General features: G+C 72.0%; 49 protein-coding genes (1 of these 49 running past the window's edge). 28 read left to right on the top strand and 21 right to left on the bottom strand.

Annotated features, from left to right (window positions below):
* The 6 genes from JT362_RS00245 to JT362_RS00220 form a co-directional block, all read right to left on the bottom strand.
* On the bottom strand, positions 1–590 hold the start of the coding sequence (locus JT362_RS00245; RefSeq protein ID WP_260188905.1) for an alpha/beta hydrolase. It extends 934 nt beyond the left edge of the window; 590 of the gene's 1,524 nt are visible here — the first part of the coding sequence; it begins with the start codon at positions 588–590; its stop codon lies beyond the left edge, outside the window.
* Positions 591–677: 87 nt separating this feature from the next.
* Entirely contained in the window at positions 678–1,727 is a 1,050-nt protein-coding gene (locus tag JT362_RS00240; RefSeq protein WP_260188904.1) for a hypothetical protein, read from the bottom strand.
* Entirely contained in the window at positions 1,724–2,035 is a 312-nt protein-coding gene (locus JT362_RS00235; protein ID WP_260188903.1) for a type VII secretion target, read from the bottom strand. Before JT362_RS00235 ends, JT362_RS00240 begins: the two co-directional genes overlap by 4 nt.
* On the bottom strand, positions 2,036–2,563 hold the full coding sequence (locus JT362_RS00230; RefSeq protein WP_260188922.1) for a YbaB/EbfC family nucleoid-associated protein: 528 nt from the start codon (positions 2,561–2,563) through the stop codon (positions 2,036–2,038). It abuts the gene before it with no gap.
* A 16-nt stretch (positions 2,564–2,579) separates the two neighbouring features.
* Positions 2,580–3,596 (bottom strand): DUF6346 domain-containing protein, encoded by a 1,017-nt coding sequence (locus JT362_RS00225; RefSeq protein WP_260188902.1) that lies wholly within the window; start codon positions 3,594–3,596, stop codon positions 2,580–2,582.
* Positions 3,597–3,618: 22 nt separating this feature from the next.
* Positions 3,619–5,277 (bottom strand): hypothetical protein, encoded by a 1,659-nt coding sequence (locus JT362_RS00220; RefSeq protein ID WP_260188901.1) that lies wholly within the window; start codon positions 5,275–5,277, stop codon positions 3,619–3,621.
* A gap of 387 nt (positions 5,278–5,664) precedes the next feature.
* Between JT362_RS00220 and JT362_RS00215 the strand changes: the two genes are divergently transcribed.
* Positions 5,665–7,416, top strand: a complete 1,752-nt coding sequence (locus JT362_RS00215) for a DUF2339 domain-containing protein (protein ID WP_260188900.1) — start codon at positions 5,665–5,667, stop codon at positions 7,414–7,416.
* On the opposite strand, the gene JT362_RS00210 is transcribed toward JT362_RS00215, so the two are convergent.
* On the bottom strand, positions 7,413–8,048 hold the full coding sequence (locus JT362_RS00210) for a hypothetical protein (protein WP_260188899.1): 636 nt from the start codon (positions 8,046–8,048) through the stop codon (positions 7,413–7,415). The genes JT362_RS00215 and JT362_RS00210 overlap by 4 nt on opposite strands.
* Positions 8,049–8,374: 326 nt before the next feature.
* Between JT362_RS00210 and JT362_RS00205 the strand changes: the two genes are divergently transcribed.
* The gene (locus JT362_RS00205) at positions 8,375–9,502 is read left to right on the top strand and encodes a helix-turn-helix domain-containing protein (RefSeq protein ID WP_260188898.1); all 1,128 of its coding nucleotides are present in this window, start codon (positions 8,375–8,377) and stop codon (positions 9,500–9,502) included.
* A complete protein-coding gene (locus JT362_RS00200) occupies positions 9,462–10,694 on the top strand; it encodes a hypothetical protein (protein WP_260188897.1) in 1,233 nt (410 codons plus the stop codon). Before JT362_RS00205 ends, JT362_RS00200 begins: the two co-directional genes overlap by 41 nt.
* Here JT362_RS00200 and JT362_RS00195 read toward each other — a convergent pair.
* Positions 10,623–11,117 (bottom strand): GNAT family N-acetyltransferase, encoded by a 495-nt coding sequence (locus JT362_RS00195; RefSeq protein ID WP_260188896.1) that lies wholly within the window; start codon positions 11,115–11,117, stop codon positions 10,623–10,625. The genes JT362_RS00200 and JT362_RS00195 overlap by 72 nt on opposite strands.
* Positions 11,118–11,236: 119 nt before the next feature.
* On the opposite strand from JT362_RS00195, the gene JT362_RS00190 reads away from it, so the two are divergent.
* From JT362_RS00190 to JT362_RS00150, 9 genes are all read left to right on the top strand, one after another.
* Positions 11,237–14,353, top strand: coding sequence for an amidohydrolase family protein (locus tag JT362_RS00190; RefSeq protein WP_260188895.1), 3,117 nt, complete (start codon positions 11,237–11,239; stop codon positions 14,351–14,353).
* 10 nt (positions 14,354–14,363) lie between these two features.
* Positions 14,364–15,146: a DNA-formamidopyrimidine glycosylase family protein gene (locus JT362_RS00185; protein WP_260188894.1), complete on the top strand. Its 783-nt coding sequence runs from the start codon at positions 14,364–14,366 to the stop codon at positions 15,144–15,146.
* A 34-nt stretch (positions 15,147–15,180) separates the two neighbouring features.
* Entirely contained in the window at positions 15,181–15,705 is a 525-nt protein-coding gene (locus tag JT362_RS00180) for a CGNR zinc finger domain-containing protein (RefSeq protein WP_260188893.1), read from the top strand.
* Positions 15,702–16,877: an MFS transporter gene (locus JT362_RS00175; RefSeq protein ID WP_260188892.1), complete on the top strand. Its 1,176-nt coding sequence runs from the start codon at positions 15,702–15,704 to the stop codon at positions 16,875–16,877. The genes JT362_RS00180 and JT362_RS00175 overlap by 4 nt, the downstream gene beginning before the upstream one ends.
* An 85-nt stretch (positions 16,878–16,962) precedes the next feature.
* Complete coding sequence (locus tag JT362_RS00170) at positions 16,963–17,628, top strand: Crp/Fnr family transcriptional regulator (RefSeq protein ID WP_260188891.1); 666 nt, start codon at positions 16,963–16,965, stop codon at positions 17,626–17,628.
* Between the two features lie 109 nt (positions 17,629–17,737).
* Positions 17,738–18,736 (top strand): hypothetical protein, encoded by a 999-nt coding sequence (locus JT362_RS00165; RefSeq protein WP_260188890.1) that lies wholly within the window; start codon positions 17,738–17,740, stop codon positions 18,734–18,736.
* Entirely contained in the window at positions 18,700–19,686 is a 987-nt protein-coding gene (locus tag JT362_RS00160) for a TIR domain-containing protein (protein ID WP_260188889.1), read from the top strand. Before JT362_RS00165 ends, JT362_RS00160 begins: the two co-directional genes overlap by 37 nt.
* A 6-nt stretch (positions 19,687–19,692) precedes the next feature.
* Positions 19,693–22,176, top strand: coding sequence for an ATP-binding protein (locus JT362_RS00155; RefSeq protein WP_260188888.1), 2,484 nt, complete (start codon positions 19,693–19,695; stop codon positions 22,174–22,176).
* Positions 22,177–22,181: 5 nt separating this feature from the next.
* Positions 22,182–23,108, top strand: a complete 927-nt coding sequence (locus tag JT362_RS00150) for a hypothetical protein (RefSeq protein ID WP_260188887.1) — start codon at positions 22,182–22,184, stop codon at positions 23,106–23,108.
* A gap of 4 nt (positions 23,109–23,112) precedes the next feature.
* Here the strand turns inward: JT362_RS00150 and JT362_RS00145 are convergent, their stop codons facing one another.
* Positions 23,113–23,523, bottom strand: coding sequence for a RidA family protein (locus tag JT362_RS00145; RefSeq protein ID WP_260188886.1), 411 nt, complete (start codon positions 23,521–23,523; stop codon positions 23,113–23,115).
* A 78-nt stretch (positions 23,524–23,601) separates the two neighbouring features.
* On the opposite strand from JT362_RS00145, the gene JT362_RS00140 reads away from it, so the two are divergent.
* The 4 genes from JT362_RS00140 to JT362_RS00125 all read left to right on the top strand — a co-directional run bounded on the left by JT362_RS00140 (position 23,602) and on the right by JT362_RS00125 (position 28,090).
* Positions 23,602–23,949, top strand: a complete 348-nt coding sequence (locus JT362_RS00140) for a winged helix-turn-helix transcriptional regulator (protein WP_260188885.1) — start codon at positions 23,602–23,604, stop codon at positions 23,947–23,949.
* A 9-nt stretch (positions 23,950–23,958) separates the two neighbouring features.
* Positions 23,959–25,692 (top strand): hypothetical protein, encoded by a 1,734-nt coding sequence (locus JT362_RS00135; protein ID WP_260188884.1) that lies wholly within the window; start codon positions 23,959–23,961, stop codon positions 25,690–25,692.
* A complete protein-coding gene (locus JT362_RS00130; protein ID WP_260188883.1) occupies positions 25,614–26,909 on the top strand; it encodes a hypothetical protein in 1,296 nt (431 codons plus the stop codon). Before JT362_RS00135 ends, JT362_RS00130 begins: the two co-directional genes overlap by 79 nt.
* Positions 26,910–26,983: 74 nt before the next feature.
* On the top strand, positions 26,984–28,090 hold the full coding sequence (locus tag JT362_RS00125) for an endo-1,4-beta-xylanase (RefSeq protein ID WP_260188882.1): 1,107 nt from the start codon (positions 26,984–26,986) through the stop codon (positions 28,088–28,090).
* A 4-nt stretch (positions 28,091–28,094) separates the two neighbouring features.
* On the opposite strand, the gene JT362_RS00120 is transcribed toward JT362_RS00125, so the two are convergent.
* The 3 genes from JT362_RS00120 to JT362_RS00110 are packed head-to-tail and all read right to left on the bottom strand — an operon-like array spanning position 28,095 to position 31,899.
* Positions 28,095–29,234, bottom strand: coding sequence for a hypothetical protein (locus tag JT362_RS00120; RefSeq protein ID WP_260188881.1), 1,140 nt, complete (start codon positions 29,232–29,234; stop codon positions 28,095–28,097).
* Positions 29,234–31,318: a hypothetical protein gene (locus JT362_RS00115; protein ID WP_260188880.1), complete on the bottom strand. Its 2,085-nt coding sequence runs from the start codon at positions 31,316–31,318 to the stop codon at positions 29,234–29,236. Before JT362_RS00115 ends, JT362_RS00120 begins: the two co-directional genes overlap by 1 nt.
* Positions 31,315–31,899 carry a TIR domain-containing protein gene (locus JT362_RS00110; RefSeq protein ID WP_260188879.1) on the bottom strand — a complete coding sequence of 195 codons (585 nt, stop codon included), beginning with the start codon at positions 31,897–31,899 and terminating at the stop codon, positions 31,315–31,317. Before JT362_RS00110 ends, JT362_RS00115 begins: the two co-directional genes overlap by 4 nt.
* A gap of 306 nt (positions 31,900–32,205) precedes the next feature.
* Between JT362_RS00110 and JT362_RS00105 the strand changes: the two genes are divergently transcribed.
* Both JT362_RS00105 and JT362_RS00100 read left to right on the top strand, forming a co-directional pair.
* The gene (locus tag JT362_RS00105; RefSeq protein ID WP_260188878.1) at positions 32,206–34,029 is read left to right on the top strand and encodes a hypothetical protein; all 1,824 of its coding nucleotides are present in this window, start codon (positions 32,206–32,208) and stop codon (positions 34,027–34,029) included.
* A gap of 8 nt (positions 34,030–34,037) precedes the next feature.
* Positions 34,038–35,603, top strand: a complete 1,566-nt coding sequence (locus JT362_RS00100) for a hypothetical protein (RefSeq protein WP_260188877.1) — start codon at positions 34,038–34,040, stop codon at positions 35,601–35,603.
* On the opposite strand, the gene JT362_RS00095 is transcribed toward JT362_RS00100, so the two are convergent.
* Positions 35,512–36,441 carry an EamA family transporter gene (locus tag JT362_RS00095; RefSeq protein WP_260188876.1) on the bottom strand — a complete coding sequence of 310 codons (930 nt, stop codon included), beginning with the start codon at positions 36,439–36,441 and terminating at the stop codon, positions 35,512–35,514. The two genes, JT362_RS00100 and JT362_RS00095, sit on opposite strands and share 92 nt — an antisense overlap.
* A gap of 35 nt (positions 36,442–36,476) precedes the next feature.
* Here JT362_RS00095 and JT362_RS00090 point away from each other — a divergent pair, with 35 nt between their 5' ends.
* A complete protein-coding gene (locus tag JT362_RS00090; protein WP_260188875.1) occupies positions 36,477–36,974 on the top strand; it encodes a MarR family winged helix-turn-helix transcriptional regulator in 498 nt (165 codons plus the stop codon).
* Here the strand turns inward: JT362_RS00090 and JT362_RS00085 are convergent.
* Positions 36,971–37,612, bottom strand: coding sequence for a GntR family transcriptional regulator (locus tag JT362_RS00085; protein ID WP_260188874.1), 642 nt, complete (start codon positions 37,610–37,612; stop codon positions 36,971–36,973). The genes JT362_RS00090 and JT362_RS00085 overlap by 4 nt on opposite strands.
* Positions 37,609–39,057, bottom strand: coding sequence for an FAD-dependent tricarballylate dehydrogenase TcuA (tcuA, locus tag JT362_RS00080; RefSeq protein ID WP_260188873.1), 1,449 nt, complete (start codon positions 39,055–39,057; stop codon positions 37,609–37,611). Before tcuA ends, JT362_RS00085 begins: the two co-directional genes overlap by 4 nt.
* A 90-nt stretch (positions 39,058–39,147) precedes the next feature.
* On the opposite strand from tcuA, the gene JT362_RS00075 reads away from it, so the two are divergent.
* From JT362_RS00075 to JT362_RS00060, 4 genes are read left to right on the top strand one after another with little or no spacing between them, the layout of a single operon-like run.
* Positions 39,148–40,155 (top strand): Bug family tripartite tricarboxylate transporter substrate binding protein, encoded by a 1,008-nt coding sequence (locus tag JT362_RS00075; protein WP_260188872.1) that lies wholly within the window; start codon positions 39,148–39,150, stop codon positions 40,153–40,155.
* Between the two features lie 4 nt (positions 40,156–40,159).
* Positions 40,160–40,645, top strand: coding sequence for a tripartite tricarboxylate transporter TctB family protein (locus tag JT362_RS00070; RefSeq protein ID WP_260188871.1), 486 nt, complete (start codon positions 40,160–40,162; stop codon positions 40,643–40,645).
* Between the two features lies 1 nt (position 40,646).
* A complete protein-coding gene (locus JT362_RS00065) occupies positions 40,647–42,161 on the top strand; it encodes a tripartite tricarboxylate transporter permease (RefSeq protein ID WP_260188870.1) in 1,515 nt (504 codons plus the stop codon).
* Between the two features lie 27 nt (positions 42,162–42,188).
* The gene (locus JT362_RS00060; RefSeq protein ID WP_260188869.1) at positions 42,189–42,941 is read left to right on the top strand and encodes an ion transporter; all 753 of its coding nucleotides are present in this window, start codon (positions 42,189–42,191) and stop codon (positions 42,939–42,941) included.
* A 27-nt stretch (positions 42,942–42,968) separates the two neighbouring features.
* Here JT362_RS00060 and JT362_RS00055 read toward each other — a convergent pair whose 3' ends face one another.
* The 3 genes from JT362_RS00055 to JT362_RS00045 are packed head-to-tail and all read right to left on the bottom strand — an operon-like array spanning position 42,969 to position 46,461.
* On the bottom strand, positions 42,969–45,074 hold the full coding sequence (locus JT362_RS00055) for a phage holin family protein (RefSeq protein ID WP_260188868.1): 2,106 nt from the start codon (positions 45,072–45,074) through the stop codon (positions 42,969–42,971).
* The gene (locus tag JT362_RS00050; protein WP_375546422.1) at positions 45,071–45,676 is read right to left on the bottom strand and encodes a DedA family protein; all 606 of its coding nucleotides are present in this window, start codon (positions 45,674–45,676) and stop codon (positions 45,071–45,073) included. Before JT362_RS00050 ends, JT362_RS00055 begins: the two co-directional genes overlap by 4 nt.
* Positions 45,673–46,461: an MBL fold metallo-hydrolase gene (locus JT362_RS00045; RefSeq protein ID WP_260188867.1), complete on the bottom strand. Its 789-nt coding sequence runs from the start codon at positions 46,459–46,461 to the stop codon at positions 45,673–45,675. The genes JT362_RS00050 and JT362_RS00045 overlap by 4 nt, the downstream gene beginning before the upstream one ends.
* A gap of 81 nt (positions 46,462–46,542) precedes the next feature.
* Between JT362_RS00045 and JT362_RS00040 the strand changes: the two genes are divergently transcribed.
* The 5 genes from JT362_RS00040 (at position 46,543) to JT362_RS00020 (ending at position 52,291) form a co-directional block, all read left to right on the top strand.
* Positions 46,543–47,904, top strand: coding sequence for an NAD-dependent succinate-semialdehyde dehydrogenase (locus tag JT362_RS00040; protein ID WP_260188866.1), 1,362 nt, complete (start codon positions 46,543–46,545; stop codon positions 47,902–47,904).
* 65 nt (positions 47,905–47,969) lie between these two features.
* A complete protein-coding gene (locus JT362_RS00035; protein ID WP_260188865.1) occupies positions 47,970–48,824 on the top strand; it encodes a hypothetical protein in 855 nt (284 codons plus the stop codon).
* Positions 48,825–48,900: 76 nt separating this feature from the next.
* On the top strand, positions 48,901–49,728 hold the full coding sequence (locus JT362_RS00030) for a HalD/BesD family halogenase (RefSeq protein ID WP_260188920.1): 828 nt from the start codon (positions 48,901–48,903) through the stop codon (positions 49,726–49,728).
* A gap of 14 nt (positions 49,729–49,742) precedes the next feature.
* Positions 49,743–50,543 (top strand): class I SAM-dependent methyltransferase, encoded by an 801-nt coding sequence (locus tag JT362_RS00025; protein ID WP_260188864.1) that lies wholly within the window; start codon positions 49,743–49,745, stop codon positions 50,541–50,543.
* Positions 50,540–52,291: a choline/carnitine O-acyltransferase gene (locus JT362_RS00020; protein WP_260188863.1), complete on the top strand. Its 1,752-nt coding sequence runs from the start codon at positions 50,540–50,542 to the stop codon at positions 52,289–52,291. The genes JT362_RS00025 and JT362_RS00020 overlap by 4 nt, the downstream gene beginning before the upstream one ends.
* A 5-nt stretch (positions 52,292–52,296) precedes the next feature.
* Here the strand turns inward: JT362_RS00020 and JT362_RS00015 are convergent, their stop codons facing one another.
* The 3 genes from JT362_RS00015 to JT362_RS00005 all read right to left on the bottom strand — a co-directional run.
* Positions 52,297–53,463, bottom strand: coding sequence for a pyridoxal phosphate-dependent aminotransferase (locus tag JT362_RS00015; protein WP_260188862.1), 1,167 nt, complete (start codon positions 53,461–53,463; stop codon positions 52,297–52,299).
* A 58-nt stretch (positions 53,464–53,521) separates the two neighbouring features.
* Positions 53,522–55,732 (bottom strand): type I polyketide synthase, encoded by a 2,211-nt coding sequence (locus tag JT362_RS00010; RefSeq protein ID WP_260188861.1) that lies wholly within the window; start codon positions 55,730–55,732, stop codon positions 53,522–53,524.
* A 12-nt stretch (positions 55,733–55,744) separates the two neighbouring features.
* Positions 55,745–57,671, bottom strand: a 1,927-nt coding sequence (locus tag JT362_RS00005) for a beta-ketoacyl reductase (protein ID WP_260188860.1), incomplete at its 5' end; no start/stop codon positions are given.

The raw sequence follows: 57,671 nt of genomic DNA, 5'->3' as shown, positions 1-57,671 counted from the left end.
CCCTCGCCGAGGGCGACGCGGATCGCCTCCATGTCCTCGACGGTGTTCTGGTTGCCGACGTGGTCGACGAGCTCGCCGGAGTGCTCGCGGCAGCTGTCGTGCAGCTGCTCGTTGAGGCGCACCAGCTCACGGAACTCGGCCTGGCTGGACGGATGCCTGGCGTCCAGGGAGCGGTTGGACAGGTCCAGGTCGCAGCGCAGCTGGGTGCTGGTGTTGATGCCGCGCGGGTCGAAGCCGACCACATCGAAGCGGGCGGTGACCTCCGGGGTGAAGACGTCCCTGGACATCACGCTCGCGACGCCGGAGCCACCGGGCCCGCCCGGGTCCATCAGGATCGACCCGAGCCGCCGCTCCTGGTCGGTCGCCTCGCGGCGGGCCAGCCCGATCTCGATGGTGGGCCCGTCCGGGTCCTCCCAGTTCAGCGGCACCGGGATGGTCGCGCAGTCGACCTCCTCGGCCTCCGGGCACGGCTGCCAGTCGATCGTCGACCGAGTCGGTTCGGCCTGAACCGCGCTCGGCGCGACGACCATCCCGGTCGCCGCCAGCACGGCGGCCAGGCCACCGGTGAGCCCTCTCCTACCTGCCCTCATCCGTCCTCCCATCGGGTCTGTGATCACCCCATCGGGTTACACAGTAGCGACGATGCGTGAAGGAGCGGTGACGCGCGACGGGATGGACTACTTCTGTTCCTCGCTCTGGACCTGCTGTTGGGCCTGGTCGAAGTTCTCGTCCCAGTTCGCGCCTTCCTTGAACGCCTCGGAGGCGCCGGTACGGCCGAGCTGGACCGGGCGGACCGTGTCGGCGAAGCCGTCGCGGCCGCGCGGGGCCATGAAGTCGTCGACCCGGGCGGCGGCGTCCTGCAGCCGGGAGCTGCCGAAGGTCACCGCGTTGCGGATGGAGTCGTTGGCGCTCCGCACCGCGCCGTCGATCTGGTTGACGGCGCCGCGGTTGCTGCCGATGGCCCGGCCGACGCTCTTGGCCTTCCTGCCGATCGCGATGGACGCCTTGGCCAGCGCGTCGGAGGCGCCCTTGAGGTTGTCGAACTTCCGGATGGCCTGCGCGAGCTTCATCAGCAGCTTGCTGACCTTGCCGGCGATCTTGCCCGCGGTCGCGGCGGCCCGGCCGACCGCCCAGCCGGTGAACGCGGCGACCGAAGCGCCGAAGCTGCACCAGCTGGTCGCGAGCGCGGTGGCCGCGGCGATGAGGAACTCGGCCACGACGTCGGCGATCATGTCGCGGATGATGCCGCGCACCGAGGCGACCAGGACCCCGGAGCCCCGAACGCCGGTCACCACCGCGCTCGCCGCGCCCTCCAGCGCCTTGACCTGCGCGGCGACCTCGGCGGCGGCCGTGCGGTAGGCGTCGCCGGACTCGCCCTTCCAGGTCTTGGTCTCGCTGGTCGCGATCCGTTCGTAGTCGGCGCCGACCTTGGCGCAGGCCCGCGCGACCTCGTCCCAGGTGGCGGCGACCACGTTGATCGCGCCGGGGTCGCCGGCCAGGTCGTCGAGGGGTTCCTTGAGGAAGGACACGTGCTCGATCAGCCACCCGATACCGCCGCCGACGAGGGTGCCGAGCGGGTTGGCGACGAACCCGAGCACGTCCAGGCCGAGCGCGAAGCCGTCGAAGACCCAGTCGCTCGGGTTGTCGAAGTCCTGCGCGCACTGCCAGATCGTGTCGACGATCCGTCCGCCACTGGTGGCGTTCTCCGCGTTGACGTCCAGGCTCACCGCGCGCCTCCGAGGAACTTGTCGAAGAGGCCGGCGTGGTGCTCGTCGGTCTCCCGGGTGGTGTCGGCGCAGTCGCGCAGCGCGTCGGCGATCTCGGGCAGGGCCGTGGCCAGCTCGGAGATCGAGCAGCCGACACTGGCGATGGAGGCACGGGCGTGCAGGCTGAACGCCTGGCCGATGATGCCGTAGGTCTCGACGCCGAGGTCGACACCGCCGCCCTTCTGCCCGGCCTTGGTGAGTTCACCGGCCAGCCCGTCGACGTTGCCCGCGTGGGAGGTCACGTCGTCGGGAACCATCTCGAACGTCATCTACCTGTCTCCCCAGACGGAGCGGAACGGCCCGTCGTCGTCCTCGTCGTCCTCGGTCGGTCGCGGAGGCCGGTGCGGCCGCTGTGGCGGAGCAGGCGGCTCGTCGGTCTCGGCGGTCATCTCCCCGTCGATACGGCCATCGTCCGGCGCGGCCGGCTCGTCGTCCTCGTCCTGCTGCGCGATGTCGATCTGGTCGCGGAGGAACTCCATGGCGGGCGAGTCGCCGATCAGCGGGCGCATGGTGTCCTGCATCTGCTCGGCGACCTCGGCGTGGCCGCGGCGGATGGTCTCGGTGATCACCGCGGCGAGTTGCTGGGGGCCGTAGCGGGTGGCGTCCTGGCTGAGGGTGAGCCGCTCCAGCCGGCCGCCGGGGGCCATCTCGACGGTCACCACCCGGTCCGGGCTGGTGACGTGCGCGCGCAGGGCCTTCAGCTGGGCCTGCGTCTCCTCCGCACGTGCCTGGATCTCCCCGACACGTCGCATGTAGTCGGCGAGCCGGCGTTCACCGGCTCCCGGTCCCGTGTTCATGTCCACACCGACGACGCTAGTAGATGCGTGGTTCCGTCGATTTCGGGAGGAGTTGGTCGACCATGTCCCGTGCGGACTGTCGCGTCACGAGGGTGACGACGAGCACGCCCAGCAGGATCACCGCGTCCCGCAACGCCGCGGCCCAGACCGCCGCCGGCGCGCCACCCGGCACGGCGACGACTGCCTGGACGACCGCCCATCCCAGCAGTGCCACCATGATCGCGGTCGGAATCCAGCTGGTGCCGCCGCTGAGATCACGTCGCTTGCTGTCCACATAGTCCTGTCCATAACGGACGATCCGCGCCCCGTCCTCGTGCACGCTCCTGGCCACGAGTCCGATGAGAGCGGCGAGGAGCGCACCGAACCCGGCGATCACTCCCGACGGCGGGTCGACCAGCCAGGCGGACTCCAGCTCCGGCCACGGCGAGACGAACCCGCCGACCCGGCGCGGCGCGTCGAAGTACGGCAGGGAGGCGAGGACCTCCACCCCGCCCGCGGCCAGCCCGAGCCAGGCGAGCAGCCGCAGCCGGCGCACCCTCGGGGTCACCGGCGTGGCCGCGACCTCCTCCTTGGTGACCGGCCAACGGTCCTCCCGCTCCCGGCGCCTGCCCGGCTTCGCGGGAACCACGCTGGTCACGACCGTGGCCACGGCGAGCAGAGTGAACCACAGCGTCACGAGGCCCAGCCCGATCGCGAGCACCGGCCCGGCGAGGAACCAGCGCGCGCTGTCGTCGCGCCCCGGCTCCCGGTCCGACTCGAACACGGCGACGTCCGTCTCGCCGGGCTCGAGCTGCCCGGCGGCGAAGTCCACGCGCTCGATGGTGCCGTCGTCCCAGCGCACGTCCGCGGCGCAGTCGTGGGAGTAGCCGATTCCCCACCGGCCGACCGGCCCGTACTCGGTGCAGGAGGTCGCCGTGGCCGACCCCATCCGCGACGCGTCCGGCGAGCCGACGAGCACGTCCGTGGTCCGGATCACGGTCGCCAACAGCAGAAACCCGACGACCGCCACCAGACCGAAAGCAAGAGCACGCACCCGGTCACCCTAGTCAGGGCTCTCATTCGCACCCGATGACCACCAGGTCGTCCCACAGCGCGGTCACCGACCTGCGCGCGCTCCGCAGAAGACCATCCAGCAGGGTGAGGCTGCGTGAGTCACGGGTCGGCGAAGCCGTGTCGGCGGCCGCCCGCGCGGTGTCGTGGACGGACCGAAGCAGATGCGGTTGAACGATCTCCACGCGGGTCCTGTCCACCGCGGTGCGCCGGCCGAGCTCACGCACGAAGCCGGAAAGATCCGCGATGCGCTCGCCGTCGAGCCAGGCCGCGCGTGGGGCCGACCGAGGTGTGGTCAACCGGTCCACGAGGTGGTCGCCGTACAGCGAGCGAACGTTCTTCTCCGCCTGCGCCACCACCTCCTGATAGGCCGTGACGGAGACGCGCCGATCGAGGGAGGCGCTGTTGGCACCCTTCACGTGGATGGCGGTCAGCGTTCCGTCGACGAGGTGCAGGAAGTCGGCGACCTCGCCGGGCCCGTCGTCACACACCAGCCAGCCGCCGCGGTAGTGCCTGGTCACCCAGGCGAAGAGCGAGGTGTCGCCGTTGCGGCCGATCGCGTCGTGAATGCCCTGGTCGTTCGGCGCGGCCGGCTTCTCCTGGGTGACCCGGTACCCGGCGAAATCGGCGAACACCAGGTTGGCGAACGGAGGTGCGGTCTGCTTCTCGACGTTGACCTGGTGCTCCGAGTACGTGTGCCCCGACTCGTAGTAGACCGACAGCAGGTCACCGTCGCCGATGGCGTCGCGGACCTCCCGGACCTTGTCGTCCCAGGACGGTGCTCCGGCCAACCGCACGTCCAGGTCGAACGCGTCACCACGGGGTTGGGGCCTGATCGCCAGCCTGCCGACCTCGGAGCCCTCGTGACCCACCACAACGGTGAAGGCCGCCGCGTCCGGACGACCGATGACCTCGAGGATCGCGCCGCGGAGAAGTTCGGCTCGTGCGGAGAGATCGTCGTCGGTCTCGTCCCGGTCGAACATCTCGTCGACATTCGCAATGCTGAGATCGTAGGCGCCCCGGACATTGGCGAGATCGGTCTCGGGAATGGCCAACTGCGGGAACAGTTCGTCCGGCGGCTCGACGGCAAGGGCCTTGTCGAGCACGTCGACCGTCTCTCTCACCGCGGCGAGATACGTGGCCAGGTCGATTCCGTACTTCCAGTAGACACGGGATCTCGCCGGGGACACGGTCAACCTTCCACGCACCAACGCCGCCTCGTCGGCCGGCAGGTGGTCGATCGTGGCGGCGCTCAGCGCGTAACTGGCGTCCTCGTCGTCGTCCAGAGCCTTCTGGACGCGCCGGCCGCCCAACGTCTTGCTGTCGGCCTTCGTGTCGCGCCGGGGGTGGACGCCCCGCAGCCACACGGCCTTGCCGTCGCCGTGGAATGTTCTGCGCAGAATCGCGCTCGGCAGGTACCGGTAGAGTTTGTCGAACCGCCTCAGCCACGTCCGCAGCACCTGATCGGACAGCGGGGTGTGGATGACCACCAGCCGCCCACGTCGCACGACCAGCGTCAACTCGTTGACCACGTCGATCGCGTCGTGCCCGGCGCGGGCCCAGGTCGGAACGGTGCGCCGTGCGCGAACGGAGGCGTAGAGGTCGTCGATCCCCAGTTCGGGCAGCGGCCCCAAACCAGTGATCTGGTCCGACCGACCGAGCACCAGCTCGCCGAGACAGCGAACCGACAGCGCCCGGTTCGGTTTGGCCAGTGTCTGCCGCAGAAAGTGGACGAGTGACCGGAAAGCACTCGCTGAATCCGCCCGAGGATGGCAGACCAACACCGTGACCGAGAAGGTCGGAGTCAGCTCCGCGAGCCCATCCAGGGGAACGCCACCATCGCTGTCGAGTTCCATGACGGGTCCCTTCTCCCCGAAGTCCGATGCGGGTCGGGAACCAGCGTGGAACACCGTCCCGAATCAGGCCTGGACCAGAAACGGACGACGCTCAAGCGCCGGGATCATGGGCCGAGGGCACTGATCGGCGCGGACCAAAGTCGGTGACCCGGGTCGGTGACGGTCGCGCATGGCGGGTTTGGCACAGTAGCGCGCGTGACGAGCGTGGCGTTGACGCAGGATTCCCCGTCGGAGTCGATGCCGGAGGACCCTGCGCCGCCGGTGAGTCGGCTGCGGCGGTTCGTCGGCGGGGCGTGGCCGGCGCGGCTGGTGGCGGCGCTCGCGGGGCTGCCCGTGGTGGCCATGCTGTTCGAGGTGGCCGGGGCCGGGCGGCTCCAGCACATCGACTACCTGTACCAGCTCGTGCGGGTCACCAACCCGGACGGGACGCTCAAACCGTTCGACCCGGGGAAGTACTTCTCCAACGAGCACTTCCTCGGGCTGCCGACCCTCGTCTACTGGATCAACATCCAGCTCTTCTCCGGGGACAACCGGACGCTCGGGGTGTTCGTCGTCGCGGTGGCGGCGGGGACGGTGTTGGCGTTGGGCGCGGCGCTGCCCAAGTCACTGCCGCCGATCGCGCGGGCCGGGCTGTTCGCCGGCGCGTCCGCGCTGGTGTTCGGCCTGCACGGACTCTGGAACTTCACCCGGGCGATGAGCGGCACGGCCTGGCTGACCGCCAACATGATCGTCGTGGTCGCGCTGCTGCTCGCCGTGCGCGGGAAATGGTGGCCGTCGTGGAGCCTCGCGGTGCTGGGCAGCCTCACCTACGGCACGGCGTTCGCGGTGTGGCCGGTGCTGGCGCTGGTCGCCACCCTGCGGCGGGAAGTCTGGTGGCGGCGGCTGGTCCCGCTGACGGTCGGCGTTCTGATCGTCGCGATATGGCTGATCTACCGGCCGTCGGCGCCGATGGCCGCCTCGCCGACCACCGACGTCGGCAGCCTGCTGTACTTCTTCCTCGCCATCGCCGGGAAGATCTGGGCGTCCGACAGTGGCGGGATGGCGGCGTTCGCCGGCGCGGTGCTGCTCGGTCTCTACGCGGTGCTGGCCGCCAGCCCGGTCGCCCGTGAGCGGCGGATGTGGTTCTGGTGGGCGCTCGGCGCGCACGCCTTCCTCTTCACCGCGATGATCTCCACCGCGCGGGTCGACTACGGCGGCGAGATCGGCATGACCACCGCCCGGTACACCTCGGCGTCGGTGCTGCTGTCGATCCCCGCGATCGTGCTGCTGGCCGCCGTGGTGCACCGCCGGGTGGACCGGGCCGGGTACCGGGTCGCGGGCTTCGCCGTCGTCGCCGGGATACTCGGCTACTCGCTCGGCGCGCCGTACGCCGCCCAGGAACGTACGGCGAACGAGATCCACCACGTGGAGGCGGTCGCGGTCCGCGCGGGGATCAGCGACGCGTACCGCCGGTACCCGCTGGCCAGCGAACTGGCGCCCCGGCTGCGCGCGCTCGGCCACTACCCGTTCAACGACGACTTCACCCTCGGCTGCGGCGGACCCGAACTCGGGTCCACTCTGGACATCGGCGCCATGGAGCCGCTGCTTCCGGCCGAGGGCAACAAGAGCCCCGACCGCGCCGCCGGCGAGGTGGAGCGGACCGAGCCGGAGGACCCGGCACCGTTCTACAACGGCAAGACGGTCCCCATCCTGCACGGCTGGGCCGCGGACGCCGAGGATCCGGTGCGGTGCGTGGTCGTCGTCGACGGCACCGGCACGATCGTCGGCGGCGGGGTCAGCGGCATCGTGCGTACCGACATCGCCCTGGCCTACGCCGACGTCACCCCCAGGTCGGGCTTCGTGGTGATCGGCCCGGTCGACCAGGACAGCCGCGTGGTCGTCGTCCACGACAGCGGAGCGACGCACTGGCTGTCGCCCAATCCGGGCGAGCAGGCGCCGGCCGACTAGGACACCCGGTCGATCATCCGGGACACCGTGCCGACCGACTGGGACTCGGCGGGGACCTGTACCCACCCCAGGTAGTTCTGCCGCGCCACCTCGACCCGGACGAGGGGCTCGAAGGTGTCCGCGTCGATGCCGTCGTAGCCGTGGCGGATCACCGAGCGGTAGATGTGGTCGGACACCACCAGCACCAGCGGCCCCGTTGTGCGACGCAGCCGGCGTTTGAGCTGCGGGTCGTCGAGCAGGCGGACGGTGATGTCGATGTCCTCGCCGTAGGTTCCTCGGGTGTCGAAGTGGACCACGCCGGTGTGCACGGCCGCGCGGAGACGGAACGTGCGGTCCGGCTGGGCAATGGCGTGCAACTCGAGTAACTCGTTCAGTACCGGAGTGAACGTGTCCAGCAGTCGGGTGATCGGCACGTCGTCCGTCGAGTGGATCAGCGCCAACGCGCCGTCGCCCCGGTCGAACAGGGGCTCGCGGCGGTCCTCGGTGACGCCGCTGGCGGCCAGGGCGTCCTCGAGCGCGTCGTACATGTCGTGGCGGAGCTGTGCCCGCGCGAAGTTGGTCCTATCCGTGGATCCTTCGATGTCCACTGCCACGATGATCCGTTGCCGCGGCAGGATTGACAGGGTGGTCATGACGGCGGCTCATGTTCGCGTGACCGCGAGAGCGCGGTGCCGGATCCGGCGCGGCGAAGTGTTCATGGCTGCTCCTCACCAAGTCCGGGAAGACTTTCAGATTAACTTCAGTTACTATTGACTGAAGTTGGTAGAACTACTCGCAAGTTCAGCGTAGAACGCCGGTGCCAGTGAAGCAAGACATGGAGACCTCGCGATGGCGAACAGGACGCGAACATCCAGGACAACCCGACGCCCGGGTCAGTGGCACTGTTCCCAGCTGGCGTGGTTATACTCACGATCTACCTTCTGAGCTTCACTGAACTTCGACTGAAAGACGTGACGTGGTGAACACGGCTGAAGGTCCGGCCATCGAGCTGGCGCGACGACTCCGGTCGTTGCGGGAGAGGACCTGGTCGGGGCAGCGGCTCACCCAGGGCGACCTGGCCAAGGCACTCGACGCCAGTGTCCCGCTGATCTCCTCGTGGGAGAGCACGAAGAACCCGAAGGTCCCTCCCCTTGCCCGACTCGAGGACTACGCGAGGTTCTTCGCCGTCGAGCGGAAGGACAAGGACGCGCCGTACGAACTGCCCACTCGGCTCACCGACGAGGAGCAGACACGCGCCGACGAGTTGCTCGAGGAGCTGGCCGCCCTGAGCAACGCGGCCCGTGCCGACATCGCACGGAGCAACGCGGCACAGCCGGACCGGAGCGCGGCCGAGCCACCCTTCGGCGGCATCTGGCGCTTCGAGGCCAACCAGGACGTCACGATCGTGGCGTCCGAACTGCCCGCCGACTACCTCGAGCGGATGCCGTACACCGACGCCCAGGCACCGGACTACGTCGACCTCTACCGGTACGCCGACCTGGACGCCCTGATGGAGCTGTTCGCCCACATCCGCGCGGCGAACCCGCGCAACAAGGTCCGCTTCTGCACACCGGCGGAGATGCGAACCGACGACCTGACCAGCCACCTCGTCCTGCTCGGCGGGACCGACTGGAACCGGGTCACCAAGGAACTCCTGCGCCGTCTCGATCTGCCCGTGCACCAGATGTCCCGGAACACCGAGGACGAACCGGCCGGCTTCGAGGTCCTCGACGGCGGCGAGCGACGGCTGATCACTCCCGTGCTGCGCTCGATCGGCGGTCGTGACGTTCTCGACGCGGACGTAGGACATTTCTACCGTGCCCCCAATCCGTACAACGCGAAGCGCACGGTCACCATCTGCAACGGCCAGTACCAACGCGGCACCTACGGCGCCGTCCGCGCACTCACCGACTCGAAGTTCCGCGACCGCAACGACGAGTACCTGCGAACGCGGTTCGCCGGACGGACGACGTTCAGCGTGGTCAGTCGGGTGTACGTGGTGAACCACAAAGTCATCACTCCGGACTGGACCGACCCGGAGACACGCCTACACGAGTGGCCCCTCCATGACTCCGAGCCCGACCGAGCGCACCCGCCGAAGGCGTGAGACGCGCTCCTCGTTCCACCACGAGAACCACCGCACGCTGATCTCGGTGCGGCCGACCGATCCGCGGCACGAGGCCGAGGTGGACGCGATCATCGTGCCGACCGGCCGGCCGGCGAAGGCGATGCGGCACGCCGTCGAGCTGGCCGCCGAGCTGAAGTGCACCCTGCTCGCGCTGTGCAGCAGGGACTCGCACGCGCGGCAGGTCGCCGACCAGGCCGCCGGCGCCGACGTCGACCTGGTCGCGATCGACGTCCGCGGCCCGCTGCGGAACGTCCTGCCGCGACTGCGGACCTCGTGGCTGATGGAGAACTCGCGGTTCGAGCGGCGCACCGACACCAGCCTCAAGCGCAACCTCGGCCTGCTGATCGCCCACCTCATGGACTGGCGGCGGATCGTCTTCCTCGACGACGACATCATCGTTCCGCGCGCGGCGGACCTGAAGGTGGCCGCGGGGTTGACCGACCGGCACGACGTGGTCGGCCTGAACATCGGCGGGTACCCGGACAACTCGGTGGTCTGCCACGCCTACCGGGAAGCCGGCGGTCCGCAGAGCACCTTCCTCGGCGGCGGCGCGCTCGCGGTCGGTGCCGACGCGCTGGACTCGTTCTTCCCCAATATCTACAACGAGGACTGGTTCTTCCTGCTCGGCGAGAGCGGGCTGCGGCCGACCGCGCTGACCGGGCACGCGGTGCAGCAGCCCTACGACCCGTTCGCCCACTGGCAGCGGGCGCGGTACGAGGAGCTCGGCGACCTGTTGGCCGAGGGACTGTTCGCGCTGCTCGAGGACGGGAAGACGCCGCGGCACGCCACGTACTCGTTCTGGCGCGGCTTCCTGGTGCGCCGCTTCCGGTTCATCAACGACGTGATGACCATGGTGCGGGGGGCGGACCTGGATCCGGACCGGCGGGGACGGATGCTGGCCGCGCTCATCGCGGCGGGGAACCTGTGCCAGTCCATCCGGGCCGACCAGTGCGTCCGTTACCTCAGCGCGTGGCGGGCCGACCGGTCGGTCTGGCGGGCACATCTCGAGGAGATGTACCTGGCGCACGGCCCGGACACCCGTGGCGGCGGGCTCGACAAGCTGGTCGCCTCGCTCGGCCTGACGGACCGGACGTGGCGCTCACGGGGGCAGCGGCTTGACCAGGATCCGGCAGATCTCGACCGCGCGCTGCCCGTTGCCGTCGGTCAGTGAGTAGCAGCGGATGGGCGGCTGGTCCCACTCCGCGTAGCCGAGCCTGCGGTACAGCCGGGCCGCGCCGTCGTTGCCGACCTCGACGGCCAGCGCCACCGCGGTGTGTCCGCGCCGGACCAGCTCGCGCTCGGCCGCCGCGATCAGCGCGCTGCCGGTGCCCCTGGCGCGGTGGTCGGCGTGCACCTCGAGGTGGGTGAGCAGCGGGGTCCCGGGCAGGTGGAGCCGCAGCTCCGGCTCCTCGGCCGGCTCCCACCAGAGGTAGACCACCCCGACCGGGCGGTCGTCGGACCAGGCGACGAGGAGGAGTCCGCGACCGTCCCCCTGCCGCGCGAAGCGGTCGACGAAGAACGGCCGATCCCCCAGCTCCCGAACCAGGAGTGCCAGCTCCGCGGGACGGGCCGTTCGAATCAGCAGGGTGTGCATGGGCTCTCGTACTCCACAGTAGCCGAACGTTCCGCATGGATCTTGCGGAACGGTGAGACAATTCCCTTGCCTACTGGCATGTATCGGACATTCAGCAAGGGCTCCTCGGGGAGGGCACCATGCACGAAGCCGAACTCACGCGCCGCGATGTACTGCGCGGCGCGGGCGTCGGAGCCGGAATCCTGGCCGGCAGCACGACGATCACCAGCACGATCACGCACACCACGGCGGCCGCCGAACCGGACGCGGGCGGCTCGGTCCGGCTCGCGGAGGGCACCAACATCTCCGCGCACGTATCGCCGGACGGCGGACACGTCGCGTTCGACCTGGTCACCGCGATCTGGACGGTACCGATCGGCGGCGGCCGGGCGCGCAGGCTCACCGGCGACGACACCGACGCGACCCAACCAACCTGGTCACCGGACGGGCGCACGATCGCCTTCCAGGCCTACCGCGACGGCAACTACCACCTGTGGACGGTCCACCCGGACGGCTCCGGACTCCGGCAGCTGACCAGCGGGCCGTTCGACCACCGCGAACCCCGGTTCTCCCCGGACGGCTCGCTGCTCGCGTTCTCCTCCGACCGCGCCGGCACCGGCGGCTACGGCGTGTTCACCCTCGACCTGGCCACCGGCGCGATCACCGCGCGCACCGACACCGCGGCCGAGGAGGCGATGCCCTCCTGGTCGCCGGACGGCGGCCGGCTCGCCTTCACCGCCGACGACACCGCGATCGACGTGCTCGACCTCGCGTCCGGCGCGGTGACCAGGGCCGTGACCGCGCCGGACGGCGCGAGCCTGTACGGCCCATCCTTCTCCCCGGACGGCGCGGCGCTGGCCTACGTCCGGATCGCGGGGGCGACCGCGGAGCTGGTCGTCGGCGACCGGGTGGTCAGCACCGACGGGGAGGACGTGTTCGGGTTCGCGCCGTCCTGGCTCGGCCCCGACGAGCTGCTCTACACGGCCGACGGGCTGGTCAAACGCCGTGCCTTGACCCGGTCCGCGCCGGTGACCGTGCCGTTCGCCGCCGAGGTCCCGGTCCGGCCGCGGCCGGAGTACCGGCAGCGGGTGCGCGACCTCGACGGTGCCCGTCCTCGGCGCGCGCTCGGCATCGCGTCCCCGGTGGCCTCGCCGGACGGGAGCCGGGTCGCGTTCCGGGCGCTCGGCGCGCTGTGGCTGCTGAACGTCGGCCGGCCCCGGCCGGAGCGGCTGGTCGCCGACGGCTACTTCAACTCCGACCCCGACTTCGCCCCGGACGGCCGCTCGATCGTCTACGCCTCCGACCGGGCAGGCGAGGCGGACCTGTGGCTGCGTGACCTGGACACCGGCGACGAGCGGCGGCTGTCCGGGCTGCCGGGCGCGCAGACCGCGCCGCGCTACTCCCCCACCGGCGACCGGATCGCCTACGCCGACCAGGACGGCGTGGTCTGGGTGCTCGACCTGGCGAGCGGCACGCCGACGCAGGTGACCCCGCCGCTGTTCATGCCGGGCCGGGCCAGTTGGTCGCCGGACGGGCGCACGCTCGCGCTGGCCGCGGTGAAACCGTACTCGAAGCGGTTCCGCGAGGGCACCAGCCAGGTGCTGACCGTCGACCTCGACAGCGGCGCCCTCACCTACACCCCGCCGCTGCCGGACGCGCCGCACGCGTCGATCGGCACCAGGGGCGACGACGGTCCGGTGTGGTCGCCGGACGGCGCGCACCTGGCGTTCGTCGTCGAGTCGTGCGCGTGGGTGCTGCCGGTCGACGCGCGGGGCAAGGCGACCGGGCCGGCGCGGCAGGTGACCGACGAGGTCACCGACTCGCTGTCCTGGCTCGGCTCCGACCGGTTGCTGTACCTGCACCACGGGCGCCTGCGCGCGGTGCGGATCGCCGGTGGCGGGGCGCGGGACGTTCCGCTGTGGCTGCACTACCGGCCGGCCAGGACCCACGAGCACCAGGTCGTCCGGGCCGGCGCGCTGTGGGACGGCCACGCCGAGCGGCTGCGGAAGGACGTCGACATCGTGCTGGCCGGCGGAAAGGTCGCCGCCGTGCTGCCCCGGCGCGACCGGCGGTACACGGTGGACGCGAGCGACCTGACCGTCCTACCCGGACTGATCGACGCGCACAACCACTGGCACCTGCGCGGCCGGCAGTGGGGTGACCGGCAGGGCCGGGTCTGGCTGGCGTACGGGATCACCACCACCCGCTCCCCCGGCGACCCGGCCTACCAGCTGACCGAGACCCGCGAGGCGCTGGAGTCCGGTGACCGGATCGGGCCGAGGCTGTTCGGCACCGGCGAGGCGGTCGACGGGTCGCGGGTCTACTACAACTTCATGCGGCCGACCCGGTCGCTGCGGCAGCTCGCACTGGAGCTGGAGCGGGCCAGGGAGCTGGGCTACGACCTCATCAAGACGTACGTGCGGCTGCCGGTGGCCTACCAGCGACGCACGATCGTCGCGGCCCACCGGGCCGGCATGCCGCTGTCGTCGCACTATCTGTACCCGGCCGAGAACATCGGCATGGACGGGATGGAGCACACCGGCGCGACCAACCGCCTCGGCTACTCCCACACGGTGTCCCGGCTGGGTCGCGCGTACGCCGACGCGGTCACCCTGTTCGTCCGCTCCGGCATGTCGATCACGCCGACGCTGTTCAACTCGCGCGCGATGTACGCCGACGACCGGTCGCTGGTCGAGGACCCGCGCACCCGGGCGCTGTACCCGAGCTGGGAGTACGAGCAGTTCGTGGACAAGGCCGACGAGGCCGGCACGCCGGCGAACGAGGCGACGATGGCCCTGCTCGCCGCGAACGTCGACATGGTGCTGCGCATCCACCGCGGCGGCGGGTTCGTCATCGCCGGCACGGACGCGCCGCTGGACAACGTGGCGGTGTCGCTGCACACGAACCTGCGCGCGATGGTGCGCTTCGGGTTCACCCCGCACGAGGCGCTGACCACCGCGACCCGCAACTCGGCCCGCTGGCTCGGCCTGGACGGCAAGCTCGGCGAGGTTCGTCCAGGGGCGCACGCCGACCTGGCGTTCGTGTCCGGCGACCCGCTCGCCGACATCCGCGCGGCCGCCGCGGTCCGTAAGGTGATGGTGGGCGGGCGCCTGCACACCGTCGACGACCTGGTCGCGCCGTTCGCCGCGCCCGAGCGTGCCGCCACGCCGGCGCTCGTCAGCCGCGCGGCCCCGACCGACCACCGGACCGGCGGGTACTGGTGGCACGAGCCCGAATGGGCACACCACCACTGCTAGGGAGTTCGAGGTGCCCGAGGGTGACACCGTGTACCGCACCGCCCTGCGCCTGACCGAGGCGCTGGGCGGGCAGGTGCTGCGGCGCGCCGAGCTGCGGCACCCCCGACTGGCGACCGCGGACCTCACCGGCCGGGTGTTCGACCGGGCCCGGTCGGTGGGCAAGCACCTGTTCCTGCGGTTCGGCGGGGAGGTGAGCCTGCACTGCCACCTGGGCATGGACGGCTCGTGGCGGATCCACGACCCGCGCCGGCGGGCGCCGGTCGGACACTGGACCAGGGTGCTGCTGGAGACACCCGACCGGCTGGCGCTCGGGCAGAAGCTGCTGGAGCTGGCCCTGGTCCGCACGCCGGAGGAGGGGAAGCTGGTCGCCCACCTCGGCCCGGACCTGCTCGACCCGGACTGGTCCGCCGAGCACGAGACCGAGGCCGTGCGGCGGCTGACCGCCGACCCCGCCCGCGAGCTGGGGCTGGCGCTGCTGGACCAGAGCGTGCTGGCCGGGGTCGGCAACGTGTACAAGGCCGAGGTGTGCTTCCTGCTCGGGGTGTCGCCGTGGACCCCGGTGTCCGAAGTGGACCCAACGGAGGTGGTGGCGCTGTGCCGGAAACTCCTGCTGGACAACGCGACCCGTGCGGTCCGGGTCACCACCGGCGACCGGAGGCGCGGCCGGGAGCTGTGGGTGTACGGCCGCGAGCGCACCGGCTGCCTGCGCTGCGGCGGCCGGGTCGTCGTCGGCAGCCAGGGCGGCGCCGGGCGGGAGCGGGTGGCGCCCTGGTGTCCGCACTGCCAGCGGTAATGTCAATCGAGGCCTATTGACGTTACAGTCGGGCATGGCCTCCGAGGTGACGGGCTACCGCAACGACGGCGTCGGGACCGCCGTGGCGCTGGTGAACGCGCCGGACGCGAACGACGCCGAGCTGGCCGAACTCCTGGCCGGGTTCAACTTCCTGGCCGACCAGCTCGATCCGCCCGGCGCCGCCCATCTGCGCGACTGGGCCCGCCGGCTGCGCCCGGTGTTCACCGCCGCCGACCAGGCCGCGGCGGTCGACGAGGTGAACCGCCTGCTCGGACAGGTGGCGATGGCCCCGCACGTCTCCGACCACGGACTCGGGCCGCACCTGCACTACGCCGTGCCGGGCGCCGGCCTGGTCGACCGGGTGCGCGCGAACACGGCGGTCGGGCTGGCGTTCCTGCTCTGCGAGCACGGCGCGGGCCGGCTCGGGGTGTGCGGCGCCGACGGATGTGAGCGCGTGTACGCCGACGTGTCCCGGGGTCCTCGGCGGCGGTACTGCTCACCGGCCTGCCTCAACCGCAGCGGCGTGGCCGCGTACCGGGCCAGGCGGGGGCGGCCATGACGTCGGCGCGGGGCACGCTGCTGGTGCTGACCGGGGCGCTGCTGCTGCTCAAGTCGACCTGGTTCTCGGCGACAGCGGTGATCCCGCAGGTGCGGCTGGAGTGGGGGCTGTCGTCGGGGGCGGCCGGGTGGCTGACGATCGCCGTGCAGTGGGGCTTCGTGACCGGCGCGGTGGTGTCGGCGGTGTTCGTGCTCTCCGACGTGCTGTCGCCGACCCGGCTGATCCTGCTCAGCTCGATCGGCGCGGCTGTGGCCAACCTGGTGTTGCTCGGCGCAGGTGGACTGGGACTCGGCGTGCCCGTCCGGTTCGCGACCGGGTTCTTCATCGCCGGAGTGTACCCGCCTGCGCTGAAGCTGATCTCGACGTGGTTCCGGACCGGCCGGGGCGCGGCGATGGGCCTGCTGGTCGGTGCGTTGAGCATCAGCTCCGGCGTGCCGCACCTGGTGAACGGGCTGGGCGGGCTGGAGTGGCGGGTGGTCATCGTGGTCACGTCGGCGCTCACGGTGGGCGGCGGCGTGCTCACCTGGCTGGCGGTGCGGGTCGGCCCGTACCCGTTCCCCGCGGCGGTGTTCGACCCGAAGCAGATCCGCCGCGTCCTGCGTGACCGGGGCACGCGCCTGGCGACGATCGGGTACCTGTGCCACATGTGGGAGCTGTACGCGATGTGGGCGTGGTTCCTGGCGTTCTTCACCGCCGCGCTCGCCGAGCACGGCCGGCACGACCCGGTACTGGCCGCGTACGTGACGTTCGCCGTGTTCGCCGCCGGCGCGGTCGCGAACTACACCGGCGGCGTCCTCGGCGACCGCCTCGGCCGCGAACGCACGGCGATCGCGATGATGGCCGTGTCCGCGGCGTGCGCGGCGACGATCGGACTGTTCCTGTCGGCGCCGCTGTGGCTGCTGATCGTGGTCGGGTTGGTGTGGGGCTACAGCGTGGTCGGCGACTCGGTGCAGTTCTCCGCGCTGGTGACCGAACTGGCCGACCAGAGCTTCGTCGGCACGGCGTTGACCCTGCAGATGGCCCTCGGCTTCCTGCTCACCGGCGCCACGATCTGGCTCGTCCCGGTCCTCGTCGGCGCGGTCGGCTGGCAGTGGGCGTTCGCCGTGCTGGCGATCGGGCCGCTCGGGGGGATCGTCGCCATGCGCCGCCTCCTGCGGCTGCGCACCGGCTGACACCTCGGCCGTACGGTTCCCATCCGGTTCTGGTCCATCCGCACACCCCATCCTGTGTGCGGGATGGAGCGGAAGGAACGGCTTCATGGCACGGACACCGTCCATGGCCACGCTGCGGCCCGAGCACCGGGCCGACAGTTTCTGGCGCCGGCTGAGCCAGCCGGAACGGGTCGCGTTCGCCGACGCGGGCACGGCCAGGCCCTACGCCAGGGGTGCGACGCTGATCCGCGCCGACGAGACCGACCCATGGGTCGCGGTGCTCTACACGGGTCGGGTGCGGGTCCTCGCCGCCGACAATATGCGCGTGATCGCGAGGAGATGGGACGGTGACATCGTCGGCGAGCAGGCCCTGCTCGACGGGCGGCCGAGGTCGGCCACGGTGCGCGCCGAGACCAGGGTGCGGGCGCTCGTGCTCGGCGCGGTCGAGCTGGACCGGGTGCTGACCCGCTTCCCCCGCGTCCTTCGAGTGCTGTGCGCGGTGCTGTCCGAGCGACTGCGGGAGGCCGACCGCCGGTTCGACGGCCACGACCGCCTCGCGTTCGCCAAGGTCGTCGACTTCCTCTTGCGGCACGCGGACGAACGCGTTCCCGTCGTGCACATCGGGTCGCAGGCGGCGCTTGGTCAAAGTCTCGGTGTGTCCCGGGACTCGGTCGTCCGTGCCCTGCGCGGGCTGCGGGCCGCCGGCGTGGTCACGACCTCGCGCGGTCTGGTGACCGTGCGGGACCTGAGGAGGCTGCGTGCGACCGGCTAACGATTCGACCCGCGTGTGCGGCACGTGCCGCACACGGAGCCAGGACGCCGCACCCGGCGGTGCTGGACTGTCGCGTACTCGCCCACGGGCCACCACTGGGAGTACCTGAATGGCTGATCGGAAACTGGCGAACTCGGTCGTGCAGTCACTGTCGCACTACCTGCTGCACAAGAGGACGCCGCAATGGACGTACGACGCGAAGTGGGAGATTCTGCTCGAAAAGCTCGGCGGCAAGCTGATCGAGCCGTTCCAGGTGCACACTCTGGACTCTTTCAAGACGAACCCGGTCGACCCCGACACGACCAAGGCACTCCAACAACAGGTCGAACAGGAGATCGCGAATGACTCGGAGTTTCGTCAGCAGCTCGCCAAGACGATCGGAGGTCCGATGGCAGGCTCGCGTGCTCGCCGGACATGGTCGATGGTCGCCGCCGCGGCACTCGTGGTGGTCGCCGTCGTGATCACCTACCTCATCGCTCGACCGAGCGGCAACGATCCGGTCGCGCAACCGCCCGCGACCGTCACCTCGACCGCTGAGGTGACGGTGACCGAGTCGACGACCACGACGACCTCCACCCCGGAGTCGTCGAGCGCGGCACCAGCGTCGTCCGTGACGGGGTCCGCCGGTCCCGGCATCCTCGGCGACGGCGGTTCGCTGCCCGAGGGAACACCGGTCCACCTCACCGACCTGCCTCGCCCGAACGACGAGTGGAACTTCGAGTACGGCGACCACGACGTGCAGTTCACCCAGTACGGCAACTCGGTGTGGGACGTGTTGTACACGTGCAGCGAGACCCAACGCAGCGTCGAGCAGCAGTTCAACCTGCGGAACTTCCGCAGCATCACGGTCGAGGCGGTCGGCACCGACTCGACGTCGGACTCCGGAGTCGCCATGAGGTTCGAGATCTTCGCCAACGACAACACGGTCGAACCCATCAAGGAAGCCGTGGTCGAGCCCGGCGGATCGACGCCGATGGAGGCCGCGTTGCCGGCTGACGTGTTCGCACTGACCTTGCGGGCCTCACTGGCCCGACCACCGGATCCGGACGACTGCCTGGAGGCGAACGCCGTATGGGGATCGCCTTACGTGGTCGCCGCGGGAAGCTAAAGGAGATCGTCATCAGCAAGGTATTCGTCAACTTCAGGGTCGGCGACACCCAGGACACGGCTGTCCTGTTCGACCAGAGACTGAGCCAGGCGTTCGGCCCCGAGCACGTGTTCATGTCGAGCCGTTCCATGCGCGGTGGCACGGTGTTCCCGCCGGAGTTGGAAAAGGAAGCCACGACCTGCGCGGCCATGCTGGTGTTGGTCGGACCGCGGTGGCTCGTTCCGGACAGTGACGGGGAGCGCAGAATCGACGAGCCGGGTGACTGGGTGCGTAAGGAGATCGAGCTGGCGCTGTGGAACCAGCGTCCGGTCATCCCGGTCCTGGTCGGCGACCGGCAGCGGCTCCACGAGAGCGACAACCTCCCGGCGTCGATCGCCGGTCTCGTCGACCACCAGTATCTGCGTTTCCACCATCGGTCCGCCACCTACGACCTCATGCACCTCGTGGACGAGATCAGGCACCACGTCGGCAAGGGGGGCATCGAACTGCCGACTCCGGAGAACTCGGTGCTGCTGACCAGCCTCCGCCCCACTCGCCGAGCAGACGTGCGCTTGGCGGCGGCCGAGATCAACGGCAGGTACTACGGCGACAGCATCGTCTACCGGCCGAGCGTGTTCGCCAACCACCCGCGCGGGTCCATCAGTTTCAGTCTGGGCAGGAACTACCGTCGCCTCGATGTGATCGTCGGAGTGCTCGACGATGCCGCGGAGGCCGACCAGCTCGGCGTGTTCCGAGTGATCGCCGACGGCGCCGTCCGCAACGAGGTCGCCGTCAGGCAGGGGCAGCCGCGGGAACTGAGCGTCGACGTGAGCGGCGTGTTGCACCTCGCGCTGGAGGCGCATCGACCAGGAATGACCCAGCACCCCATGATGGCCGGGGTCAACGTGGCCGGCGGACAGTCCAACAGGCTCCCCGAGCTGGCGTGGGGGAATCCCGTGCTCCACCCCTGACCGCTGGTGTGGGACATCTTCGTCAGCTACCGCAGCGCGGACGCGCCGTTCGGGGCGGCCGCGATCTACGAGTTGCTCGCCACTCGCTTCGACCGCGACCGGATCTTCCTCGACAACCAGTCGATCAGCCCCGGCGCGGAGTACCCGGACCGGCTGTCGGCGGCGTTGGAGTCGATGCGGGTGCTGCTGGTGCTCGTCGGGCCGCGGTGGCTCGCGCCCGACCCCGACGAGCCGGACCGGCTGCCGATCCGCGACGAGCGGGACTGGGTGCGCCAGGAGATCATGCGTGCCTTCGAACGGTCGATTCGGGTGGTGCCGGTCCTGTTCGACGGCGCGGGGCTGCCCGACCCGGGCGCCCTGCCGGCGGCGGTCCGGCCACTCCTGCACTGCCAGGCGGTGGAGGTCTCCCACCTGCGGCTCGGCGCGGACGTGGCCCGACTCGCTGAGCGACTGGCCGACGTCGTGCCCGGCCTCCCACCGCCGCGAGCCGGTCCGGCACGGCTGGTGCCGCGCCAGCTGCCGCCCGCGCCGCCCTGGTTCGTCGGGCGAGCGGACGAACTCGGCCAGCTCGGGCGTCCGGTGACGGCCATCGTGGGCACCGGCGGGATCGGGAAGACGTGGCTGGCCCTGCACTGGGCACACCACAACGCCGACCGGTTCCCCGACGGGCAGCTGTTCGTCGACCTGCGCGGGACGTCGTCCGCAGGCCGGCCGATGAGCACGCCGACCGCGCTGCGCTGCCTGCTCGACGGGCTGGGCGTCGACCACCACGCGATCCCAGTCGACCTCGACGCACAGATAGGCCGCTACCGCAGCCTCGTTGCGGGCCGGCGGCTGCTGGTCGTCCTCGACAACGCGGACAGCGCGACCCAGGTCGCGCCGCTGCTGCCGGGTAGTCCCACCTGCACGGTGCTGGTCACGAGCCGCAACCGGCTGGACGGGTTGCTCACCTCGGTCGGCGCCCACCTGCTGGCGCTCGACGCACTCACCGACACCGAGTCCCACGACCTGTTCCTGCGTCGGCTCGGCTCGGTCCGGTTGCGGGCCGAGCCGACGGCCGCCGCCGAGCTGGTCCGGTACTGCTCCGGCCTGCCGCTAGCCCTCGGGATTGTCGCCGGGCGCGTCGTCAACGAGGAGGGGTTGCCACTCGCCGTGCCGGCGGGCGAGCTGCGCGACGCGGCCACCCGGATCGGCGCGCTCGACGCCGGCGACCCCGGAACGAGCGTGACGGCGGTGCTGTCCTGGTCCTACGACGCACTGACCTCGGTGCACGCACGAGTGTTCGCGCTGCTGGGCCTCATGCCGGGGCCGGACTTCGGGCTCGCCGCGGTCGCGTGTTTGGCGGAGGTACGTGAACCCGAGGCCAGAACAGCGATGCGTGAGCTGGAGCGGGTCTCGTTCGTCTCCCGGAGCCGGGCCGGGCGCTGGCAACTGCACGATCTCGTCCGCCTTTTCGCGGCGAACCGGGCGGAGCAGACCGTGCCGGCGGACGAACGGGAGGCCGCCGTGCTGCGCGTGGTCGACCACTACCTGCACACCGCGCAGGTGGCGGACCGGAAGTTGGACGGCAACCGGCGAACCGTCGCGCTCGACCCACCCGTGCGCGGATCCCGGGTCGTTGAGATCGCCGACCACGCGACCGCGATGGCCTGGTTCACCGCCGAGTATGCCAGCGTCCGCGCCGCCCAGGAGGTCGCCGCACGGCACGGCTGGCACCGGACGGTCTGGCGTCTCGCCTGGGTACTGCACTCGTTCCAGTGGCAACAGGGGCACGTCCGCGCCCAGCTCGCGACCTGGCGGGCCGCGCTGGCGGCCGCCGAGGCGCTCCACGACCCCTCGGCACTCGCGGTCGCACACCGGCTCGTCGGATCGGCCACCGCCCGCGCGGGCCGGCCCCAGGACGCCGCGTTCCACCTGCACCGCGCGCTGGAGCTCACCGCGTGGCTCGGCGACCTGCGCGACCACGCGCACACGCGTCGCGCGCTCGCCCGACTCCAGGAACGCCGAGCCGACCACGAAGGGGCGCTGGAGCACGCCGTCGAGGCCCACCGCCTGTACCGGGAACTGCGGTTGCCGGCCAACGAGGCAGACGCATTGGACCTGATGTGCTGGTACGAGGCCAAGCTCGGTCGCGACCAAGCGGCGACGCGCCACGGCGAAGCGGCACTCGCGCTGTATCGGGAACTCGGCGACCGGAACGGCGAGGCGACCGCGTTGGACAGCCTCGGCCACGTCGCGCACCGCACCGGTCGGCACGTCGAGGCGCTCGATTACTACCGGCGGGCGCTCGCGCTGTTCCGCGGCACCAACGTCTACCACGAGGCGGACACCCTCGACCGGCTTGGCGAGGTCTGCGCGCAACTGTCCTACCCGGACGCCGCGCGCGACGCTTGGGAACGTTGCCTGAGGCTGTACCGGCAGCAGGACCGTCTCGACGACGCCGAACGGGTTCAATGGCGCCTCGCGACTCTGACTCGACCGGAGGCGTAACAGTCATGAGCATCACCGAGGCCAACTTTCCGACCCCTCTGCTCGCGCTCCGGACTTCCGACGAGGCGGAGATCCGACGGGTGCGGGGATTCGCCGTGGAGCAGGCACGCGCGGCGACCGCGGCACTCCCCCGCCTGTCCGCCGGCCTGCGCACCGGCACTCCCTACAGAGAACGGGTGGGCGCACTGCTGGAGACGCACCTAGGCCTCGTGCGGTGGCGGCACGAACTGGCATGCCGCACGCCCCGACGGCTCGGCCACGGGATCCCGCTCGACGCGTCCCGGTTCGCCACCGGAATGGCCGAGGGCGGTCCGAACTACGATCGCATCGGCTACCTGGGTCGGTTGCGCGAAGGGGCGGATTGGGATCCGGCGACCCGGACCTTTCGCGGCGGACGAGACACCCCGGCGCACCGGATCATGCTCGAGTACGGGCGGATCGCGTGCGCCAGGTTCGCGGCCGAGGAACCCGACAGCGACACGCTGCGGAACATGGTCACGCTGCCGGACGGGACGCGGGTCATCGGCAACCGGCTGCTCCGCGGCGCGGCCGCGGACGGGGCCGCGGCCAGGCTGGTCGCAAGGCTAACGCGACGAGGCGCGGACACCAGCCGGATCGAGACCGGCGGTGCGCCGATGTACGTGGTCACCGCGGACGATGGCGCCCGGCTCCGACTGTTCGGCGCGGCCGTCGACCTGATCGCGTGCGCCCCGCCGGGCGACGTCCCGGCCTGGCAGGCGGCACGGTACCTGCTCTACCAGGCCCCGATGACCAAGAAGGGCAGTGACGCGGTGACCCGGGTCTTCCTGGTGGCCGTCGGTGCGGTCCTGTTCGGTCGGGCCCCAGTGCTCGAACACGATGTCGACCTGCGCTGCCTGGTGGCCGGTCAGTCCGCTGCGACCGCCATGCCGGGGGACCCTGTGCCAGGCTGAGTCCTCAGTCGAGCACGGCGTGCGCCTCCACCTCGACGAGTACGTCGGGCTCGAACAGATAGTCCACGCCGATCGCCGACAGTGGGGGCAACGGTTGCGGAATGCCGAGTTCCTCGGTGACCCGCTCGATGCCCTCGATGAAGTCGGGGTACTTGTCCGGGCTCCAGTGCGTGACGAAGAACCGGAGGCGCACGACGTCGGCGAAACTCGCACCGGCGCCGGCCAGGCCGCGTGCCGTGTTGCGCAGCGCGTGCGCGACCTGGCCGGCCAGGTCCCCGGTGGCGACCGGGTTCCCGTCGGCGTCCCGCGCGATCTGGCCGGCCACGTGCACGTGCCGGGAACCCGTGCTGACCGAGACGTGGTGGTACGGAACCGGGCCGAACATGCCCTCCGGGGTCAGCAGGCGCACTGCCATGGGTCGTCCTTTCGTCGTTCGAGTAGGTACCCGAGATGTACCTGGTATCCGGAGGGAACTTCAACGAGACTAGGTGTCATGACCGAAACCACCCTCACCGAGCAGCACCGCGAGCTGCTCGATCAGGTGCTCGACAAGTGGTCGCTGCAGATCCTGGAGGCGCTGTGCGGGAGCCCGCTGCGCTTCAACGAACTCCGGCGGGCGATCCCGCTGGTGACCCAGAAGTCGCTCACGGCGGCACTGCGGCGGCTGGAGCGCAACGGAATGGTCGAGCGCGTCGTCACGGGCACCCGGCCGGTCGCCGTCGAGTACCGCATCACGCCGCTCGGCGATTCCCTGCAGGACCTCATCGACGCGCTTCTGCACTGGACCACTGAGACGTTGCCGGCGGTCGAGCGGGCCCGCGCGTCCTTCGACGACGCCTAGCGGGGCGGGATGACCCGGTGGGTGGGCGTGGTCGTCGTGCTGCTCGCGCTCGGCGGGGTGGTCGCGTGGCAGGTGAACGCGGCGCTGGGGTTGGACGTGCGGGACGTGGACGTGCCGGTGGAGGAGCTGACCGCGGCGCCCCGGCGGGCGGTGGTCGAGCCGCCGGTGATCACGGCGGTGCTGGTGCCGGACGAGCCTCGGTTGCGGGTGGCGGCCGAGGCCGTCGCGGACGCGGTGGCCGGGCGGGGCGCGGAGCGGCCGGCGGTGCGGACGGGGGCGGCGTCGGGGTCGGTGCTGCGGGTGCGGGTCCACGACGTCGGCGGGGCCGAGGCGTACCGGATCGACCGGGACGGGGACGGGCTGACGGTCACCGGGAGCATGGCGGGCGCGGCGGCGGGGCTGTACGCGGTCGCCGACCGGATCCGCGCGGGGGCCGCGGTCGTCGCGGACGGGCGGGTGGTGGCGCCGAGGCTGGGACTGCGGCTGACGGATCTCGGCGGAGTGGGGTTGCCGGACGACCCGGCCCGCTTCGCCGACGGTACGGACTACTCGCTGAACTCCGACGTGGTCGGGGACGCGATCCTGCCCGGCGCGCCGTACGTGGACCGGGCCGCCGTGCGACGGATCGCGGGACAGTTCCGGGAGCACGTGGAGCACTCGCTCGCCATGGGGTACAACGCGGTCGTCGTGCCGGGGTTCCTCGAGTACGTCACGTTCGGCGGGCTGGGCGTGTACCCGGACGGGGATCCGCACCCGGCGCGGGCCAGGGCCATGGTGGACGCCTTCGCGCCGGTGTGGCGGTACGCCGACGACCTCGGCATGCGGGTGTACCTGTCCACCGACATGCTCGCGCTGTCGCCGCCGCTGCGGGCCCACCTGGAGCGCACGGTCGGCGGGCTGGACACCGAGGACGAGCGGCTGTGGCGGGTGTACCAGGCGGGCCTGGCCGAGCTGTTCGATCGGATGTCCTTTGTGGACGGAATGATGGTGCGGATCGGCGAGGGCGGGGCGGCGTACCGGCTGCCGGGATGGGACTACACGTCGGAGATCGCGGTGACCACGCCGGCGGCCGTGCGGGCGATGTTGCGGGCGTTCCTGGACGTCGCCCACGACGCGGACCGCGAGATCATCTTCCGGACGTGGAGTGTGGGCATCGGCGCCGTCGGGGACCTGCACACGAGCCGGGCGGCGTACGAGGAGGTGCTGGGCGGGCTGCGGGACGACCGGCTGGTCGTGTCAACCAAGTACTCGCTCGGCGACTTCTACAGCCACCTGCCGCTGAACGACACGCTGCTGGTCGGCGAGCACCGGCGGATCGTGGAGTTCCAGTCCCGCCGCGAGTTCGAGGGTCTCGGCGCGCTGCCGAACGATCTCGGGGTGCTCCACCAGCTCGCGCTGCGCCGGTTCCTGGCCGGCAACCCGCGAGTCGAGGGGGTGTGGACCTGGGCACAGGGCGGCGGACCGCTGCTCGCCGGGCCCCGCACGCTCACGCCACGGCTCGGGTTCTGGCAGCTCTACGACCTCAACACGTACGTGACCGGGCGGCTGGCCTGGGACCCGGACCTCGATCCGGCGGCGGCCACCGCGGACTGGACGCACCGCACGTTCTCCCACGACCCGGACACCGTGGCCGCGATCTGCGCGGCGATGGCGCTGTCGCCGACGTGGTCACCGACGGGCTCTACATCGGACCGTACGCGGACCGGGCCGTGCGCGCGCTCGGGCTCGAACCGCCGCCGATGATGTGGATCTTCGAGTGGGACATCGTGACCGGGGACAGCGCCGCGCTGGACACGATCCACGCGGTCAGCCGGAACCGGGTCGACGAGGCGGTCGCGGAGGGCGCGGACGCGGTGGCGGGGGCGCGGCGGATGCGGGACCTGGTGGCCTCGACCGAACCGGCGACCTGGCGTGATCCCGTGCTGCGGCAACGGTTCGTGGACACGCTGGACTACCAGGTGAACCTGTTCGAGACGCTCGCGGCGTACCGGACCACGGTGCTGCGGCACACGCAGTGGCTCGACACCGGCTCGGCGGACGCGCGGGACGCCTGGCGGGCGGCGGCGGTCGACTACGCGGCGGCCCGCGACGAGCACCTGCGCCGGTACACCGGCGACGTCGACCTGCCGGCGTGGAACTTCACCGCGGCCGACCTCGGGTTGGCCCTGGCGCACCGGAACGAGCCGATGGCCTGGCTCGCGCGTGGCCTGCTGGTCGCGGTGCTCGCCGCGCTCGCGGTCGGGGTGTCGCGGCGGGCGCCGGTGGGACTGCGGGCACTCGTCCGGCTCGGGCGGGTGGACGGGGAGCCGACGCGGCTGGACCGGGTGCTGGTGTGGGCGGTGCCGGCGGCCGCGGTGGTCGCGAGCCGCGCGGTGTTCACGTCGTTCGCCGGGCCCGCGCACCTGGTACTGGTGCTGGGCGCGTGGCTGCTGTTCTGGTTCACCCTGCGGCTGGTCGCGCGGCCGGCCGACCCGTTCACGCTGGCGGCCGCGGTCGGTGGGATCGCGCTGCTGCGTACGGTGCTGCTGCTGGCCGTGCTCGCGGTGCGCGGGCCGGGGTACTACTGGTTCGGGTTCTGGACCTCGCCGCCCGCGCGGTCGGTGTACGTGGCGGCGGCGTTCGCGGCGTTCCTGGCCGTGTTCGTGGTCGCCTACCTGGCCCTGCGGCGACGCGTGGGGCGCGTGGGGGCGGTCGGGCGGGTGCTGGTCGCGGTCGGGGTGCCGATGGTGGCGCTCGGCGGGCTGGTCGCGGTGCTCGGACTGGAGCGGGCGATGACGCTGTGGAACGACCAGCTGGCCCTGTTGCCGTGGGGGCTGTCCCGGATCCTCGGCATCACCGTGCACCTGGAGATCCCGGCGAGCCTGCCGGTGGTCGTCGCGGCGGCGGGTGGCGTCGCGATCGTGGTCGGCGTCGTGCTTTTCGGGAAGGTGTCCGAAAAGTTCCTGAAAGTACGGTCCTGAGGGTACAGTGCTCATCTCGGAAAGATTCCGAAACTTTCGGAGATGTTCCCGCCGCTGTCGCCGAGGAGCTGTACATGAAGGTGTCCCACGTCGCCGCCACCGCCGTCCTGGCCGCCGCGACCCTCTACTCCGTCCTTCCCGCCGCGGCCGGCTCGCCGGAGCCGGGCCGCCACCACCACCACCCGCACCGCCCGGTCGACGTCGACCAGCCGCTGCGTGACCTCGCCGGCCGGCAGCTCCTGGTCGGCACCGCCGTCGACCACGCCGCCTACACCGCCGATGCCGAGTACCGCGAACGCGTGCACACCGAGTTCTCCTCGATCACCGCGGAGAACGTGATGAAGTGGGAGGTCGTCGAGCCGGTGCGCGGCGAGCGCGACTACGCCGCCGCCGACGAGCTGGTCGCGGCCGCCAAGCGCAACGGGCAGCGGGTGCGGGGCCACACCCTCGTCTGGCACAACCAGGTCCCGGCCTGGCTCACCGAGGGCGTCGAGTCCGGCGAGATCGACCGGCACGAGCTGCGCGGCATCCTGCGCCGGCACATCGTCGACGAGGTCAGCCACTTCCGCGGCCGAATCTACGAGTGGGACGTGGTCAACGAGGCCATCGACGACGAGGGCAACCTGCGTGACACGCTGTGGCTGCGTGAGCTCGGCCCCGGCTACATCGCCGACGCGTTCCGCTGGGCGCACCGCGCCGACCCGAAGGCGAAGCTGTTTCTCAACGACTACAACGTCGAGGGACTGAGCGCCAAGAGCGACGCCTACTACCGGCTGGCCCGCGAGCTGCTGGCCGACCGGGTACCGGTGCACGGGTTCGGCGCCCAGGGCCACTACGGCGTGCAGTACGGGTTCCACAGCGCGGCCGAGATCGCCAAGAACTTCGGCCGGTTCGAGGCGCTCGGGCTGCGGACCGCGGTGACCGAGGCCGACGTGCGGATGGTCATGCCGACCGACAACGTCAAGCTCCAGGCCCAGGCGCAGGGCTTCAGCGCGCTGCTGCAGGGTTGCCTGCTCAGCCGGCGGTGCGAGTCGTTCACGTTCTGGGGCTTCACCGACCGGTACTCGTGGGTGCCCGGGTGGTTCGAGGGCGAGGGCGCGGCGACCCTGCTCGACGAGTCGTTCCAGCCCAAGCCGGCCTACCGCGAGATGCAGGCGGTACTGGCGCTCGCGGGCCGCTGACCGATCAGGCCGGTCCGAACGGCGGTCGGACCACGGCGTCGGTGGCGCCGGGTTCGGCCTGTCCGTTCGGGTGCACGGGTGTTCCGGGCGGCGCCGCCGACTCGGTCGTCGGCGCGGTGAACCACGACGGATCCTGCTCGGTGAAGGCGGGTGCGTCGAACCGTTCGCGGATCGTGCTCGCCAGGTCGGTCGCGCCCGCCTCCTCGGCGATCCGTGCGAGGCGGTCGGCCAGGTCGGCCCGCTCCGGTTCCGAGCCGTCCGGCACGAGCCGCGCCATCAACCGGCCGAGCACGTCGACATCCGGGTCCTCGGCGCCTTCGGTGTGCTCGACGTCCACCCGCGCGTCGGCCAGGTCGTTCAGGAACGACCGGAACACGGGCTCGACCTCGCGGTTCTGGGCGGCGGCCACCAACTGGGCGAGGGTGCCGATCAGGCCGACCGTCTCGCTGACGCGGGTGGTGTCCTGCGCCAGCCACCACACGACGGCGCTGCCCGGCGTCGTGAGGACGTCGTCGCGCAGGTAGGCGCGCTTGTTCCGTTCGTAGGCCCGCTCGTACTCCCAGACCTCCTCGTCCTTGCGCACCGCCGCGATCTTGTGCAGCCGGACGCGGTCGTCGTCGGGAATCGTCAGGACCGTGTCCTGGGCCCACGCCTCCAGAGACCCGGTTCGGTCCGGCCGGGGGAAGGACAGCTCGGTCGCCAGTCGGGTCGCCAGGAGGTCGACGTCGGCGGGCGACTCACGCTCGGTGAACCGCGCCGCCCGCTCCCGGATCGCGTCGATGGCCAGCTGACTCGGGCGCGGGTGCTGGTTCGCCTGCGTGCCGGACTGTCGCCACAGGACGCTGCCGTGCAGGAGGAACCGGTAGTCGTGGTGCGCGCTGGGCAGCGCCACCCCCTTGATCGACACGCTCGCCGGCGGAGCGGGCGGTGGCGGGGGCGGGGGCGGGGGCTGGTAGGACACCGCGGGCAGCGGCACCGGCGCGCGCGTGTTCTCGTAGTGGCGCTTCACGATCAGGCCGCCGATGGCGAGCGGCAGGCAGAACGCCAGCCCGAGCCACCACGGCACGTTCACCAGCGCCATCAGGACGAGGACGAGCACCGACACCGCCGCCGTGATGGCCAGGTAGGCTTTGTCGCTCAACATCAGTGGATGGCTCCTTCCGCTGCTCTGGTCGATGGGGCCGGCAGGTCGGCGCACGCCTGCCGCAGGAGTGCCGCGGTGCGCATCCGGTCGCGGCGCCGCTCCGGGGGTGCCGAGGTGACCCAGTCCCGGGACGCCGCGTAGAGGACGGCCCGCGCACGGACGTTCCTGGTGGTGGCGGCCGTGAGGACGGCCAGCAGCGCGTCGCGGTCGGACTCCTGCTCGTGGGCGTCGAGCCACCGGCCGACCGCCGCGGCGACCTGGTCATAGGGCCGGGCCGACAGCACCACGGCCCATCCCCCGGCCAGCATGGCGGCGACGTTCGGCTCGGCCACGTGCGGGAACGCGCCGGTACCCGCCGTCAGCCGGACGGGGTCGGCGACGTCGGTGAACAGGTCGTAGTCGACCTCCCTCGGCCGGTCGCCGACGAGGTCGTCGTGTACCCGGGTGAGCAGGCGACGGGCGAACGGCCCGTCGGCGGCGAGCTTGGCCAGCGCCTGCCGCGCCTCCGCGACGACGGCCGGATGTCGGTGCCGCGTGAAGTGCCGCAGGCGCACCAACGCCTGGTGCGGCTGGCCCGGCGCGATCACACCGACACAGAGGCCGACGAGCAGGGTCGCCAGGCTCGGCCACAGCCGGCGGTTGAGCGCCCAGTTGTACACCCGGCGCCGGAACCACGGGCCGTACCGCTCGCTCAGCAGTCCCCGGGTGAGGGCCGGACCGGCCGCGTCGAGCCGATAGTCCAGTGTGGACGGTGATTGGCGGGCCCACGACTCGACGAGCGTGCACAGGTCTTCCGGGTGACCCAGCCGCAGGGACTGCTCGGTGTACCGCAGGACCGCGGCCGACCGGGCGTCGGTCGACAGCCACCTCGGCTGGACGCACCGGTCGAGCCACCGGCGCAGGTCGTTCCGCAGGTCCGGGAACGTGTCCCAGAAATGGGCGCACACGGCGTCGCCGTAGCCCAGCGACCGGAACCGCACCGGGCCGTCCCCGGCCGACGCGTCCACCCCGCCCAACGCCTCGGCGAAGTCGGGCCGGTCGAGCCGGTGCTCGTCGTGCGCCGGGTACCCCACGATCTCGAGCAGCGTCGCGGCGGCGAACGCCACGGCCTCGGGGGGCGCGTCCTCGAAGAGCGCGGCGGCGAGCAGCAGTGCACGCACCCGGCCGTCGGGGTTGGCCTTGACGAACCGCGCGACCGCGTCGCGCTGCGCGTCCGGCGCGAGGGCGGTGGCGAGCCACGCCGGCCATCCGCCGGAGCCACCCGCCGCCGTGCGGGCCCACCGCACCCGCTCGGCGAGGGCGGCGAGGTGGCGCATCGGGTCCTGGGCGAGGTGCCCGGTGAGCGTCTCGTCCCACAGCTCCTGCTCGGCGACCTCGATGCCGTACGCCCGCAGGTGGCTCAGGAAGACGGCCAGTCCGTCCGGCCTGCCGACGAGCAGCGGTTCGGTGCCCAGTTCGGCGGCGGCGTGCTGCAGTTCCGGCGACAGGACGATCGCGAGGTAGGCCCGCCGCTCGGCGACCTTCGCCCGGTAGGAGCGGACGGTGGCGAGCGTCCGCGCGGGGATCGGGTCCGTCACCGAGGACAGGTCGAGGAGCAGTCGTTCCCCTGGCTCGATGACGTCCTCGTCGAGGATCGGCTCACCGGCGTCGCCGTCGTCGGGCAGTTCCCGGAACCGGGTGGCTCCGGTGCCGGACTCCTTCAGCACCATCAGGGCGGCCGCGTGCCGGCCGCAGCCGGGTTCGCCGGAGATGACGACCGTTCCGGGTTCGCGCAGTCGCCGGACCAGGTCGCCGTAGCCGGGTGGGAGGACGAAGCGTGCGGAGAGGTCGGCGAGGATGTCCTCGGGTACGAGCCGGGGCGAGCGGCCGGTCCTCGACTCCTCCGCGCCGGACCGCACGTAGATCCGCACCCGGTCCAGGATCGAGACCGCGGCCCGGGGGTCGGTGATGCTGATGTTGCGGTTGCCCCACACCGAGCCGACCCCGCCCGACCGCTGGACGGCCGACCCGTCCTCGTCCGGGTCCTCGTCCCAGTCGGTTTCGTCGTCCCAGTCGGCTTCGTCGATGCGCTCGTCGTCGGTCACGTGTCGTCCCGGTGGAAGGCGTCGCCGATGGTCACCGCGCCGCGCGGGTCGGTGATGGCGATGTTTCGGTTCCCGCGTACCGATCCGATGCCGCCGGACTGGCCGCTGTCCCGGGCTGGTTCGTCGTCGGCGGGCAGTTCGAGGATCCGGTCGAGACGGGCGAACGCCGCCTCCGGGGCTCGGAGGTCGAGCCGCACGTCCTGGTACCGGACCAGGTCGGCGAGCACGGCCGGCAGGTCGTCCCTGGTCGGCCGAGGCGCGTCGGCGACCAGGAGCGGTACGACCCGGACCTGGTGTGTCAACGCCTCGACCAGCTCGCGCCGGACCCAGTCCTCCGGGTCGTCGATCGCGCGTCCGCCCGCGCGAGCGGGGAACTCCAGCCAGTCGGGGCCCATGATCGCCACCAGCACGTCGCTGCGCCAGAGACTGCGCAGGATCGCGTCGTCGAACAACGTGCCGGGATCGATCGACCGCGAGTCGAGGAAGACGTTCTGCTCACCGAGCCGCACGCCCAGGTGCCGGGACACCGCGAGCGCCGTACTCCCCTCGTCCATGGTGCGGTAGTTGACGAAAGCTCTCACGGCGAAAGGATGCCGACCGGGTGTGGATGAAACCTGGATGAGATCTGGATCGCCGGATCCGGCGGTTACCGATACGCCGTCGACCGAAACGCTATCGGATATGTCGAAGTAAGAATAACGACAGGATCATTCCGCTCCCCCATTCCACGAGACTCGGCTACTGTTTCAGGTCGAGCAGGGTAGGGAGGTACCCGCGTGTCGGTTGGTGACGACCGAGTCTACGGATTGAAAGGCGTAATCGGCCTCGTCCGCGATTTCATGACGCGGACGGAGCGCAACGGTTCACTGTGCAGCGACGATCAGCCGGTGCTGGTGGTCGAGGGCTTCCGGGGCACCGGGAAGTCGGCGTTGCTGTCTACTTTGGACGACATGTTGGCGCAGGTACCGCACGCGCGGATCGACCTTGAGACGAACCGGCACGCGTCCGTGCCCGAGGTCCTTTCCGCCGTCGCGTTCGACCTGAGCAGGACTTATCCCAAGTACGAGCTGCGGTTTCCCCGGTTCATCATCGGGCAGCTCGCCATGCGGCTGGAACTGGATCTCACCGATCATTCCCAGGCGTACAAACAGGTCGAAACGGCATTGGAACGGTACCGAGACATGGATACCGTTCGGCAGGTTCTGGTGGACACCGCCGGCAGCGTGCTGGCCAGTACCGGGCTGCCGATCGAACCGCCGGAGAGCCTGGTGCGCTACGCCGTCACCTGGCTGACCCGGCACACGCCCGGCCGGCAGCTCGCGCTCGGCACGTTCCAGAACTGGTACGGCCACCGCGACCTCGGCCTGCACAACGACCCGATCGACGTGCTGATCGACCTCAACCACTGGGCCGCGACGGCCGACGACGAGTACGACCGGCAGCGGATCGACGAGCTGCTCCTGGCCGCGTTCCTGGCGGACCTGCGGTCGGAGTTCGCCAGGGGCAGGCGGGCCGACGAGCGGTCGCTGAACGCGGTGGTCCTGCTGGACAACGCCGACAGCGAGCTGGGCAGGAGGTTCCTCGGCCAGCTCGTGCACGCACGGCGCCAGCGCGCCGTCGGCGAGCCGGACGACGCCGACCCGCTCACCGTGGTGGCCACCAGCCGCGGCCTGCTGCTCAGCGAGGTTCCCGAGGCCGACCGGGCCCGCGTCGAGCCGGAGGACCTGACCGCCGGAGCGGACCGGCCGCGGTGCTGGTGGGTCGGCTACCGGCTGCCGGACCTGACCGAGGACGAGGTGGGCCGGGCGATCGCCGACATGGGCCTGCACCTGGGCAAGCACCAGCGGCTGACCCGGCTCGTGCACGACCTCACCGGCGGGCACCCCGCGTCCACCAGCCTGGTGCTGGAGGCGATCGCCCACGACGTGCCGGCCAAGTGGATCGAGCCGGAGGCGTTCCTCACGCACACCGAGCGCCGTGACCAGCACGCGCCGACCGTCGCCGAGCGCGTCCTGGACCGCCTGCTCGCCGGCACCTCCGAGACGGCCATGCCGGACCTGGTCACCTGCGCGGCCGCCCGCCGCCGGTCCGACGGGCTCGCGCTGGCCGACCGCGACCTGCTCACCTGCGGCCTGACCGGCTACGTCGAGGGCATCGACCCGCTGCTGTGGCCGGAGGAGCACTCGGCCGGGCTCACCGTGCTGCGCCGGCTGCTGACCCGCAGGCTCGCCGAGCGGACCGGCCCGGACGCGCCGGGCTGGTCGGAGGTGCACGGCGCGCTGCGCCACATCTGCCGTGCCGGCGGCGACGAGGAGGGCGACCTGTACCACGCGCTCGCCGACGGCGAGCTGGGCTTCGTGGCCGCGCACCTGCACCGACGGCTTCCGGAGCTGGACTGCCCGGAGTGGTACGAGCTGGTCCAGGCGGTCGTGGCGGCGCCGAGGTTGCCGAGGACCGGTGCCGTCCCGGTCGACGAGGTGCGCGCGCTGGTGGAGGCGGCCGCGCTGGAGCCGCCGGTCGTGCCGGTCGGTCGCCTGGTCGCGGCGCTGCACGTCGTGTCCGATCCATTCACCGACAGCCGCCGGGGCGACGTGCACCTGCAGATCGCCGACGACCTGGCGGAGGTCGGCCGGATGCGCGAGGGCGGGCCGCACGCGGTGTTCCTGGAGGCCGCGCGGCACCACCGCCGCGAAGCCGAATGGTGGGACTAGGGGGAGGCATGACCGATCAGGGGATCGTTCCGCCGGAGACGTCGATGCTGCGCAGGCGCCGCATGCGCAGACGAATGGCACTTGCCACGGTGGCCGTGGTGCTGGCCGCGGCCGGGGTGTGGGGCGTGGTGACGGTCTCGGGTGCCTGCGGGTCGCTCGACTCGGGGGTGCAGGACATCGACGGGACCTGTGTCGGCGTCAACGACGGCTCCTACGTGTTCCATCCGGAGCTTGCGGACGTCCTGGGGCGGATCGAGGAGGAGAACGCCCGGGTGCGGGACGAGGGTGGCTACGTCTCGGTGGCGCTGTTGGACCCGCTGACCCCCACCGAGACGAGCGCGCTGCCGCTGACGTCGGTGCGCAACCGGCTGGAGGGGGCGTACACCGCGCAGCGGCGGGTCAACACCTCGCACGTCGCCGGCGATCCGAACCCGCGAATCCAGCTCCTGCTCGCCAACCAGGGCGACACCGACGACCAGTGGACGCACGTCCTCGACCGGCTGCGGGAGCTCAGCGTCGCCGAGGAGCACCCGCTGCTCGCGGTCGTCGGCCTGGGCGTGAGCACCGCGCGCACCCGGGAGCAGGCCGAGGACCTGGCCGACAGCGACATCCCGATGGTCGGTGCCGTGCTCACCGCCGACGACCTGGAGCACGACGCGATCTCCGGTCTGATCAAGACGTCGCCGAGCAACCGGCACTACGTCGCCGCGCTGCGCCACCACATGCGGATCGAGGGCCTCGACACAGCGATCATGGTCCGCGACTCGAACTCCGAGGAGGGCATCGACCTCTACACCAGGTCGCTCGAGGAGGAGTTCGAGGAGCAGATGGAGAAGGTCATCTCGCGCTACCGGACCCAGCAGTTCACCGGCAAGTCCGCCTCGGGCGACTCCACCCCGAGCCTGTTCGCCGGCGTGCAGGCCAACATCTGCGCGTCCGCGGCGGACGGGAACCGCGCGGTGCTCTACGCGGGCCGGGAGATCGACCTCGGCGACCTGCTCCGGTCGCTGCGGAACCGTACCTGCCGGGAGACGCCGCTGACCCTGTTGACCGCGGGCCTTGAACTGGGCAAGGTGCTGGCCGATCCCGACCTGGACCTGCGGGCGGCGAAGCTCACGATCCTCAACGCGGCGACCGTCGATCCGCTCGGGTGGAGCGGCGAGGAACCGGGAACACCCGTCGGCTATCCGGACTTCCACGGGGCGTTCGTGCGGCACTTCCCGGCGAACCACCTGCTCGACGGCGGCGCGATCATGGTCCACGACGCGCTGCTGACCGCCGCCCGCGCGATCCGCCTCGCCGCGCCGAACGGCGCCGCGTCGTACCTGACGCCGGAGCGGGTCCGCGGCCAGCTGCTCAACCTCAACGGCGAGTTCGTCGTGACCGGGGCGAGTGGAACGCTGGAGTTCAGCGACGGCAGGAAGGACGAGGGCACCGGAGTGCCCGGTGGCAAGCCGATCCCGGTGCTGCGGTACCCGAGCCTCACCGACCGGGAGCGAGCGTCCGAGCGGGTCGGGGACCTCTGCCACATCGTGGCCGGCCCGAAGCTGGTCGCGTGCGGTCCGGCCGGGTGACCCAGCTGCCCAGCACGATGCCGCCGAGCACCAGCAGCAGGCCGGCCCACTGCCGCGCGCTGAGCACCTCGGCGGCGACGACCGTGCCGAGCAGCACCCCGGTGACCGGGTTCAGCAGGCCGACGAGCCCGACCGTGCCGGCGTCGAGGTGCCGCAGCCCGGTGAACCAGGCGGCGAACGCGAGCGCGGTCGCGACCACCGCGACGTAGCCGAACCCGAGCACGGCCGGACCGTCGAGCGCCGGCGGCGCGCCCTCGACCAGCACGGCGACCGGGAGCAGCGCGAGTCCGCCGGCGACCAGCTGCCAGGAGGTCAGCGACAGCACGTCGACCCCGGTGCTCCACTTCTTCGCCAGCACGTAGCCGAGCGAGGACATGACCATCGCGCCGGCCGACGCCAGCACGCCGCGCACGTCGACCGCGGTCAGCCCGGTGAGCAGCAGCAGCGCGACGCCGCCGAGCCCGATGCCCGCGCCGGCGAGCTGCGCGGCCCGGGGCGGCTGCGCGAGCACCAGCCAGGCGAACGCCATCATCACCACCGGCGAGGTGGCCATCACGGTGGCCGCGACACTGGTCGGCAGCAGGGTCGCGGCGACGTAGATCAGCACGAAGAACGCGCCGACGTTCAGCACGCCGAGCACGAGCGACCGCCACCACCACACGCCGGCCGGCAGCCGGCGGCACACGGCGAGCAGCACCAGGCCGGCGGGCAGCGCGCGCAGCAGGCCGCCGTAGAACGGATGGCCGGCGGGAAGGTACTCGTGGGTGACGAAGTAGTTCGAGCCCCAGGCGACCGGTGCGACCGCCGTGACCAGCGCCCACCGCAAAGTAGCTTCCACGGAAGCCAATATAGCTTCTCGGTAAGCTACCTGGCATGGCACTCGACCACGTCGCCCGGATCCAGGCCGAGTGGGGCCGCGAACGCCCCGACCTCGACGTCCGCCCGCAGGGCGTCATCGGCCGGCTGCACCGGCTCGCCGGGCACCTCACCGAGCAGCTGTGCGTGGTGTACCGGCGGCACGGGCTGGCCGAGGGCGAGTTCGACGTGCTGGCCACGCTGCGGCGGGCCGGCGCCCCCTACGAGCGCGCTCCCGGCGAGCTGGCCCAACACACGATGGTCACCACCGGCGCGATGACCAAGCGCCTCGACCGGCTGGAGCGCGACGGCCTGGTGACGCGGCGCCGCAGCTCGCGGGACGGCCGCGGCCGGGTGGTGGCGCTGACCATGGCCGGCCGCGAGCTGATCGACCGGGCGTTCACCGAGCACATGCACAACGAGCGGCGCCTGCTCGCCGAGCTCACCGAGGAGCAGGCCGCCGAGCTGGAGGCCCTGCTCACCACGTGGTTGGCCAGGTTCGAGTCCCCGCGCTAGCCGCCGGCGGCCGCGTCGCGGAGCAGGCGCAGGCGGATCTCGCGGGCGGTGGCCATGTGCTCGGCGGCGACCGCGCGGGCGGCCGCCTCGTCGTGGTCGCGGACCGCGTCGACCAGGCGGGCGTGCTCGTCGAGGGCGTGCGACCAGCGGTCGTCGACGGACAGGGTCGAGCGGGGCGCGTGCACCAGGTGCACGGTGAGCCGCTCCAGCAGGTCGACCAGCACCGGGTTGTGGGTCGCCTGCCACAGCGCGGCGTGGAACTCGAGGTTGGTGCGGATGCGGGTGGCGTCGTCGGGGTCGGTCAGGCCGCGGTCCCGGGCCAGCAGGCCCTCCAGGCGGACCAGGTCGGCCGGGCGGCGGTCGCGGGCGGCCTGCGCGGCGGCCTCCGCCTCCAGGAGTACGCGCATGTCGTAGACCTGCACCACCTCGTGCGGGTCGATCGCGCGGACCACCATGCCCCGGTCGCCGGGCACCAGCAGCCGGTCCTGCTCCAGGCGGCGCAGTGCCTCGCGGATCGGGGTGCGCGAGACGCCGAACCGCTCGGCCAGCGGGATCTCCCGCAGCGGGCTGCCGGGCGGCAGGGCACCGGCCGCGATCTCGTCGCGCAGCTTCTGGTAGACGGATCTGGCGTCGGTCATGCCAGCGTGCCCGCCCGCCTGCCGAACACCGCACCGGAGGTCAGGCCGGTACCGCCCGGGTAGTTGCCGCTGAACAGGCCACCGAGCATCTCGCCGCAGACGAACAGGCCGGGGATCGGGGCGCCCGCGGTGTCGAGCACCCGGCCGTCGGTGTCGGCGTGCAGGCCGCCGAAGGTGAACGTGATCCCACAGGTCACCGGGAACGCGTAGTACGGCGGGGTCTCCAGCGGGATGGCCCAGTTGGACTTCGGCGGCGTGACGTCCGCGACCCGGCCGTCCTTGACCGCGATGTCCAGCGGCACCGACCGGTCGATGGCCGCATTGAACTCGGCGACCGTCCGCGCGAGGCCCGCCGGGTCCGTTCCGGTGGCGGCGGCGAGTTCGTCGAGGCCGTCGGCGACGACGACCGACGCGCCGGGCATGTCGTACTCCTCGGTGCGCAGCAGCGGCCGGGTGGTGGCGTCGAACAGCTGGAACACCACACCACCGGGCTGTTCGAGGATGCGGGCGCCGTACTCGGCGTAGGTGTAGTTGCGGAAGTCCCGGCCCTCGTCGAGGAACCGCTCACCGGCGGCGTTGACCACGATGCCGAGCGGGTAGCCGCCTCGGGTGAGCTGGTTGGTCAACTCCCGGTTGCTCTCGTTGCCGGGGAACCAGGCGTCCCAGGCGACGCTGTGGCAGGTGCTCCAGTCGCCGTGCCGGGCCGCGCCGACGGCGAACGCGGCGTCGAGCATGTCGCCGGTGTTGTGGGGGGTACCGCGGACCTTGGCGCGCCGCCAGCCCTCGCCGAGGTGCTCGGCACGCCGTGCGGGGTCGGCCTCGAACCCGCCGGCCGCGAGCACGACCGACTCGGCGCGCACCGCGGTGCCGTCGGCCAGGGTCACGCCGGCGACCCGCCCGTCCTCGACGACCAGGCCGGTGGCGGCGGCGCCGTAGCGGACGTCGATGCCGGCGGTGCGCGCGGCGGCGGTGTGCTGTTCGATGAGACCCTTGCCGCCGCCGGTGCTGCCGACGGTGAGGCCGCCCCAGAACACCTGGCTGCCGTTGGCGTCGGGGTAGGCCTGCCGCTCGTACATGAGCCGGAACCGCAGACCCTTGCCGTGCAGCCAGCGGAGCACGTCCTGGCTGCCGGCGACGAGGGTGCCGGTGAGCGCGGGGTCGTTGCGGCCGCCGGTCACCTTCGCCATGTCGGCGGTGAACTCCTCGGTCGGGTACGGCGGCAGGACGGTGTGCTCGTGCCGGTCGTCGGGGTCGAGCAGGTCGGCCACCTCGGCGAACCCACCGTGCGCGATCCGGAAGGCGCCCGCGGTGTAGTAGCTGTTGCCGCCCGCGGCGTCCGGCTCGCCCTTCTCCAGCAGCAGCACCCGCCGACCGCGCTCGGCCGCCGCGTGCGCCGCGCAGAAGCCCGCGTTCCCCCCACCGACGACCACCACTTCGGCGTCCATGACCCTCCGCTCCCGCGCACGTTCTTGTGTGTCTCCGGCAACCACTGTATACAAATGTCGACAGACAGCACATCGACCGGAGGACGTTCGATGGAACACGCACGACGGCGTGCGCGGCAGTGGCTGCCCGCCGCGGTCGCGGTGCTGGCGACGGTCGCGATCGTGGTCACCGCGCCCGACGAGAGTCATGCCGGCTCGACCGCACGGGACGTGCTCGACGACCAGCAGCTGCGGATCATGGCGCCCGCCTCGCCCGGTGGCGGCTGGGACCAGACGTCGCGCGAGATGCAGGCGGGGCTGCGGGAGCTGATCGGCCGTACCGAGGTCTACAACGTCTCCGGCGCCGGCGGCACGATCGGGCTCAGCCAGTTCGTCCGGTTCGACGGCGACCCGACCCAGCTGATGGCCACCGGGCTGATCATGGTCGGCGCGGTCGTGGCGAACAACGCGGAGCACTCGCTGAACGACACCACTCCCCTGGCCCGGCTCACCACCGACTACCAGGTGATCGTGGTGCCCGCCGACTCCGAGCTCACCGACATGGCCGGTCTGTCCGAGGCGATGCGCACCGACCTGCCCGCTGTGTCGATCGCCGGGGGCTCGGCCGGCGGCGCGGAGCACATCCTCGCCGGCCTGATGGCCAAGGCCGTCGGCGCCGATCCCGCGCGGGTCAGCTATGTGGCGCACTCCGGCGGCGGCGAGATGCTCAGCACGCTGCTGTCCGGGCGATCCACGATCGCCATCTCCGGGCTGTCGGAGATCCTGCCGCAGATCGAGGCCGGCTCGGTCCGGGCGCTCGCGGTGTCCAGCCCGGACCGGCTCGACGCGCTGCCCGACGTGCCGACGCTGCGCGAGACCGGCATGGACGTGGAGCTGCAGAACTGGCGCGGGGTCGTCGCACCGGCCGGGATCAGCGACGAGCAGGAGCGGGTGTTGGAGGAGCTGATCCTGGACATGACCGAGACCGAGTCCTGGCGGAACGCGCTTGAGGCCCGCGGCTGGGGCGACGCGACGCTGGCCGGCGAGGAGTTCGAGGACTTCGTCCGGTCCGAACAGGACCGGGTGGCCCAGGTACTCGCCGAGATCGGATTGGGGTGACGACGTGAGCGACACTCCACAGGAGACTCCCGACCGGCATTCCGTGCTGGCGTCCGCGGGGTTCGGCGCGGTGATGCTGGTGGCCGCCGTGCTGGTGATCGTGGACGCCGTTCGGCTGCCGGAGACCGCGGAGGCGGTCGGCCCGGCGGCGGTGCCGCTGCCGGTGGGCGTGCTGCTCGGCGTGGTCGGCGCGGCGCTGCTGGTGCAGGCCAGGACGCAGTTCGCCACCGCGGGCGCCTCGGAAGCGCAGCCGAGGGCGGGCCTGCGGGTGCTCGGCATGGTGGTCGCGCTGGTGGCGTTCGCGCTGCTGTTGCCCCTGCTCGGGTACGTGGTGACCTCGGCCGCCCTGTTCGCGGCCTCGGCGACGCTGCTCGGCGCGCCGAGCCTGTTGCGGTCGGTCGCCTACGGCTGGGCGCTGGCCGCGATCGTGTTCCTGGTGTTCGACCGGCTCATCGGGCTGAGCCTGCCGTCCGGCCCGTGGGGGTTCTGAGATGGACTCGTTCGGACTGCTCCTCGACGGCTTCGCGGCGGCGGTGACGCCGGAACACCTGCTGTGGGCGCTGATCGGCGTCACCATCGGCACGGCCGTCGGCGTGTTGCCGGGTGTCGGCCCGGCGCTGACCGTGGCGCTGCTGCTGCCGATCACCTTCCGGCTGACCCCGGAGAGCGCGCTGATCATGTTCGCCGGCATCTACTACGGCGGCATGTACGGCGGCTCGACGACGGCGATCCTGCTGAACACCCCGGGTGAGAGCGCGGCGATGATCACCACGCTCGAGGGCAACAAGATGGCCAGAGCGGGCCGAGCGGCCGCCGCGCTGGCGACGGCCGCCCTCGGCAGCTTCGTCGCGGCGACGATCGGCACGGTCGCGCTGACGTTCGTGGCGCCGCTGGTCGCCGACTTCGCGACGAGCTTCGGCCCGCCGGAGTACGTGGCGCTGATGGCGGTGGCGTTCGTGACGGTCAGCGCGCTGCTCGGCCGCAGCCTGCTCAAGGGCGTGGCGAGCCTGCTGGTCGGCGTCACGATCGGGTTGATCGGAATCGACTCGCAGACCGGCCAGCCGAGGTTGACGTTCGGGGTCGACGCCCTGCTCGACGGCATCGACGTGGTGATCGTGGTGATCGCCCTGTTCGCGCTGAGCGAGGCGTTCGGGCACCTGGTGACCGGCACCGGTGGGACCACGGTGCAGCCGTTGCGGGAGCGTGCGGTCATGTCCCGTTCGGACCTGCGGCGCTCGTGGCCGGCGTGGCTGCGGGGAACCGCGTTCGGCTTCCCGATCGGGGCGCTGCCGGCCGGTGGCGCCGAGGTCCCGACGTTCCTCAGCTACGCCACCGAGAAGAAGCTGTCCAAGCATCCCGAGGAGTTCGGCCACGGCGCCATCGAGGGCGTCGCCGGTCCGGAAGCGGCGAACAACGCGGCGGCGGCCGGTGTGCTGGTGCCGCTGCTGACCATCGGCCTGCCGACGTCCGCGACCGCGGCGGTGATCCTGACCGCGTTCCAGTCCTACGGGCTGCAACCGGGACCGCAACTGTTCAGCGAGTCGGGGCCGTTGGTGTGGACGCTGATCGCGAGCCTCTACATCGGCAACATCATGCTGCTGGTGCTGAACCTGCCGCTGGCGAAGGTGTGGGCCCGGCTGCTGACGATTCCGGCGTACGGGATCTACGCCGGGGTACTGGTGTTCGCGACCCTTGGCACGTTCGCCGCCGGCGGGACGACGGTCGACCTGCTCGTCCTCGTCGGGCTGGGCTTGCTGGGGTTGCTGATGCGGCAGGGCGGCATCCCGGTGGCCCCGGCGGTGGTCGGCCTGATCCTGGGCCCGATCGCCGAACAGCAACTGCGCAGGGCGCTCACGTTGTCCGAAGGCGACCCGTCGATCCTGTTCTCCGGTGCGATCACGATCGTGCTGTGGGTCGTGGTCGGGATCGCGCTGGTCGCCTCGATCGTCCTGCCGGTGCTGCGTCGCAGGCGCGATCGGGAGACGGCGCGTACGCTCGCGGACTGACGTCGGCCGTCCACGGGAGGTGCCCGCGTGCCGGACAGCCAGCCGTACGGCGGCGCGGAGGTGCCCAGCCGGCGGCATCGGGTGCGGACCGTCGACTGGGTGATGCTGCTGCTCGCCGTCGTGTCGGTCGGCATGCTGGTCTGGGCGTGGGTGGCCGACCTTCGGCCGGAGACGCGGGACCTGCTGTTCACGATCGACGTCGGCATCTGCGCGGTGTTCCTCGTCGAGTTCGTCTGGCGCTGGCGCGCGGGTGGCTGGGGTTGGCGGTTCCTCGGCCGGAACTGGTTCGAGATCGTCGGGATGATCCCGGTGTCGCATCCGGCGCTGCGGGCGTTCCGGCTGCTCCGCGTGATCGTGCTGCTGGCCAGGCTGGGTCGCGCGGTAGACCGCACCGTCGGCGACGCCGTGACCCAGCGTCTGGTGAACCGGTTCCTCGGCTCGGTGATCGCGGTGCTGAAGAAGCCGGTCACCGTCGCGGTCCTCGACGAGGTGGGCGCCGTACTGCGCACCGGCCACTACGCCAAGAACATCTCCCGCGCACTCGCGGAGAACCAGACCGAACTACGCCAACTGGTGCTCGACAAGATCAGGGCCGACCCCGCCGCCGGCCGCCTGAAACTCCTCCCCTTCCACGACGACATAGTCGGCGCGATCACCGACACCACGATCCGGGTGGTACTCGAGATGCTCGCCGACCCCCGCACCGACGAGATGATCTCCGACTCCCTGCGCGAGAACCTCGACCAGATCCGCGCGGCGGTCGAGGCCAGGGAAACTTGATGACGACCTGGTGAGCCGGTTCCGCCGCTACCTGTGACCAGCTTGCTCGCTGACCTCGCGGTCCGTTCGCTCCGGCTCGAGGTGGCCGAGGCCGGTGAGCCAGCCGCGGACGACGTGGTGCAGGGCCTCGGCGCCGACGATCTCGCCCGGGTCGGGCAGGCCGGCCGGGTAGAGCAGGAAGCCGCGGGACTGGCCGCCACCGAGGCCGCCATGGCTGCCGACGTGGGGCTCGAACGGGGAGGCGTCGTCGGTGGCCGGTGAGTAGCGGCTGTTGATCACCAGGTCGGGGCAGTGCGCGAAGCCGTCGGTGCGGCGGATCAGGTCGGCGGCGTGCGGGCCGTAGCAGGCCAGGGGGTCCACACCGGACACCGTGTCGTCGTCGAGGCGGCGGGCGCCGTCGCGGGACAGGACCATCGGGCCTCGGGCGGTGCGGACGAGCACGAAGCCGACGCCGGGGTGGTCCACCAGCGCGGGTAACAGGTCGGGGAACTCACGCTCGATCGTCTCGAGTTCGACTCTGCCGGGGTGCTCGGTGAACGAGACCATCGCCACATGACCGGACACGACCACGACGACGCCGGGGGCGACCCGGGCGACGGCACCTGGTTCGCCGCCGGGGGCACGGTGGCGTTCGGGGCCGGATTCGAGGCGTGCGGCTCGGGCGCGGAGGGCTCTGGCGATCGGTCCGGCGCCGGAGGCACTCGCCATCGCGGCGCCGAACTGCCAGTTGTTGACGGGTTTCGCCTTCGTTCGGCCGTCCGGTTTGGACGGTGCGCCGCAGAGGCGGCCGACCAGTGTCTCGATCGACTCGCCGAAGCGGTCGGTGAACGCCCAGCCCTGCGTCACACCGTGGTCGGACAGCACCACCAGCTCGTACCGGCGCGGCGCGAGCTGGGCGGCCCGGTGCAGCCGGCCGATCTGCTGGTCGATCGACCGGATCACGGCCAGCGCGTCGAACCGCTCGATGCCGGTGTGGTGGGCCACCTCGTCGTAGCCGAGGAAGTCCGCGTAGACCACCGGGCGGCCGGCGAGCATGTCGCCGATGATCGCGGACACCACCAGGTCCCGCGCGATCACCGTGGTCCCGGCCCTGGCGAACGGGTAGAAGCCGCCGCGGCGGACGCGGGGGTGCACGCCCGCACGGCGCTGACGAGCCGCGGCGACGATCTCGCGCAGCACGTCGACGAGCGCGGCACCGATCGTGCGCACGAGGTTCGCGGGGTTGGCGAAGTAGGCGTAGTAGCCCTCGGCCGACCGGTTGCCGGCGCGGCGCGGACTCGCCGGGGTGAGCAGCGGCACCGCGCTCATCGTGAGGCTGGCGTGGGTGGCGTCGCCGGTGAACAGGCCGCCGCGCGCGGCACCGCCGCCGGCGAGCAGGCCCCGGCCGTCGGAGTGGCGGCGCTCGATCTCGGCGGCGTCCGCGGGGTTCGCGCACGCCATCACGTGGTCGCGGTCCTTCTCGTACCAGCGGAAGCCGAGGATGTCGTCGTTGGACCCGTGCAGCAGGCCACACACGCTCGCCCCGGTCTGCGAGCTCCAGTCGCAGTGCCAGTCGGTCAGCACGTGGCTGCCCTCGGCGAGCCAGCGGGCGAGCGTCGGCAGGTCGCCGTCGCGGACCGCACGGCGCACGGTGTCGTGGCCGAGGCCGTCGATCTGCAGGAGCAGCACGCCGGGCGGCCCCTCGACGTCGCGGCCCTCACCCCGGCGGAGCCTGCGGGCGGCGCGTCGGAAGAACAGCTCGTCCTCGTCGAGCGCGAGCATGCTGCTGACCACCGCGCCCACCGCGGACACGACCAGCACCACGACCATGGCGGTGCGCAGGTTCGCGATCATCACGCCGGGCACCGCGAACGAGATGGCGATCAGGCCGGCGCCGAGCAGCACGAACGAACCGAGACCGAGGGTGAACACGGCGACCGGCAGCGCGACCCGCAGGATCAGCGGCCACACCACCGCGATCAGCACGCCGTACAGCACCGCGAACACCGTCGGCTGCCACCACGCCGACATCGCGAAGTCCTCGAGCCCCAGGTCGAGCAGGTGCAGCGCGACCGCGACCAGCACCCAGACCAGGATCAGCCGGGCGATCAGCCGCCCGCCGCGCAGCAGCCGGCCGCGGTCCTCCCCGGTCACCGCCGCTCCCCCGCCGCGACCTCCTGGCCGCGCTCCCGGTGCCGGCCGATCAACGCGAGTACGGCGGTGACCACGAGCACCAGCACGGCCGCGATCAACGTCGCGACCAGCGGGTTGTCGAAAAGCCCGCCGCTGAGCACACCGAGTGCGGCGTACGCGACGGCCCACAGCACGCACGCCGCGACGGCCGCGGGCAGCAGCCGCCGCCACGGGTACGACAGTGCGCCGGCGGCCAGGAGCACCGGGATCCGGCCGGCGGGTGTCAGCCTGCCGACGACGACGAGCAGCCAGCCGCGCCGGGTGAACTGGTCCCGCGCGGTATTCAGCCGGCGCTCGGTCTGCCGGCGGGTGACCCAGCGGGAGACCAGGCCGGCACCGCCGCGGCCGGCGGCGAAGGTGGCCAGGTCGCCGACGAGCGCGCCCACGGTGGACAGCAGCAGCACGAGCACGAGGTTCAGGTGGTCGGTGCTGGTCGCGATCGCGGCGGCAGCGCCGACGAGCGCGCCGGTCGGCACCAGCGGTACCAGTGAGCCGAGCAGGACGCCGCCGAACAGCACCGGGTACCCGATGGCCTGCGGGTTCGTCCAGTCCATCGCGTTCATCCGAGTGCCACGTCCTCGCCGGGGTGGGTGACCGCGACCCGGGTCGGCAGGTCGAGGGCGGCGACCGCGGCGGCGAACTCGTGTGGCGGGTCGACCAGGAGTCGCCGCATCCGGGCGCCCATCGGGCCGGGTGCCCTGGGCAGGCCGGCGATCGCGAGGGTGCCCCAGTGCACGGGCACCGCGACCCGGGGGCGTAACAGCCGCACGGCCTCGGCGGCGCGGACCGGGTTGAGGTGACCGGGCCCGAGGTTGGGTCCCCAGCCCCACACCGGCAGCAGGGCGACGTCCGGGCGGGGCAGGTCGGCCATGCCGGGGAACAGGTCGGTGTCTCCCGCGGCGTAGACGGTGGTGTCGCCGACCTCGACGAGGTGGCCCATCGCCTGGGCCTGCGGGCCCCGGGTGGAGTGCGGCCCCCACCGGTGGCCGGAGTGCTCGGCGGGCACGCCGGTCACCCGCAGGTCGCCGTCGACCAGTTCCTCGCCGGGCGCGAGCTCGTGGACCCGGCGGACGCCCTTGGCGCGCAGCCAGGCGCCCGCGCCGCGTGGGGCGACGACCAGCACGTCCGGCCCGAGCAGCCGCAGCGACGGCAGGTGCAGGTGGTCGCCGTGCAGATGGGAGAGCAGGACGAACTCCACACCCGCGCGGTCGTCGGCGGTGCAGGAGCGGGTGACCCGGCGTAGCGCCCCAACCCGGTCGGTGAGCACGGGGTCGGTGAGCAGCACTCGTCCGCCGATGCCCACCCGCACGGTGGAGTGTCCGACGAACCGCATCCCGAGACCGACCACGCCCGCGAGTATTCCAACATGCGGACGGGGCGGCAGCGCGCGCCTTCGCAAGCGCCGGCAAAGTGTATACAGTATGCGTCCATGTACACTCTCACGAACCCGGCGACGGGCGACCTGGTCGAGGAGATCCCGAACGCGACCGACGAGGAGGTCCGCGCCGCGATCGAGCGCGTACACCGCGGGTACTCGTCGTGGCGGCGGCGGCCGGTCGCCGAGCGGGCGCGGATCGTGGCACGGGCCGCCGAACTGTTCGCCGAGCGCGCCGACGAACTGGCCGAGATCATGACGCTGGAGATGGGCAAGCGGATCAACGAGGGCCGGGGCGAGGTCGGCGTCGTTGTCGACATCTTCCGCTACTACGCCGAGCACGCGGCCACACTGCTCGCCGACGAGCCGCTGGCGCTCAAGAGCGGCGACGCGGTGATCGTCAAGCAGCCGATCGGCGCGCTGCTCGGCGTCATGCCGTGGAACTTCCCGTGCTACCAGGTTGCCCGGTTCGTGGCGCCGAACCTGGTGCTGGGCAACACGATCCTGCTCAAGCACGCCTCGATCTGCCCCCGCTCGGCGGCGGCGATCGAGCGGGTCCTGCACGACGCGGGCGTGCCGGCGGACGTCTACGCCAACGTCTACGCGTCCAGCCGGCAGATCCCGGCGATCCTCGCCGATCCGCGGATCGTGGGCGTCTCGCTCACCGGCAGCGAGAACGCCGGCATCTCGGTGGCGCAGGAGGCCGGCAAGCACCTGAAGAAGACGGTCCTGGAGCTGGGCGGCTCCGACCCACTGATCGTGCTGGACTCCGCCGACCTGGACCAGACGGTCAAGGACACCGCGACCGCCAGGATGCGCAACTGCGGCCAGTCCTGCAACGCACCGAAACGGATGATCGTGCTGGCCGACCTGTACGACGACTTCGTCGACCGGCTGTCCAAGCACGTCACCGACTTCTTCCAGCCGGGTGACCCGGCCGACCCGGCCACGAAGCTCCCGCCGCTGGCGTCCGAGGCGGCCGCCGACGAGGTCGCGGGCCAGGTCGCGAAGGCGGTCGAGCAGGGTGCGACGCTGCGGGCCGGCGGACGGCGGATCGAGCGGCCGGGCGCCTACCTGGAGGCGACCGTGCTGACCGACGTGACCCGCGAGATGGACGCCTACTACGAGGAGATCTTCGGCCCGGTCGTGGTGGTGTTCCGCGCGGAGACCGAGGAGGAGGCGATCGAGATCGCCAACGACTCGCCGTTCGGTCTCGGCGCGAGCGTGTGGGGCACCGACCCGGAACGGCTGCGCCGCGTGGCCGAACGGATCGAGGCCGGCATGGTGTACCTCAACCGGGCCGGCGGCTCGGTGGCCGATCTGCCGTTCGGCGGGATCAAACGCTCCGGCATCGGCCGCGAACTGGGCGCGGCGGGCATCGAGGAGTTCATGAACCGGAAGGCGATCCGGCTGTAGCGCCCGGTGACCGGTCCCGGCCAGCACGGGACCGGTCCCGGTGGTCCCGCCGTAGCGTGGCCGGGGTGTCGACCCGTGTGCTGCCCCTCGTCGTGGCCCTCCTGCTGCTCGGCGGATGTGTGTCGCGCACAGCCGGACCGGGCGCGAAGCCCGCGGAAACCAGCGAGCCACCCGAGCCGCCGAACCGGGAACAGGTGCTGTGGGCCGACTCGCTGTGCTCGGCCACCTCCCAACTCACGGCCGAGCAGGCCCGGGGCGAGGACCTGGTCACCGGCCCGCCCGACGATTTCACGCCGTACGAGACCGACCACTACCTCACCTTCGTCGCCGACAACGTGTCCGGGCTGGCCGACCAGTTCGGGACGCTGGTTGAGACGAGTGTCGGATTCGACGCCGCCGACCGGTACGCGACGAGCCTGGCCGACGCGTTGACCGGCATCGCGCCCGAGGTGACCCGGCTCGCGCAAGCGGCCGGGAAGGTGAAGCGGATCGTGGAGTTGATCGGCTCCGTCAAGCCGGAGGGTCCCGACCTGGCGACGCTGGTGCGGGAGGATCCGGAGTTCGCGACGGTGCACGACCTCGCGCCGGCCTGCACCCCGCTCGCTCCGCCCTCGTCGTCCGCGCCGCCGGAGCCCGTGCCTTCCCCGGAGAACGGCACGGACATCGGCAGCTGCGCGGACGGGACCTGTGAAGTCGAACTGACCGGCACCGTCGAGGTTCAGGTCCGCGAGTTCCTGTTCCAGGTGACGGTGGACGAGTCCACGGTGACCATGACGCACGACTTCCCGAACGGTGGCAGTGGCCGCACCACGCTGGGCGTCGGCGGCGAGGCGAGGATCAGCAGCGGCGACACGACGGTGGTGATCCACCTGCTGGGCATCGAGCCGGGCACCGCGGTGCTGAAGTTCAGCACGGAGTGACTACCCAGAGTGTGGGAGGCGTCACGAGCGCGGCTCGACCGTCCTGTGCCAGGATTTTCGGGTGTCCATCGACGGGCTGGTCGACACCGACCGCTACCCCATCTCGGACCCGGACGGGCCGGCGTGGCGGGCGGTGGTCGACGCCACCCGTGCCGAGCTGGCCGAGCACGGGTGCAGTGTGCTCCCCGACTTCGTCCGTCCGGAGCCGCGGGCGGTGCTCGAGGAGGAGTGCGCGCGGATCGCGCCGCTGGCGCACACCGACGTGGAGCTGGTCAACGCCTACAACATCGCGCTCGACACCCCACTGCCCGACGGGCACCCGGGGCGGGTGGTCATGGAGCGCGGGAACGCGTTCGTGGCCCGCGACCACATCCCGGCGGACGCGGTCGTGCAGCGGCTCTACACCAGCCCGGTGTTCCAGCGGTTCGTGGCCGACTGCTTCGCGCTGCCCGAGTTGCACGAGCTGGCCGATCCGCTGTCCGGCCTGTGCCTCAACGTGATCGCGCCGGGGCGGGCGCACCCGTGGCACTTCGACACCAACGAGTTCACCGTCAGCATGCTCACCCAGCGCGCCGACGAGGGCGGGGTGTTCGAGTACTGCCCGAACATCCGCTCCGCCGACGACGAGCACCTGGACGACGTCGCGGCCGTGCTCGCCGGCGACGGCGGGCACCTGGTTCGCCGGTTGGAGCTGCGGCCGGGCGACCTGCAGTTGTTCCGCGGCCGGTTCGCCCTGCACCGGGTCAGCACCGTGCGCGGCGAGCGGGCCAGGCACACCGCGATCTTCGCCTACAGCGAGCGGCCCGGCGTGCTCGGCAGCGCCGAGCGGACCAGGCAGCTGTTCGGCCGGACCCTGCCCGTGCACACCGAAGCCCGGGTCCGCGGGGACCAGCTTCTCGACTGAGACGGAAGGCGCGTATGACCGGCAAGGCATCCTTCGACCACGTCTACGCCGAGCCAGACCCGCGCCCGTACTTCCGCGCCCTGCGCGCCCTGGACTACCACCTCCCGCAACTGGCCAAGCCGTACTTCGCCAAGCTGGTCGCGGAGTACCGGGCCGAACGCGGGGTGGCCGAGCCGACCGTGGTCGACGTCGGCTGCTCCTACGGGGTGAACGGCGCGCTGCGGCGGGCCGAGGCGACCATGGACCAGCTCTACGACCACTACACCGGCACCGAGGCCGCCGGGCTGGACCGCGACGGGCTGATCGAGCGCGACCGGCGGCTGGTGCGCGGCGCGGGCGGGGTGCGGTTCGTCGGCCTGGACGTGTCCGGGCCGGCGCTCGCGTACGCGCGTGACGCCGGGTTCCTCGACGAGGCGGTGCACGCGGACCTGGAGCGGAACGAGCCGACCGACGCCCAGACCGCCGTGCTGGCCGGAGCCGATCTGGTGGTCTCGACCGGCTGCGTCGGCTACGTCACCGAGCGGACCGTCGGGCAGCTGGCCGCCCTGCCCGGGCGGCGACCGTGGATGGCGCACTTCGTGCTGCGGATGTTCTCCTACGCGCCGGTCGCCGACGCGCTCACCGGCCTGGGCTACGCCACCACCGAGACGGCCGGGGTGTTCCGGCAGCGGCGGTTCGCCTCGGCTGACGAGCGGGAACGGATCCTGGATACCCTGCGAGACAACGGCGTCGAGCCGCACGAGCTGGAGACCGCCGGCTGGCTCTGCGCCCGGCTGTACCTGTCCCGTCCGACCGACCACGAGGAACACACGTGACCCTGTCACAGCGCACGTTCGGCAACGAGGAGCACCTGCCCCGGGTGCCCGTCCCGACCCTGGCCGACACCGGCAGGCGGTTCCTCGAGTGGTGCGCGCCGCTGCTCACCGACGCGCAGCTGGCCGAGACCGAGGCCGCGGTGGCGTCGTTCCTGGCGCCCGACAGTCCCGCGCACGAGCAGCAGGCCGCGCTGGAGCGGTACGACGCGCGCGAGGACGTGCCGAGCTGGCTGGAGGACTTCTGGGCCTACCGCTACCTCGGCCGCCGGGACCGGATCGCGTTGAACGCCAACTACTTCTTCCTGTTCCACGACTCCGGCCAGGACCAGGTGGAGCGCGCGGCCGCGCTCGTCGCCGGGGCGGTGGACTACAAGCTGGCGCTCGACGAGGAGGCCGTGCCGCCGGTGGTGCTGCGCGGGCGGCCGCTGTCGATGGCCCAGCAGCGGTTCCTGTTCGGCACCACGCGGATCCCGGGCGCGGTCCAGGACACCGTGCACGCGCCGTTCCCGGCCACCGCCCGGCACATCGTCGTGTTCTGCCGCGCCACCCCGTTCCGGCTGGACGTGCTGGACGACGCGGGCCGGCCGTACGACCGGGCGGACTTGGCCGAGGCGTTGCGCTCGATCGCGAAGGCGGGCCCGTTCCTCGACGATCCGGCGACGTCGCCGGGGCATCTCACGACGATGGCCCGCGCGGACTGGGCGGACGCCCGGCAGGCCATGCTCGACGCGGGGAACGTCGCCGCGCTGGCGGACGTCGAGAGCGCGCTGTTCTGCCTGTGCCTCGAGGACGTGGCTCCGGCCGGCACCAAGGAGGCGTGCGACCAGCTGCTGTACGGCAACAGCGGGAACCGCTGGTACGACAAGTCGTTCTCGCTGGTCGTGTTCGCCGACGGGACCGCGGGGATCAACGTGGAGCACTGCGGCCTGGACGGGACCACGATCCTCGCGTTCGTCGACACGCTGCTGACCTCGGCGCCGTCGGACCGGCCGGCCGCGCAGGGGCAGCCGGCCGTGGCACCGGTCGAGTTCACGCTCGACGGGCCACTGCGCGCGGTGGTCCGCGCGGCGGGCGAGTCGTTCGCGGACTACGGGGCGGCCACCGCGACCGAGACGCTGTCCTTCCCGGAGTTCGGGGCGGACACGGCGAAGCGGCTCGGCATGTCGCCGGACGCGTTCGTGCAGCTGGCCTACCAGCTGGCGCACCGGCGGGCCAAGGGGCTGACCGGCGCGACCTACGAGTCGATCGCCACCCGGCAGTTCCGGCACGGCCGCACCGAGGCCATGCGGGTGGTCACGCCGGAGGTGCTGGCCTTCGTGTCCACGATGGACGATCCGGCCGCGGACCGCGAAACGCGCCGGGCGGCGTTCGTGGCGGCCGCGGAGAGGCACGTGGCGCGGGCGAAGGAGTGCCAGGCGGGGGCGGCGCCGGAGCAGCACCTGTGGGAGCTGGACCTGATCGGCAGGCGAGCCGGCGCCACCGAGTCGCACCCGCTCTACCGCAGCCCTGGTTGGCTCGTGATGCGGGACGACTACCTGAGCACGAGTTCGGCGCCGTCGGCGAACGTGCAGTTCTTCGGGTTCGGGTCGACGAGTCCGCAGTGCATCGGGGTCGCCTACGTGCTGCTGCCGGATCACCTGAACATCTACCTCAGCACCCCGGCGCACGTGGCCGACCAGATGGACGCGTTCGCCCGCGAGCTGACCTCGGCCCTCGGCGAGCTGCGGGACCTGCTCGCCGGGGACTGACTGCGTCAGGCTGGGCGGTCGGCGTGGCGGCGGCGGGCGAGCTCGTCGGGCCACTGCTGGCGGCCGAACGCCTGGACGCCCTCGACCAGGCGGGCGACGTCGGCCTGCGGGCGGACCACGAACCGCAGGAACTGGTTGCTCATGCCGAGCTTGTTGCCGCACTCGCGGATGAACACCTGGTGCCGGTTGATCAGGTGGTCGCGCAGTTCGGTGCCGTCCACGCCGGGGGCTAGCTTCACGAGCAGGAAGTTGCCCTGGGACGGGAACACGGTGAAGTCCGGCAGCCGGGCCAGCTGGGTGCCCATGGCGTACCGGTCACGGGCGAGCAGCCGCAGGCTCTCCCGGTACTCCAGGCCGTGGTCGCGGAGCATGAACACGACGGTCTCGGCCAGGGAGTTGAGGTTCCACTTCGGCAGGGTCCGGCGCATTCGGGCGGCCAGGCCGGGGTTCGCGACCAGGTAGCCGAACCGGACGCCGTGCAGGCCGAAGTTCTTCCCGAGGCTCTTGAGCACCACCACGTTCGAGCGGATCGCCGCGTCGGTCGCGACCGACGGGTCCCGTTCGGCGTCCACGAAGTCGATGAACGACTCGTCCACGACGACCAGGTCGAGGTCGACCAGCTCGTCCATGAACCGCAGCACGTCGCGGCGCGGCAGGTAGCCGCCGTCGGGGTTGTTCGGGTTGACCAGCACCGCGACCCTGGACCGGCGGGCACGGATGAACGCCACGTACTCGTCGAGGTCGAGCGCGAACCGGTCCAGCTCGCGCAGCGGGAACATGTCGACCCGCTTGCCGGTCTCCATCGGCTGGTCGGTCCACCGGCCGAACGTCGGCACCGGGATCGCCACGCTCTCCCGGAACCACAGGTGGTCCATCCAGGTGATCAGCTCGGTGGAGCCGTTCGCCATGGCGAGCGTCGCCGGGTTGAGCCCGAGCAGCCGGGCCAGCTCGCCGGCGATGGTGGCCGAGTCGCTGGGGTAGAACCGCAGCACGTGTTCGAGGTTGTCGGCCAGCTCGGCGAACATCTCGGGGGTCGGGAAGTAGGGGTTGCAGGGGATGCAGAAGTCGACCAGCCGCCGGCCCTGCTCCCCCATCCGTCTGGACAGCTCGAAGACCGACGGGCTGTGGGCGGTCTGCTGGAACAGGCCGGTGCCCACGCTGTGGTGTCCCAAGGCGACTCCGTTCGCTCTGCCCGCGCAAGGCTGGATACGTAACGGAAGCGGCCGTGGTTCAGGAGGGCCACCAGTACCGGGTGCGCTGGAACGCGTAGGTGGGCAGCTCGACCGGGGTCGCGCCGGTGCCGTCGAAGACCGGTGCCCAGTTCACGGTGACGCCCCGGCGGTGCGCCCCGGCCAGCACGGTGACGACTCCGCCGGCGAGGGTCTCCGGCGGGGTTCCCGGTGCGGTGAGGGTGACGGTCAGCGCGGGGCTCGCGGACGGGTCGCCGGGGGTTCGGGTGGCGACCAGGTGGACGGCGTCGGGGAGGGTGACGTCGCCCGCCGCGTGGGCGGCCGCGATCTCGCCGGTGCCGTGGCCGGTGCTGGTGTCCGGGCGCAGGCCGCAGGCGGTGAGCAGGCGGTGCAGGGCGATCTGGTGGGCCAGGTGCCACAGCTCGGCGGCCTGCCGGTCCGCTGGGTCCGGGGTGGCGATGCCGGCGACGACGTCCCGCAGCGAGGTGGTGAGGTGCTTGTCGGCATGGGCGGCGACCTCGTCGAAGGCCTCGGCGTAGGCGGGGTACGGGACCGCTGGGGACGGGTTCTCGGGTGCGGCGGCGAAGGCGAAGGCGACCTCGTGGTCGGGGCGTGCCCGGCCGGTGGCCGCGACGGACGACAGGCCGGCGAGGAGTTCGCCGCGGTCGCGGCCGACGACGACCGCGCGGTGTTCGAGGGCGGCGCGGGTGGTGGCCAGCGAGAAGCCGACGTCGACCGGGTCCAGGTCGGGGTGGTCGGCCAGGTACGAACGGAGGCGGGCGGCCTGGGCGGTGAGGGCCTCGGGGGTCCTGGCGGAGAGCGGCCAGGGGATCTCGGTGAGGGTGCGGGTGGCCGGCTCGGGTGGTTCGGGCTCGGGGGCCTGTTCCAGGACGACGTGCACGTTGGTGCCGGAGATGCCGACCGACGTGACCGCGGCGCGGCGCGGGTGGCCCCGGTCGGGCCAGGGGGTGTGCTCGGTCGCGAGGCGGAGCCGGCCGGTGGACCAGTCGATGTCCGGGGACGGCTCGTCGACGTGCAGGGTCGCGGGCACCTCGGCGTGCCGCATGGCCTGGATCATCTTGATCACGCCGGCGATGCCGCTGGCGGACTGGGTGTGCCCGAGGTTGGACTTGATCGAGCCGAGCAGCAGCGGATCGCCCGGCCGGCGGACGGTGCCGTAGGTGGCGAGCATGGCGTGTGCCTCGATGGCGTCCCCGAGGCGGGTGCCGGATCCGTGGGCCTCGATCACGTCGACGTCGTCGAGGCCGAGGCCGGCGTCGGCCAGTGCGTGCCGGACGGTGCGCTGCTGGGTCTGACCGCTCGGCACGGTGAGGCCGTTGGCCGAGCCGGACCGGTTGGTGGCCGAACCGCGGACGAGGCCGAGCACGCGGTGGCCGTTGGCGCATGCCCTGGACAGTCGTTCGAGCAGCAGGACACCGGCGCCCTCGCTCCAGCCGGAGCCGTCGGCGGACGCGGCGAAGGACCGGCAGCGGCCGTCCGGCGCGAGGCCCACCGAGCGCATGAAGTCGGTGTGCACGTGCGGAGTGGCGTTCACCGCGACGCCACAGGCGAGTGCGAGGTCGCTCTCCCCCAGTCGCAGCGACTGGCAGGCCAGGTGCACCGCGACCAGTGACGCGGAGCAGGCGGTGTCGACGGTCGCGGACGGACCCTCCAGACCGAGCTCGTAGGCGATCCGGCCTGCGGTCATCGCGCCGGTGACGCCGGCGACGAGGTTGTCGTTCGGTTCGTCGCCGGTCTGCGCGGTGAGCGCGTAGAGCCGGTAGAACGCGCCGACGAACACGCCGGTGCGGGTGCCGCGCAGGGACGACGGGTCGATGCCGCCGTGCTCGACGGCCTCCCACGCGGTCTCCAGCAGCAGGCGTTGCTGGGGGTCGGTGGCGACGGCGGCCTCGTCGGTCATGCCGAAGAAGCCGGCGTCGAAGTCGCCCGCGTCGTACAGGAACCCGCCCTCCCGCTGGCGCAGCGCGCCGACCGGCGTCGTCACCTGGTCGCCGTTCGGGAACCAGCCCCGGTCGGCCGGCGGTGGGCCGACGGTGTCCACTCCGGACCGGACGACCTCCCACAGGTCGTCGGGTGATGCGATGCCGCCCGGGTAGCGGCAGCCGATCCCGACGACCGCGACGGGTTCGTGCGCGGCGTCCTCCAGCTCCCGGACCCGCGCCCGGGTGGCCTGGAGTTCGGCGAGGGCCTTCTTGAGGTACTCGCGCAGCTTCTCGGTGTTCTCGCTCACGGGGTTTCCCTCCTAGCGGAGCCCCAGCTCGCCGTCGACGAGGTCGAACAGCTCGTCGTCGGTGGCGTCGGCCAGGTTCGGGTCGGCGGTGGAGCGGGTGCCGCGCAGCCGGTTCGCGATGGTCTCGACGCGGGCCAGCGCGTCGGCGAACTCGTCGCCCGCCGGGTCGACGCCGGCGAGCCAGCGCTCCAGCTCGTCGAGCGGGTGCCCGACGGGGGTGGCGCCCTCGGTCATCCGTTCGCACAGGTGCCTGGCGAGCGCGTCCGGGGTCGGGTGGTCGAACACGGCGGTGGCGGGGAGCCGGACGCCGGTGGCCTCGGTGAGCCTGCGGCTGACGCCGACCACCGCGATGGAGTCGAACCCGAGCTCCTGGAAGGTCGCGTCGAGCCGGAGGTCGGTGGGGTTCGGGTAGCCGAGCTGGGCGGCGGCGTGCTGCCGGACGGTCTGCCGGAGCAGCTTCACCCGGTCGGCGTCGCCGAGTTCGAGCAGTTGGGTCCGGAGTGCGCTGTCGGTGCGGGCTTCGGACACGACCGGCGTGGTGACCACGCGGGCCAGCAGCGGGCTGTCCCGGCGGGACGCGAACGCCGGGGCGAACCGGTCCCAGCGGATGTCGGCGATCACCGCGTTCGGCTCGTCGCGGTCGAGCACTGCGCGCAGCTCGTGCAGGGCGCGGGTGGGGGCCATGCCGGCGATGCCTCGGCGGCGCAGCTCGCGGCCGACCTCGTCGGCGCCCATGCCGTCGCCCGCCCAGGCGCCCCAGGCGACGGAGGTGGCCGGGATGCCCCGGGCGCGGAGGACGTGTGCGGTGGCGTCGAGGTAGGCGTTGGCGGCGGCGTAGCCGGCGAGGGTTCCGCTGCCCCAGACGCCGGCCCCGGAGGAGAACAGGACGAACGTGTCGAGGTCGGGCCCGAGCAGGCGGGCGAGGTTGTCCACGCCGTCGGCCTTGGGGGCGAGTTCCCTGGCGAGGGTGTCCGGGGTGATGTCGCCGACCGGGACGGGGCTGCCGACGCCGGCGGCGTGGATCACGGTCCGGATCGGCGGGAGGTCCGAGAGCCGGTCGACGAGGGCGGACAGGGCGTCGAGATCGGCCACGTCGCAGGTGGCGACGGTGACGCCGACCCCGAGGGCGGTCAGCTCCGCCTCCAGGTCGGCGGCGCCGGGTGCGTCGGGGCCGCGCCGGGAGACCAGGACGAGGTGTTCGGCGCCGCGCTCGGCGAGCCAGCGGGCGAGGTGGCCGCCGAGCGCTCCGGTGCCGCCGGTGACCAGTGCGGTGCCGGTCGGAGCCCATGACCTGGTCGCGGCGGTCGAGTCGGCGCGGACGAGCCGGCGGACGTGGATGCCGTCGGGGCGGATAGCCACCTGGTCCTCGCCGTCGCGGTTGTGCAGGACCGCGACGAGGGCGGCGGCGTCCAGTTCGGCGGGGACGTCGACGAGGCCGCCCCATCGCTCGGGGTGTTCCAGCCCGACGACGCGGCCGAGGCCCCAGATCGCCGCGAGCGTCGGGTCCTGCTCGGCACCTCGGGTGAGGATCCACAGTGGAACGTGGTGTCCGGTGAGTGCCTGTACCAGCCGGACGGTGTCCTCGACGGTGGTGAGCAGGGACAGCACGCCGGTGTGGTCGTCGATGGTGTCGGCGGCCTGGTCGAGGTCGACCACGGTGATGCGCACGCCGGCTTCGGTGAGTGCGTGCAGGACGTCCGGCGCCGGGTCACCGACGACGAGCCAGTGGCCCTGGGCGAGCGCGGGCGTCGGCTCGTACGGGTCCCAGTCGATCTGATACCGCCAGGAGCCGGCCGAACCGCTGTGCTCGATCCAGAAGCGTTGTCGGTGGAAGGCGTAGGTGGGGAGGTCGAGGGTGGTGGGTGTGGTGGGCCAGGTGGTGGTGGGGGTGTGGGTGGTGTTGCGGAGGAAGGTGGTGAGGGTTCCGTTGTCGCGGTGG

Origin of the sequence: Actinophytocola gossypii, from assembly GCF_025165815.1 — a bacterium.
GTDB classification, from domain to species: domain Bacteria; phylum Actinomycetota; class Actinomycetes; order Mycobacteriales; family Pseudonocardiaceae; genus Actinophytocola; species Actinophytocola gossypii.
The sequence above is the reverse complement of the archived record's forward strand: the minus strand, read 5'-3'. Positions and strand labels throughout refer to the sequence as shown.

Excerpts from the sequence above, each read along its gene's own strand:
- JT362_RS00235 (WP_260188903.1), bottom strand. The coding sequence starts at position 2,035 with ATGACGTTCGAGATGGTTCCCGACGACGTGACCTCCCACGCGGGCAAC.
- JT362_RS00230 (WP_260188922.1), bottom strand. The coding sequence starts at position 2,563 with ATGAACACGGGACCGGGAGCCGGTGAACGCCGGCTCGCCGACTACATG.
- JT362_RS00210 (WP_260188899.1), bottom strand. The coding sequence starts at position 8,048 with ATGACCACCCTGTCAATCCTGCCGCGGCAACGGATCATCGTGGCAGTG.
- JT362_RS00200 (WP_260188897.1), top strand. The coding sequence starts at position 9,462 with ATGACTCCGAGCCCGACCGAGCGCACCCGCCGAAGGCGTGAGACGCGC.
- JT362_RS00195 (WP_260188896.1), bottom strand. The coding sequence starts at position 11,117 with ATGCACACCCTGCTGATTCGAACGGCCCGTCCCGCGGAGCTGGCACTC.
- JT362_RS00190 (WP_260188895.1), top strand. The coding sequence starts at position 11,237 with ATGCACGAAGCCGAACTCACGCGCCGCGATGTACTGCGCGGCGCGGGC.
- JT362_RS00180 (WP_260188893.1), top strand. The coding sequence starts at position 15,181 with ATGGCCTCCGAGGTGACGGGCTACCGCAACGACGGCGTCGGGACCGCC.
- JT362_RS00175 (WP_260188892.1), top strand. The coding sequence starts at position 15,702 with ATGACGTCGGCGCGGGGCACGCTGCTGGTGCTGACCGGGGCGCTGCTG.
- JT362_RS00170 (WP_260188891.1), top strand. The coding sequence starts at position 16,963 with ATGGCACGGACACCGTCCATGGCCACGCTGCGGCCCGAGCACCGGGCC.
- JT362_RS00165 (WP_260188890.1), top strand. The coding sequence starts at position 17,738 with ATGGCTGATCGGAAACTGGCGAACTCGGTCGTGCAGTCACTGTCGCAC.
- JT362_RS00160 (WP_260188889.1), top strand. The coding sequence starts at position 18,700 with ATGGGGATCGCCTTACGTGGTCGCCGCGGGAAGCTAAAGGAGATCGTC.
- JT362_RS00150 (WP_260188887.1), top strand. The coding sequence starts at position 22,182 with ATGAGCATCACCGAGGCCAACTTTCCGACCCCTCTGCTCGCGCTCCGG.
- JT362_RS00145 (WP_260188886.1), bottom strand. The coding sequence starts at position 23,523 with ATGGCAGTGCGCCTGCTGACCCCGGAGGGCATGTTCGGCCCGGTTCCG.
- JT362_RS00140 (WP_260188885.1), top strand. The coding sequence starts at position 23,602 with ATGACCGAAACCACCCTCACCGAGCAGCACCGCGAGCTGCTCGATCAG.
- JT362_RS00135 (WP_260188884.1), top strand. The coding sequence starts at position 23,959 with ATGACCCGGTGGGTGGGCGTGGTCGTCGTGCTGCTCGCGCTCGGCGGG.
- JT362_RS00125 (WP_260188882.1), top strand. The coding sequence starts at position 26,984 with ATGAAGGTGTCCCACGTCGCCGCCACCGCCGTCCTGGCCGCCGCGACC.
- JT362_RS00120 (WP_260188881.1), bottom strand. The coding sequence starts at position 29,234 with ATGTTGAGCGACAAAGCCTACCTGGCCATCACGGCGGCGGTGTCGGTG.
- JT362_RS00100 (WP_260188877.1), top strand. The coding sequence starts at position 34,038 with ATGACCGATCAGGGGATCGTTCCGCCGGAGACGTCGATGCTGCGCAGG.
- JT362_RS00090 (WP_260188875.1), top strand. The coding sequence starts at position 36,477 with ATGGCACTCGACCACGTCGCCCGGATCCAGGCCGAGTGGGGCCGCGAA.
- JT362_RS00085 (WP_260188874.1), bottom strand. The coding sequence starts at position 37,612 with ATGACCGACGCCAGATCCGTCTACCAGAAGCTGCGCGACGAGATCGCG.
- tcuA (WP_260188873.1), bottom strand. The coding sequence starts at position 39,057 with ATGGACGCCGAAGTGGTGGTCGTCGGTGGGGGGAACGCGGGCTTCTGC.
- JT362_RS00075 (WP_260188872.1), top strand. The coding sequence starts at position 39,148 with ATGGAACACGCACGACGGCGTGCGCGGCAGTGGCTGCCCGCCGCGGTC.
- JT362_RS00065 (WP_260188870.1), top strand. The coding sequence starts at position 40,647 with ATGGACTCGTTCGGACTGCTCCTCGACGGCTTCGCGGCGGCGGTGACG.
- JT362_RS00050 (WP_375546422.1), bottom strand. The coding sequence starts at position 45,676 with ATGAACGCGATGGACTGGACGAACCCGCAGGCCATCGGGTACCCGGTG.
- JT362_RS00040 (WP_260188866.1), top strand. The coding sequence starts at position 46,543 with ATGTACACTCTCACGAACCCGGCGACGGGCGACCTGGTCGAGGAGATC.
- JT362_RS00025 (WP_260188864.1), top strand. The coding sequence starts at position 49,743 with ATGACCGGCAAGGCATCCTTCGACCACGTCTACGCCGAGCCAGACCCG.